The 52,502-nt window shown below is 48.5% G+C and carries 45 protein-coding genes; 26 read left to right on the forward strand and 19 right to left on the reverse strand.

Features of this window, described 5'->3' with window-relative positions; translation table 11 throughout:
- The first annotated feature begins 22 nt into the window (after nt 1-22).
- The 14 genes from ccoN to queE all read left to right on the forward strand — a co-directional run bounded on the left by ccoN (nt 23) and on the right by queE (nt 13,989).
- Nucleotides 23-1,453, forward strand: coding sequence for a cytochrome-c oxidase, cbb3-type subunit I (gene ccoN / locus Q4488_RS08855; RefSeq protein WP_303580114.1), 1,431 nt, complete (start codon nt 23-25; stop codon nt 1,451-1,453).
- 23 nt (nt 1,454-1,476) lie between these two features.
- A complete protein-coding gene (ccoO, locus tag Q4488_RS08860; RefSeq protein ID WP_303580155.1) occupies nt 1,477-2,094 on the forward strand; it encodes a cytochrome-c oxidase, cbb3-type subunit II in 618 nt (205 codons plus the stop codon).
- Nucleotides 2,095-2,138: 44 nt separating this feature from the next.
- Nucleotides 2,139-2,303, forward strand: coding sequence for a cbb3-type cytochrome c oxidase subunit 3 (locus tag Q4488_RS08865; RefSeq protein ID WP_303580156.1), 165 nt, complete (start codon nt 2,139-2,141; stop codon nt 2,301-2,303).
- Nucleotides 2,300-3,184, forward strand: a complete 885-nt coding sequence (gene ccoP / locus Q4488_RS08870) for a cytochrome-c oxidase, cbb3-type subunit III (protein WP_303580115.1) — start codon at nt 2,300-2,302, stop codon at nt 3,182-3,184. The genes Q4488_RS08865 and ccoP overlap by 4 nt, the downstream gene beginning before the upstream one ends.
- Before the next feature lie 174 nt (nt 3,185-3,358).
- The gene (gene ccoG / locus Q4488_RS08875) at nt 3,359-4,774 is read left to right on the forward strand and encodes a cytochrome c oxidase accessory protein CcoG (protein ID WP_303580116.1); all 1,416 of its coding nucleotides are present in this window, start codon (nt 3,359-3,361) and stop codon (nt 4,772-4,774) included.
- An 85-nt stretch (nt 4,775-4,859) separates the two neighbouring features.
- Nucleotides 4,860-5,366 (forward strand): FixH family protein, encoded by a 507-nt coding sequence (locus Q4488_RS08880; RefSeq protein WP_303580117.1) that lies wholly within the window; start codon nt 4,860-4,862, stop codon nt 5,364-5,366.
- Nucleotides 5,367-5,372: 6 nt separating this feature from the next.
- Nucleotides 5,373-7,841 carry a heavy metal translocating P-type ATPase gene (locus tag Q4488_RS08885; RefSeq protein ID WP_303580118.1) on the forward strand — a complete coding sequence of 823 codons (2,469 nt, stop codon included), beginning with the start codon at nt 5,373-5,375 and terminating at the stop codon, nt 7,839-7,841.
- Nucleotides 7,842-7,868: 27 nt separating this feature from the next.
- Nucleotides 7,869-8,063, forward strand: coding sequence for a cbb3-type cytochrome oxidase assembly protein CcoS (ccoS, locus tag Q4488_RS08890; RefSeq protein WP_303580119.1), 195 nt, complete (start codon nt 7,869-7,871; stop codon nt 8,061-8,063).
- The gene (locus Q4488_RS08895; RefSeq protein ID WP_303580120.1) at nt 8,060-8,734 is read left to right on the forward strand and encodes a sulfite exporter TauE/SafE family protein; all 675 of its coding nucleotides are present in this window, start codon (nt 8,060-8,062) and stop codon (nt 8,732-8,734) included. Before ccoS ends, Q4488_RS08895 begins: the two co-directional genes overlap by 4 nt.
- A 67-nt stretch (nt 8,735-8,801) precedes the next feature.
- Entirely contained in the window at nt 8,802-10,193 is a 1,392-nt protein-coding gene (gene hemN, locus Q4488_RS08900; protein WP_303580121.1) for an oxygen-independent coproporphyrinogen III oxidase, read from the forward strand.
- Nucleotides 10,194-10,277: 84 nt separating this feature from the next.
- Complete coding sequence (gene fnr, locus Q4488_RS08905; RefSeq protein ID WP_303580122.1) at nt 10,278-11,054, forward strand: fumarate/nitrate reduction transcriptional regulator Fnr; 777 nt, start codon at nt 10,278-10,280, stop codon at nt 11,052-11,054.
- A gap of 107 nt (nt 11,055-11,161) precedes the next feature.
- Complete coding sequence (locus tag Q4488_RS08910) at nt 11,162-11,704, forward strand: adenine phosphoribosyltransferase (RefSeq protein ID WP_303580123.1); 543 nt, start codon at nt 11,162-11,164, stop codon at nt 11,702-11,704.
- A gap of 522 nt (nt 11,705-12,226) precedes the next feature.
- Nucleotides 12,227-13,141, forward strand: coding sequence for a recombination-associated protein RdgC (rdgC, locus tag Q4488_RS08915; protein ID WP_303580124.1), 915 nt, complete (start codon nt 12,227-12,229; stop codon nt 13,139-13,141).
- Nucleotides 13,142-13,365: 224 nt separating this feature from the next.
- Complete coding sequence (queE, locus tag Q4488_RS08920) at nt 13,366-13,989, forward strand: 7-carboxy-7-deazaguanine synthase (protein WP_303580157.1); 624 nt, start codon at nt 13,366-13,368, stop codon at nt 13,987-13,989.
- Here queE and Q4488_RS08925 read toward each other — a convergent pair.
- A complete protein-coding gene (locus Q4488_RS08925; protein ID WP_303580125.1) occupies nt 13,972-14,862 on the reverse strand; it encodes a bile acid:sodium symporter family protein in 891 nt (296 codons plus the stop codon). The two genes, queE and Q4488_RS08925, sit on opposite strands and share 18 nt — an antisense overlap.
- A 421-nt stretch (nt 14,863-15,283) precedes the next feature.
- Here Q4488_RS08925 and Q4488_RS08930 point away from each other — a divergent pair, with 421 nt between their 5' ends.
- From Q4488_RS08930 to Q4488_RS08940, 3 genes are all read left to right on the forward strand, one after another.
- Complete coding sequence (locus Q4488_RS08930) at nt 15,284-16,450, forward strand: cation diffusion facilitator family transporter (protein WP_303580126.1); 1,167 nt, start codon at nt 15,284-15,286, stop codon at nt 16,448-16,450.
- Nucleotides 16,451-16,452: 2 nt separating this feature from the next.
- The gene (locus Q4488_RS08935) at nt 16,453-17,067 is read left to right on the forward strand and encodes a YigZ family protein (RefSeq protein ID WP_303580127.1); all 615 of its coding nucleotides are present in this window, start codon (nt 16,453-16,455) and stop codon (nt 17,065-17,067) included.
- A 471-nt stretch (nt 17,068-17,538) separates the two neighbouring features.
- Entirely contained in the window at nt 17,539-18,552 is a 1,014-nt protein-coding gene (locus Q4488_RS08940; protein WP_303580128.1) for a GGDEF domain-containing protein, read from the forward strand.
- A 129-nt stretch (nt 18,553-18,681) separates the two neighbouring features.
- Here the strand turns inward: Q4488_RS08940 and gorA are convergent, their stop codons facing one another.
- Nucleotides 18,682-20,037 (reverse strand): glutathione-disulfide reductase, encoded by a 1,356-nt coding sequence (gorA, locus tag Q4488_RS08945; RefSeq protein WP_303580129.1) that lies wholly within the window; start codon nt 20,035-20,037, stop codon nt 18,682-18,684.
- A 234-nt stretch (nt 20,038-20,271) separates the two neighbouring features.
- On the opposite strand from gorA, the gene xthA reads away from it, so the two are divergent.
- From xthA to Q4488_RS08960, 3 genes are all read left to right on the forward strand, one after another.
- Nucleotides 20,272-21,081, forward strand: coding sequence for an exodeoxyribonuclease III (gene xthA, locus Q4488_RS08950; protein ID WP_303580130.1), 810 nt, complete (start codon nt 20,272-20,274; stop codon nt 21,079-21,081).
- Nucleotides 21,082-21,134: 53 nt separating this feature from the next.
- Nucleotides 21,135-21,593, forward strand: a complete 459-nt coding sequence (locus tag Q4488_RS08955) for a hypothetical protein (protein ID WP_303580131.1) — start codon at nt 21,135-21,137, stop codon at nt 21,591-21,593.
- 139 nt (nt 21,594-21,732) lie between these two features.
- The gene (locus tag Q4488_RS08960; protein ID WP_303580132.1) at nt 21,733-22,404 is read left to right on the forward strand and encodes a tRNA (adenine(22)-N(1))-methyltransferase TrmK; all 672 of its coding nucleotides are present in this window, start codon (nt 21,733-21,735) and stop codon (nt 22,402-22,404) included.
- 673 nt (nt 22,405-23,077) lie between these two features.
- Here the strand turns inward: Q4488_RS08960 and Q4488_RS08965 are convergent.
- Both Q4488_RS08965 and Q4488_RS08970 read right to left on the reverse strand, forming a co-directional pair.
- Nucleotides 23,078-23,512: a GyrI-like domain-containing protein gene (locus Q4488_RS08965; RefSeq protein WP_303580158.1), complete on the reverse strand. Its 435-nt coding sequence runs from the start codon at nt 23,510-23,512 to the stop codon at nt 23,078-23,080.
- Nucleotides 23,513-24,171: 659 nt separating this feature from the next.
- Nucleotides 24,172-25,089, reverse strand: coding sequence for a LysR family transcriptional regulator (locus Q4488_RS08970; RefSeq protein WP_303580133.1), 918 nt, complete (start codon nt 25,087-25,089; stop codon nt 24,172-24,174).
- A gap of 267 nt (nt 25,090-25,356) precedes the next feature.
- Here Q4488_RS08970 and Q4488_RS08975 point away from each other — a divergent pair, with 267 nt between their 5' ends.
- Nucleotides 25,357-26,058, forward strand: a complete 702-nt coding sequence (locus Q4488_RS08975; RefSeq protein ID WP_303580134.1) for a CoA transferase subunit A — start codon at nt 25,357-25,359, stop codon at nt 26,056-26,058.
- 65 nt (nt 26,059-26,123) lie between these two features.
- Nucleotides 26,124-26,783, forward strand: coding sequence for a CoA transferase subunit B (locus Q4488_RS08980; protein WP_126156831.1), 660 nt, complete (start codon nt 26,124-26,126; stop codon nt 26,781-26,783).
- A gap of 132 nt (nt 26,784-26,915) precedes the next feature.
- On the opposite strand, the gene dsbD is transcribed toward Q4488_RS08980, so the two are convergent.
- A complete protein-coding gene (gene dsbD / locus Q4488_RS08985) occupies nt 26,916-28,805 on the reverse strand; it encodes a protein-disulfide reductase DsbD (RefSeq protein WP_303580135.1) in 1,890 nt (629 codons plus the stop codon).
- A gap of 273 nt (nt 28,806-29,078) precedes the next feature.
- Here dsbD and Q4488_RS08990 point away from each other — a divergent pair, with 273 nt between their 5' ends.
- A complete protein-coding gene (locus Q4488_RS08990) occupies nt 29,079-30,146 on the forward strand; it encodes a 3-deoxy-7-phosphoheptulonate synthase (protein ID WP_303580136.1) in 1,068 nt (355 codons plus the stop codon).
- A gap of 282 nt (nt 30,147-30,428) precedes the next feature.
- A complete protein-coding gene (locus Q4488_RS08995; RefSeq protein ID WP_303580137.1) occupies nt 30,429-32,657 on the forward strand; it encodes an NADP-dependent isocitrate dehydrogenase in 2,229 nt (742 codons plus the stop codon).
- 171 nt (nt 32,658-32,828) lie between these two features.
- Here the strand turns inward: Q4488_RS08995 and Q4488_RS09000 are convergent, their stop codons facing one another.
- The 7 genes from Q4488_RS09000 to Q4488_RS09030 form a co-directional block, all read right to left on the reverse strand.
- Nucleotides 32,829-34,118 (reverse strand): NAD(P)/FAD-dependent oxidoreductase, encoded by a 1,290-nt coding sequence (locus tag Q4488_RS09000; protein ID WP_303580138.1) that lies wholly within the window; start codon nt 34,116-34,118, stop codon nt 32,829-32,831.
- Between the two features lie 384 nt (nt 34,119-34,502).
- A complete protein-coding gene (locus Q4488_RS09005) occupies nt 34,503-35,249 on the reverse strand; it encodes a phosphate/phosphite/phosphonate ABC transporter substrate-binding protein (protein WP_303580139.1) in 747 nt (248 codons plus the stop codon).
- Nucleotides 35,246-35,725: a PAS domain-containing protein gene (locus Q4488_RS09010; protein WP_303580140.1), complete on the reverse strand. Its 480-nt coding sequence runs from the start codon at nt 35,723-35,725 to the stop codon at nt 35,246-35,248. Before Q4488_RS09010 ends, Q4488_RS09005 begins: the two co-directional genes overlap by 4 nt.
- A gap of 65 nt (nt 35,726-35,790) precedes the next feature.
- Nucleotides 35,791-36,153, reverse strand: coding sequence for a roadblock/LC7 domain-containing protein (locus Q4488_RS09015; protein WP_019622314.1), 363 nt, complete (start codon nt 36,151-36,153; stop codon nt 35,791-35,793).
- Between the two features lie 55 nt (nt 36,154-36,208).
- Nucleotides 36,209-36,844 carry a hypothetical protein gene (locus tag Q4488_RS09020; protein ID WP_303580141.1) on the reverse strand — a complete coding sequence of 212 codons (636 nt, stop codon included), beginning with the start codon at nt 36,842-36,844 and terminating at the stop codon, nt 36,209-36,211.
- 87 nt (nt 36,845-36,931) lie between these two features.
- A complete protein-coding gene (locus Q4488_RS09025) occupies nt 36,932-38,245 on the reverse strand; it encodes a hypothetical protein (RefSeq protein WP_303580142.1) in 1,314 nt (437 codons plus the stop codon).
- A 41-nt stretch (nt 38,246-38,286) separates the two neighbouring features.
- Nucleotides 38,287-38,739 (reverse strand): hypothetical protein, encoded by a 453-nt coding sequence (locus Q4488_RS09030; protein ID WP_303580143.1) that lies wholly within the window; start codon nt 38,737-38,739, stop codon nt 38,287-38,289.
- Nucleotides 38,740-39,166: 427 nt separating this feature from the next.
- Between Q4488_RS09030 and acnB the strand changes: the two genes are divergently transcribed.
- Nucleotides 39,167-41,761: a bifunctional aconitate hydratase 2/2-methylisocitrate dehydratase gene (gene acnB, locus Q4488_RS09035; protein WP_303580144.1), complete on the forward strand. Its 2,595-nt coding sequence runs from the start codon at nt 39,167-39,169 to the stop codon at nt 41,759-41,761.
- A gap of 147 nt (nt 41,762-41,908) precedes the next feature.
- Here acnB and Q4488_RS09040 read toward each other — a convergent pair whose 3' ends face one another.
- Both Q4488_RS09040 and Q4488_RS09045 read right to left on the reverse strand, forming a co-directional pair.
- Nucleotides 41,909-42,157 (reverse strand): hypothetical protein, encoded by a 249-nt coding sequence (locus Q4488_RS09040; protein ID WP_303580145.1) that lies wholly within the window; start codon nt 42,155-42,157, stop codon nt 41,909-41,911.
- 60 nt (nt 42,158-42,217) lie between these two features.
- Nucleotides 42,218-45,010, reverse strand: a complete 2,793-nt coding sequence (locus Q4488_RS09045; RefSeq protein WP_303580146.1) for a bifunctional aconitate hydratase 2/2-methylisocitrate dehydratase — start codon at nt 45,008-45,010, stop codon at nt 42,218-42,220.
- A 910-nt stretch (nt 45,011-45,920) separates the two neighbouring features.
- On the opposite strand from Q4488_RS09045, the gene acnA reads away from it, so the two are divergent.
- Nucleotides 45,921-48,653, forward strand: coding sequence for an aconitate hydratase AcnA (gene acnA, locus Q4488_RS09050; RefSeq protein ID WP_303580147.1), 2,733 nt, complete (start codon nt 45,921-45,923; stop codon nt 48,651-48,653).
- Between the two features lie 427 nt (nt 48,654-49,080).
- On the opposite strand, the gene Q4488_RS09055 is transcribed toward acnA, so the two are convergent.
- From Q4488_RS09055 to Q4488_RS09075, 5 genes are all read right to left on the reverse strand, one after another.
- A complete protein-coding gene (locus Q4488_RS09055; protein WP_303580148.1) occupies nt 49,081-49,212 on the reverse strand; it encodes a hypothetical protein in 132 nt (43 codons plus the stop codon).
- 143 nt (nt 49,213-49,355) lie between these two features.
- Nucleotides 49,356-49,742 carry a hypothetical protein gene (locus tag Q4488_RS09060; protein WP_303580149.1) on the reverse strand — a complete coding sequence of 129 codons (387 nt, stop codon included), beginning with the start codon at nt 49,740-49,742 and terminating at the stop codon, nt 49,356-49,358.
- A gap of 75 nt (nt 49,743-49,817) precedes the next feature.
- A complete protein-coding gene (locus Q4488_RS09065) occupies nt 49,818-50,333 on the reverse strand; it encodes an ATP-binding protein (RefSeq protein WP_303580150.1) in 516 nt (171 codons plus the stop codon).
- Between the two features lie 10 nt (nt 50,334-50,343).
- Nucleotides 50,344-51,030 (reverse strand): M23 family metallopeptidase, encoded by a 687-nt coding sequence (locus tag Q4488_RS09070; protein ID WP_303580151.1) that lies wholly within the window; start codon nt 51,028-51,030, stop codon nt 50,344-50,346.
- 676 nt (nt 51,031-51,706) lie between these two features.
- Nucleotides 51,707-52,063 carry a VOC family protein gene (locus Q4488_RS09075; protein WP_303580152.1) on the reverse strand — a complete coding sequence of 119 codons (357 nt, stop codon included), beginning with the start codon at nt 52,061-52,063 and terminating at the stop codon, nt 51,707-51,709.
- Between the last annotated feature and the right edge of the window lie 439 nt (nt 52,064-52,502).

Below are 52,502 nucleotides of genomic sequence, written 5' to 3' on the forward strand. Positions count from 1 at the left end.
AGCTTGTTGATGAGAGCCTGATATGAGCACAGCAGCTGAACACCCAACCTACAATTACAAGGTGGTGCGTCAATTCGCCATCATGACAGTGGTATGGGGAATCGTCGGAATGGCCGTGGGTGTGCTAATCGCATCCCAGTTAGTATGGCCTGCACTAAACTTTGATACCGCTTGGTTAAGCTTCGGACGCCTGCGTCCATTGCACACCAATGCCGTTATCTTTGCCTTCGGAGGCTGCGCATTGTTCGCAACCTCTTACTACGTCGTACAACGTACGAGCCAAACTCGCCTGATCTCTGACAAACTGGCCGCCTTCACTTTCTGGGGCTGGCAGTTGGTTATCGTGAGCGCAGCCATCACTTTGCCACTGGGTCTGACCTCTTCTAAAGAGTACGCAGAACTAGAGTGGCCAATTGATCTGCTAATCACGGCCGTCTGGGTCGCCTATGCCATCGTTTTCCTTGGCACAGTGAAGATGCGTAAGACATCACACATCTACGTGGGTAACTGGTTTTATATGGGCTTCATCCTGACAGTGGCAGTACTGCACATCGTTAACAGCGCAGCGATGCCTGTTACCCTGTTCAAGTCTTACTCTGTTTACCCTGGTGCTGTCGATGCGATGGTACAATGGTGGTATGGCCATAACGCGGTAGGTTTCTTCCTCACAGCCGGCTTCCTAGGCATGATGTACTACTTCGTACCGAAGCAGTCTGGACGTCCTATCTACTCTTACCGTCTATCTGTTGTTCACTTCTGGGCTCTGATCGCAACGTATATGTGGGCCGGTGGTCATCACCTGCACTATACCTCACTGCCTGACTTTGCTCAGACACTGGGCATGGTGATGTCTCTGATTCTGTTGGCACCATCTTGGGGTGGTATGATCAACGGTATGATGACCCTCTCAGGTGCATGGCATAAACTGCGTACCGATCCTATCTTGCGCTTCTTGGTGGTTTCTTTGTCGTTCTACGGCATGTCAACCTTCGAAGGCCCAATGATGGCAATCAAAACCGTCAACGCGCTGTCTCACTATACTGACTGGACCATCGGTCACGTACATGCGGGCGCATTGGGTTGGGTAGCGATGATCTCTATCGGTTCTGTTTACCACATGATTCCTAAGCTCTGGGGTAAAACTCAGATGGCCAGCGTTGCGTTGATCAACACACACTTCTGGCTAGCCACGATTGGTACTGTACTGTACATCTGTGCGATGTGGGTTAACGGTATTCTGCAGGGCTTGATGTGGCGTGCGGTTAACGAAGATGGCACCCTGACTTATAGCTTCGTCGAAGCACTTGAAGCAAGTCATCCAGGCTTCCTCGTTCGCGCGTTGGGCGGTGCATTCTTCCTGACCGGTATGATCCTGATGGCATACAACGTATGGCAAACTGTTCGCAAAGACAGCACAGCACCGGTTGCTGACGCGTCTGCGCAAACAGCTTAAGGATCAGAGGAGCACATAATATGATCAAACACGAAACGATTGAAAAGAACATCGGCCTGATGATCCTACTGATTATCTTGGTAATCAGTGGCGGTGGTCTTGCTGAAATCGTACCGCTGTTCTTCACCAATGCGACCACTAAACCGATCGAAGGTTTACGAACGTATACGCCGTTGGAGCTGGAAGGACGGGACATCTATATCCGTGAGGGCTGTACTGTATGTCACTCTCAACAGATTCGTCCTTTCCGCGCAGAGACTGAGCGTTACGGTCATTACTCAACGGCAAATGAAGGCGTATGGGAACACCCGTTCCTGTGGGGCTCTAAGCGTACTGGTCCTGATCTGGCCCGTGTAGGCGGTCGTTATAGTGATGATTGGCATCGTGCCCATCTCTATAACCCTCGCGATGTCGTACCGGAATCCAAGATGCCCGCTTACCCATGGCTGTTTGAAAACAAACTGTCTGGTGAAGATACGGCTGCCAAAATGCGAGTGCTAGCTAAGCTCGGTGTTCCATACACTGAAGAAGATGCTATGCAAGCGCGTGAACAGGTTGAAGGCAAGGCTGAAATTGATGCCGTTGTTGCTTACCTGCAGGCACTGGGTAAACTCCACTCTCAATATACCAACAAGCGGTAATTCGAGTGAGCTACGAAGTTTATGGTCCATATCTGCCTCTTTTGATGCTACTGACCTTTATCGGGTTATTTATCTGGGTGCTATTGCCAGGTAACCGAAAAAGATTCGATGAGGCATCAAAACTACCCTTCGCTGACGAGGATAACGACTCCCCCAGTGAAGACTCTGCTAGTGCAGATATAACCAATGACGGGAGAAATGAAAAATGAGTCCTTTTTGGAACGCATGGGTATGGGCAATTACCCTAGTAGTTATTCTGGGCTGTACCTGGTTACTGCTTGCCACGCGTAGAAGCGAGCCTCACAAGGAAAGCACAGAGGAAACTCTGGGTCACACCTTTGATGGTATTGAAGAGTATGACAACCCCCTGCCTAGCTGGTGGTTTCAGATGTTTATCGGAACCGTTATCTTCGCTATTGCATACCTGGCGCTTTACGGCCTAGCCAATGTGAAAGGCTTTTACGGTTGGTCATCTGTTGGTCAATATGAAGAAGAGATGGCGCATGCCGAAGAAGTCTATAAGCCTGTCTTTGCTAAATATGCAGCTATGTCGGTTGAAGATCTTCAGGCTCAGCCTGATGGTTTGAAAATTGGTCAGCGTATGTTCGCCAACAACTGCGCTGTATGTCACGGCGCAACGGCTACCGGTGCACATGGCTTCCCTAACCTGACCGATAATGATTGGCTGTACGGTGGCGCACCTGCCACTATCAAGCAGACCATCACTAATGGTCGTCAGGGTGCTATGCCTGCCTGGGGCGCTGTATTAGGCGAAGAAGGTGTGCGTGATGTGACAAGTTATGTCTTGTCTCTTAGCGGCATCGAGCATGATACGGAAATGGCTGCTCGCGGTCAGCAACAGTTTCAAGCTTTATGTACAGCTTGTCACGGCGCTGACGGTAAAGGCACTCAAGCGCTGGGCGCACCTAACCTGACCGATAATGTTTGGTTGTATGGCAACTCTTTCGCAGAGATCAGCCACACAATCCGTACCGGTCGTGCTGGTGTTATGCCTGCTCACAAAGCGCTACTAAGCGATGATAAGATCCAACTTATCACGGCTTACGTCTACAGCCTGTCTAATAAGTAAGGCCTAGATCAATAAAAAAGGCGATATGATGTCAATCATATCGCCTTTTTTTGTGCCACAGCTTAAATACGCACTTAAAGCGCGTATAATATTCGAATTCACTAATAAACCATCTGAAACATAAACAGAGGTTATTAGTGTTGGTATTTCGACTACTTGATGGTGAGGAATGGTATGAATCAAATACCAATTAAAGATGTGACGCCAAAGCGTGATAACAGCAATGCAACCAATGATCTATACGCAAAACGCGCGCACATCTATGTAAAATACTACAAAGGCTTTTTCAAAAACTTAAAAACCATATCCGGCGTTTTAATGCTGGCGATGTTCTACGGCTTCTCTTGGATTCAATGGGATGGTCATCAAGCTGTTTTATTTGATCTACCCAGCCGCCAATTTCATGTTTTCAGTTTCACTTTTTGGCCGCAGGACTTCATGCTGCTGTCTTGGCTGCTTATCATTTTGGCTTTTACGCTGTTCTTTGTCACCGTATTCGCCGGACGCCTCTGGTGCGGTTACGCCTGCCCTCAGTTCGTTTGGACCTGGTTTTTTATCTGGGCCGAACGCATCACCGAGGGTGATCGCAATCAGCGTATGCGACGCGATAAAAGCAAGTGGAGTGGCGAAAAGCTTGCCCGCAAAACGGCCAAGCACGCATTATGGTTATTTATTGCAGCCGCATCAGCCATCGCCTTTGTTGGCTACTTCACGCCTATACGCGAGCTAACCCCTGCCGTTTTCAATTGGAATCTCGGCCCCTGGGAAACCTGGTGGATCGGCTTTTTGACGGTCGCTACGTACGCTAATGCCGGCTGGTTACGCGAGCAAGTCTGTACCTATATGTGCCCCTATGCACGCTTCCAAAGCGTCATGTTTGATGCCGACACATTGATCATCTCTTATGACGAAAAACGCGGTGAGAATCGCGGGAAACGTAAGAAAGGCGCCGATTACAAAGCACAAGGTTTAGGCGATTGTATCGATTGTGATAACTGCGTGCACGTCTGCCCCGTTGGTATCGACATTCGTAATGGTTTGCAATATGAATGTGTTGCCTGTGGTGCCTGCGTTGACGTCTGTGATGACATTATGGATCGCATGGGTTACGACCGAGGATTAATTCGCTATACCACGGAACATGCTCTTGAAGGCGGTGAAACCCGCGTTCTACGTCCGCGACTGATCGGTTATTTTATCGCGCTTTGCGCCATGTTCATCGCCTTCAGCTACACCCTTTACAGCCGAGTACCGCTTGAAGTCGATATCATTCGTGACCGAGGTCAGCTTTATGTTCAAGCCTCCAACGGTATGATCGAAAACGTCTATACGCTTAAACTAGCCAACAAATCGCAGGTGGATCATCAATTTAGCATTGATATCTCCGGCGTTGAAGGCATTACCATGGCGGGAGAGAGAGTGGTGTCAATTCGCTCAGGCGAGCTACTGGATTACCCTATCAGTTTACAGGCCGATCCACGCTTCTTAGAACGTCCGAACTACGATATCATCTTCCGCGTTCAAGCGCTGGATGATAAGAGTATCTTAGTAGAAGAGGATAACCGCTTTATTGGGCCGGTTAAACGCTAAGCTAAACCTACCCTCCTCTATTTGACTGAGTTAGAATAGCTGCCGGATTCACTTCCGTGCAGCTATTTCTTTTTTAAGGAAACATATGACTGATCTCGATATTGGCCCTTGGTATAAACAACCTTGGTTATGGTTTATTTTGGCTCCCCTGATTGCCACCGTCCTTTATTCCACGGTCTACATTACCGCATCGGTTGTGACCAATGATGGTGTTGTGCTTGAAGAATACACCAAACAAGCCAAAACCTTTCATGAAGACAAGCGCCTGCAAGAGGCAGCCGAAACGCTGGGCCTGCATGGCACGCTACGCTTTGATACCCTCACCGGTGATGTCAATCTAGAACTGATCAGCAGCCAAGGTGCAGCACTTGCCCCCCAATTAACCCTGCTCATCGGTCACCCAACCAAAGCCAGCTTGGATATCAGTATCACTCTGAATAAGATACAAGCGGGTCATTATGGCGGCGAACTCTCTAACGTATTGAAAGGCAACAAGACGTTAATTATCAGCCCGACCGATAAACAATGGGCACTGACGAGTAAGGTACAGCCCCCTTACGATCAACAAAGCTTCACCTTTGGTCATCAGTAAGCCACCATGAACGCTCACGAAGGTCTCCTGAACGACCGCCTACATTGCTTTCACTGTGGGCTTGATATCCCTCCTGATAGCCAGTATTTCACGGTGATTGAAGGACAACCTCGACAGATGTGTTGTCCTGGCTGCCAAGCGGTGGCTCAAGTCATCGCCGATGGCGGGCTAGAAAACTATTACAAACACCGCACCAGCGAAGCGGCCTCGCCAGATGCACTCAGTGCGACAGAACAACTCCGGGCCGAATATGCCCTGTATGATCATCAGAGTGTGCAACAACACTTTGTCGCCGAACAAGCCGATGGCAGCAAACAAGCCACTCTGGTCATCGAAGGGATCACCTGTGCCGCCTGTGTCTGGCTACTGGAGCACCATCTCAGCTCACTCAAGGGCGTCATCCAAGCGAATGTCAATCTGACCAATCATCGCGCCCGTATTCAATGGGATGAACAACACATAAAGCTCAGTGATATTTTTATCGCCATGCATAATATTGGTTATCAGGGCCACCCTTATCACCCTGATAAAGAGGAGCAACTACTCGAACAAGAAACCAAACGAGCCATGCGCAGGCTAGGTATTGCTGGGGTCTTTACCATGCAGATTATGATGCTGGCCGTGGCCCTGTACACCGGCGCAGGGGATAGCCTTGATGCGAATTATGAACACTTTATTCGCTGGGCCAGCTTGGTTTTGGCAACCCCGGTGGTTGTCTATGCCTCCAAACCTTTTTTCCAAGCCGCCCTGCGAGATCTGCGCACCCGCCACCTCACCATGGATGTGCCGGTCTCCATTGCTATAGGCGGTGCTTATCTTGCTAGCATCTGGGCTACGCTGACGGCTAGCGGTGAAGTCTATTATGACTCGGTGAGCATGTTTACTTTTTTTCTGTTGATTGGTCGTTTTCTTGAGATGAAAGCGCGTCATCGCACCGGCAAGGCAGGTAATGCGCTGCTTAATCTCCTCCCCGCCAGTGCGTTACTCTGCACCGACGAGGGTGAAACCATTGTCGCCGCCAATGAACTACAGCAAGGCGATCAAATTCTCGTTAAGCCCGGCCATACCATACCCGCCGATGCCGTTATTATTCAGGGCAGTAGCAGTATCGATGAATCGGCCCTCACCGGTGAATACCTGCCACTGACTAAGCGCGAAGGCGATAATGTGGTCGGCGGCACCATTAATGTTGAAAACCCCATCCGCTTGGAAGTCACTCAGGTTGGCGCCAGTTCTCAGCTTTCGGCCATTGTTCGCCTGCTCGAACGCGCCCATGATGAGAAACCTAAGGTCGCTCGGTTAGCCGATAAAGTATCCGGTTATTTTGTCATCGCCGTCCTCATCATCGCCGCGTCTGTCGGCTTATTTTGGTGGCAAACCGAACCCGAAAACGCTTTCTGGATTACCCTCTCGGTATTGGTGGTCACTTGCCCCTGCGCGTTATCACTAGCCACACCAACGGCGCTGACGGCGGCGACAGGAACACTGCGACAACATGGCCTACTGATTACCCGTGGGCATGTGTTAGAAAGCCTCGCCAAAGCCACACATATCGTTTTCGATAAAACGGGTACTTTAACCGAAGGCAATCTGTCGCTACAAGAGAGCAAAACGCTGAGTCATTTATCGGCGCAACAATGTATTGAGATCGCCGCCTCACTGGAAGCGCATTCCGAACACCCTATCGCCAGAGCATTCCATAAAATAACCGCACCCAGATCAATCTTAGCGGCACAACAGTTAACCAATCATGTCGGTCTGGGCCTAGAAGGCATCATCGATGGTCAACGTTTCTTTATCGGTAAACCGCAGTTTGCGAGTCAACACTGTGGTCAGCATCTTGATTTTAGCGATGCCCCTGATAACCGCTGTCAGTGGCTGTTACTGGCCGATGAAACACAACCATTAGCGTGGTTTGGTCTAACCGATCCGGCTCGTAAACAAGCCGCACAGATGATCGGCCAATTAAATCAGATGGGGCTGGAAGTTCAGATGCTCACCGGCGATAGTTCGGCCGCGGTCGGTCATATTGCGCAACAACTACAGATCGATAGCGTGATATCCGGTGTTAGCCCAGCCGAAAAACTACAACATATTCAGCAGTTGCAAGCGAACGGCGCACAACTACTAATGGTTGGCGACGGTATCAATGATATTCCTGTCCTAGCGGGCGCTCAGACCTCAATCGCGATGGGCTCCGCCACCGACCTGGCTAAAACCAATGCCGATGCCGTCTTGATATCGGCAGAGCTGATGCGCCTGCCGCAAGCGTTAAAATTGGCTAAACGGACGCGCGCGAATATCCGTCAAAACCTCAGCTGGGCGTTGTTTTACAACTTGATTGCGCTGCCTCTCGCGGCCGCAGGCATGATTGCCCCGTGGATGGCAGCCATCGGCATGTCGGTCAGCTCTCTGGTCGTCGTTGGAAATGCCCTAAGACTGACTAAACTTGGTCGCCCAGATCGGGTAGAATAGCGCTACTAATTTGAGTGAAACACTATCATGGCTATTATCTATCTGCTTATCCCAATCGCCATTATACTGGCGAGCGTCGCTATCTGGGGGTTTTTCTGGTCGGTTAACGCCGGCCAACTGGATGATTTAGAATCACCAGCCCACAGCATTTTATATGACGATGATGAGCATCTGATTCCTGACGATGCTAAACAGCCTAAAACGACTGATAAATCAGAATGACCGAACCCCTGTCTGCCTTAACGGCATTACTACTCGGTTTATTGGGCAGCGCACACTGTTTAGGTATGTGTGGCGGTATATCCAGTGCTGTCGCTATGGGTATCGATCGTCAAAACGCGCACCCGTTACGCTTACTTATCGGCTTCAATCTTGGCCGCATTGCAAGCTATACACTGGCTGGCGCGCTGCTCGGCAGTATTGGTTGGCTAATACGCACGCCTGAAGTAACCTTGCTATTACGCTCGTTCGCCGGCTTGATCTTGGTTTTAATGGGCCTTTATGTGGCGCAAATTTGGCGCGGCTTGGCTTACCTCGAAAAACAAGGCAACCGCCTCTGGCGCCATATTCAACCTCTCAGCCGAAAACTTCTGCCCGTCAGCAATTCGCTGCAATCTCTGGCCCTCGGGGCTTTGTGGGGATGGCTACCCTGCGGACTGGTGTACAGCACTCTCATTTGGAGTGCCACCGCCAGCGACTGGAAAGTGTCCGCGACCATGATGGCGTGTTTCGGCCTAGGAACGGTTCCCGCCATGCTCGCCACCGGATTGCTGGCCAATCAGGTACAGACGCTATTAAAAAGCCGCCACACACATCGCATCGCCGGATTACTCATTATTCTATTCGGACTGTATACCATTCCCTGGCAAGGACTGAGCTTAAGCCTTTCTTGATCAGTATCAATACTGCGCCGCTTAAAATCCTTATAATCGCCTGCTTGCCGTTATCGTGAGAAATATTGTGAACCAGAACAATCTGATTAAATGGGATCTTGACCTCATCCGCCGCTATGACCTATCCGGCCCCCGCTACACCTCTTACCCTACGGCGATTCAGTTCAACCCTGAGTTATCGGCGACTGATTTGGTTAACACCGCTCGGCAAAGCGCAGATAGCCACGCACCTTTATCACTTTATGTGCACATCCCGTTTTGTGCTCATGTTTGTTATTACTGCGCCTGCAACAAAGTTATCACCCGTAATCGTAACAAAGCCCAACCTTATCTCGATACGCTGTATCAAGAAATGGCACAACTAGCCGAATGGTACTCCGATAATCGCAGTGTCGAGCAGCTCCACTTAGGGGGCGGCACCCCCACATTCATCAGCAACGAGCAGATGATAGAGCTGATGTTAAAGCTAAGACAAAACTTCAACTTACTCGATGATGATTCCGGCGACTATTCGATTGAAATTGATCCCCGCGAAGTGGATCACGAGAAACTTAAAGTGCTGCGGGAGATCGGCTTTAACCGTGTCAGCTTTGGGGTTCAGGATTTAGAGCAACGCGTACAGCAAGCGGTTAACCGTGTGCAACCGGTTGAAGAGATCGCCGATGTACTGAATGAATCACGTCGCCTTGGCTTCCGTTCAATTAATATTGATCTAATCTATGGCTTACCACATCAAACCCTTGAAAGCTTTAACGCAACACTGGATACCATTATTGAACTTAGCCCTGACCGTCTGTCAGTATTCAATTATGCGCATATGCCCGACCGCTTCCGTTCACAAAACCATATCAAAGCCGAAGATCTCCCTAACCCTAATATTAAACTGGCCATTCTCGAAACAACGATTAGCAAACTGATCGCTGCCGGTTATGTGTATATTGGTATGGATCATTTTGCCAAACCCGATGATGAACTCGCACGGGCACAGCAGAGTGGTAAACTTCACCGTAACTTTCAGGGTTACACCACTCACAGTGATTGCGATCTGGTGGCGATGGGGGTGTCTTCGATCAGTCAAATCGGTGATGTTTACTATCAAAATGAACATGACATGAGCGCCTATACTGCCGCCGTCAACGCGAATAACGATGCCATCAAGCGCGGCGTCACGCTCAGTGCCGATGATCATATTCGGCGCGCCGTCATTACTCAATTAATCTGTCATTTCGAACTAAATATGACTGAGATTGAGCAACAGTTTAAGCTCTCTTTTGCCGACTATTTTGCAACCGAATTAAACGATCTGAAAAAATTTAGTGTCGATGGTTTAATCAAGCTCAGTAACAATACGCTTCAGGTTACCCCTGCTGGCCGCTTGTTAATTCGTCGAATCTGTATGGCATTTGATGCCTACATTCCTAAACAGGAAGTCGGTAAAAGCTTTTCCCGAATCATTTGATTCGGGAAATACTTCACCCTGTGAAAAATTTAGTGGATAATCAGCTATCGCCATATCTACTATTTAACGAAAACAGGACATCCTATGGGCAACCATAAATCATCAGAAGGGAAACTTCACAGCTTACAGGTTCACTGCAACACCTGCAGCCTAAGTTCTTTATGTTTACCTGTATCACTGAATATGACCGAGATGGACCGGTTAGATAGCATCATCGATAAAAGTCGCCCCCTCAAAAAGGGTGAGCATCTTTTCCATCAAGGCGAAACCTTCTCTTCCGTCTACGCGCTTCGCGCCGGCTCGATTAAAACCTACACCCTGACCAATGAAGGCGAAGAACAGATAACTGGCTTCTACTTCCCCGGTGAAATGGTTGGCATGAGCGGCTTTGATAATGATCAGTACCCGGTATCGGCCAAGGTACTCGAAACGACAACGGCCTGCGAAATTCCGTTTGAACGACTCGATGAACTCTCCGGACAGATGCCCGAGTTACGTCGTCAGATACTGCGCACCCTGAGTAAAGAGGTGCGCGATGATCAACAAATGATGCTGCTACTGAGTAAGAAAAGTGCAGAACAACGCGTTGCAACCTTCCTGATTAAGCTATCGACTCGGTTTAAGCTACGTGGTTATTCAGAAACACAATTTCGCCTATCCATGTCAAGAAATGAGATCGGTAACTACCTTGGCCTAGCGGTTGAAACGGTAAGCCGCATTTTTACGCGCTTCCAAAAAATGGAACTGGTGCGCGTGGATGGTAAAGAGATCGATCTCTGCAATCTGAGTGAGATCTATCGTCTCTCCGGTGAAGTTCATGAGACCGAGGCACCTAAAGATAGCATCTGCCCACTCAGTTAAGCCTCAATAATGATATAATCCTGCGCCGCTTTTTAGCGGCTATAATGGATGTACTCCGCTCTTTTTGAACACTATCGTGTCTAGCCCGTTGCTTTAAGGTAATCTTGATGAGTTTTGATGAATGTTATATAAAATCAGTCATGCGTACGATAGAAAACTGGCCCGAGCCTGGCGTCATGTTTCGCGATATCACCCCGCTATTTAAAGACCCCAAAGCCCTCAGAATGATTGCCGATGCTTTTATTCAGCGCTATATCGACAGCGATGTCACACATATTGCCTGTATTGATGCTCGCGGCTTCCTGTTTGGCTCGATCATGGCTTATCAGCTTAACCTGCCCCTCGTACTGGTGCGTAAAAAGGGCAAGCTACCGGGCAAGACCATCCATCGTGAATATGCACTGGAGTATGGTACGGCAGCCGTCGAAATGCAGATTGACGCTGTGACTAAAGGCGATAAAGTACTGATTTTTGACGATTTGATCGCCACGGGCGGTACGATCCTCGCCGCCAGCACCATCATCAAAGAACTCGGTGCCGAGGTTTATGAAGCGGCCGCCTTAATCGACCTGCCCGACCTAAACGGCTCTGCCTTGATTCAACAAAGCGATATTCCTGTATTCACACTACTCGCCTACGAAGGCTTATAATCTGCTGTTTAAACACCGCGACAATGTTAGCGAAGCGCCCTTGTTCTCGCGCTTCGTTTACCCGACTAACCACTTCACCGATGCGCTTAACTTAAGCACTGATAAGCACTCTATTTAGAGACTCGGGGCCGCTAGCTAAGGAAGGTGCGAATAAGTCAATTACGCCTCTGGCTGACAGAGAAGCTGGAAATCAAGGCAACCGTTACAGGCATACTGGTTGTACGTCGAAAAATGTTAACGCTGAGATCCTGTTTCTCTGAAAGCCCCGAAGGGCGGATATTAGAATGGTCATCTACTTTGTCAGCCAGCTTGAAAAGATCCAGACATTTCGCTGCACTGGCTTTCGCGTATCTGGCCATTCTAAAGTCCGCAGAGAACATAACGGACTTATTCACACCTTCCCTAAACCATACCCCGCTCAACAAGCGAAGCCATCATTTTATCCGTATCATTACTGTTCGCTCGAGGGATATCGCTTTACAATAGCGGCTCATTTTTTATTTGTTATTAAGGGCTCATCGCATGTGGTTCAAAAATGCCATCTTTTACCGTTTCACACAGCCATTTACTTATACCTCAGACGCCCTTGAAGAGAAACTCAGCGAGAAAGCCTTTACCCCATGCGGCAGTCAGGAGCTGAGTCGTTTTGGCTGGGTAAGCCCGAGCGGTAGCTTATCTGAGATGTTAGTCCATGCGGGTAACGGCTTTATGCTGATCGCAGCCCAAAAGGAAGACAAGATCATTCCCTCTCAAGTCATCCGCCAACAACTCGACAAGCGAGTCAAACTCATCGAAGATGAACAAGCTCGCAAGGTGTATAAAAAGGAAAAAGATCAACTCAAAGATGAGATTATCTTAGACCTTCTGCCACGCGCATTTAGTAAATATCAAACCACCTGGGCACTGATCGCACCCGCACACAATTTACTCATCGTGGACGCTAGCAGCCATAAGCGTGCGGAAGAGTTACTTAGCCATCTACGCAGCCTACTCGGCTCTCTACCGGTTGTACTCCCCGATGTGAATCATTCACCTTCGGCGATCATGTCTCAATGGCTAGAGCAACCACAAGCACGTTACACGGGCTTAGAACCCTTGGATGAATGCGAACTGAGAGATAGCGCCGTTGAAACCGGCATTATTCGGTGTAAGGGACAAGATCTTGATAGTGATGAGATCCGTCATCATCTTGAAGTGGGTAAACGCGTCGTCAAACTGGCACTCGAGTGGCAAGAAAGCCTCAACTTTATCCTTCAGGATGATCTGTGCATCAAGCGTATTAAGCTATCCGATCAACTCAAAGAAAAACTCGATCAAGACAGCCCCGATGAAGCCTTTGCTCAATTCGATGCCGAGTTTGTACAGATGTCGCTCGAACTGACACGACTCATTCCGGCACTGACGGATGCCTTTGGCGGTGAAGCCCAACGTCCTTAATCGCTCAGAGTCATCATTCCCGAGGCAGCCGGTCGACATCGACCGGCTAGGCGTCGTTTTAGAGACAAGCGTTAAGCCCATAACATCGTCAAGCCAAATCAATCACCACATCAGCCTAACGGCCAACATCAAGTTATTATTTCAACTTCGTTAGCCACTGTGTAGACTACGACTATTCAGCCAATCAGGACTATTCCGTGAGTAAAACCTACAGCGTAAAAGAGATGTTTTATACCCTTCAAGGCGAAGGCGCACAGGCCGGACGGCCCGCGGTATTCTGTCGCTTTAGTGGCTGTAATCTTTGGTCTGGGCGAGAACAGGATCGACATAAAGCGGTATGTGATTTCTGTGATACGGATTTTATTGGCACCGACGGCCAAAATGGTGGCAAATTTCATTCCGCCGCCGCCCTCGCCAGCGCCATAAAAAGCTTCTGGCCGACAGACACAAACGCGCCACAAGGTCAGCCTTATGTCGTCTGTACCGGCGGTGAACCGTTGTTACAACTCGACTTAGCATTAATTGAGGCGTTACATCAGCAAGGCTTTGAGATTGCCGTTGAAACCAATGGCACACTGCCGGTGCCCAAGGAGATAGACTGGATTTGTGTCAGCCCCAAAGCCGATGCTGAACTGGTGCAGCGCAGCGGTGATGAGTTGAAACTGGTTTACCCGCAACCACTGGCTCTGCCTCAGCAGTTTAGCGGACTCACCTTTAATCATTTCTATCTGCAACCGATGGATGGCCCTATGCAGCGCATGAATACTCAAGATACGATTCAGTTTTGCCTGCAAAACCCACAATGGAAACTGAGTTTGCAAACTCACAAACTACTGGGTATCGACTGAAGCCCCCCTAAAGCCGACCGGCCAGTTTCGCCATAACACCATAACAAGTGCCGGTATCTGCATCAAAATACCGTACAACAGTACCGCCAACGACATCTCCGATTGTTGCAGCAGAGCGCCCGTCACCATCAACGCGGTGCCTGCATTCTGAATACCGGTTTCAATGCTGAGGGTCAGCGCTATTTTCGGCTCGAGGCGTAGCACATAACGCGCCAACAACCCCGCTAACACCATGGCACTACTGGCTAACAACATGATGGCTGGCGTCAATACCGGTAACAAGGACGGTATTTCCTGACGATTTGCCCAACTGATCAGCACCACGACGATCAACATGAAAAACAGTGACAGCACCTTCACTGGGCGCTGCAACTGAGCACACAAGCGCGGCCAACGCGCGTGAATCATTAGCCCGATAGCCACCGGCAGCAAGGTAACGATGACGAGCTTCATCACCGTGCTTAGCAAAGGTAGCGCCACTAACACCCCCTCGCCGAGCAAGTATTCCAGCGTTAACCAGGTTAACCAAGGGAGTGAAAACGGAATAATCAGACTGGTAACCGCCGTTAACGAGATTGATAAAGCGGTATCGGCACGACACAAATAACTAATCATATTCGAGGTTGCACCACCCGGTGCAAACGAAACAATCAATAGCCCCGCCGCCAATAACACCGGCACCTCTAACAGACTCACCACCAGCCACGCCAGTAACGGTAACAGCAGAAGTTGAAACACCAGCCCCGCGATCAGGGCAACAGGCTGATACCGTAAACGAACGAAATCATCCCGCTTGAGCGTCATTCCCATACCCAGCATAATAATAAACAGTGCCACGGGTAATAACAGTGAAAGTGCATTGCCGCCTTCCATTCAGATCGACTCCATAATTCCCATTTGAATCGCTATCATAGGGTGCAGCTAACCGCATAACAATGGCCAGATTACAGATAATTAAAGGGCTGCCTCAATCTACTCACATTTATTGTGGATAACGTTGTGGGTACACTGCTTTAGCCCCGCTCTGACACCCGAATTTAAACTGATCCAGACAAACTGGCTATTTTTTAATCAGTTGTTTTTATCTAATAATTTCAATAACTTATACTTTATATCTCGCGCTATAGAAGGGCTTAAAAAGTTTTTATCCAAGAACTATTTCAATTCAGCGTCATTCCTATGAAGCAAAAAAGTCAACCCATTTCTGAAATAAACGATAAATAGTCGCTTTAAACTAGCCAATTTAATCGGTTCCACTTAACATACTCAACTCGTCAAGAATCGGAACTTTTACATGCCTGAATCTCATAGCCATCAGTCACAAGCTCAGCGTATTACTATTATCGGCTCTATCTTCGATACCCTGCTTGGCGTACTAAAAATTATCTTTGGTATTATGGCTCACTCGAGTGCTCTGATCGCCGACGGCATTCACTCGCTCTCCGACCTAGTAACAGATATCTTAGTCGTTTGGATTATTAAATACTCGCATCAAGAGCCCGATGAGGAACACCCTTGGGGTCATGCTCGGTTTGAAACGATTGGCACCGTGATTCTCGGTTGTGTACTGGTCGCCGTGGCTGGCGCGATGGCCTATGATAGCCTACTCACCTTGATCAAAAATGAAGTTTTGCAACTCCCCGAATGGCCTGCCCTCGTGATTGCGGCCATTTCCGTGCTCACTAAGGAAGTCATTTTCCGTTATACCCTAGCGGTCGGTCAGCGGATTAAATCCGATCTAATTATTGCCAATGCGTGGCACAGTCGCACCGACGCGTTTTCATCCATTGTTGTATTTGTCGGTGTCGCCGGTGCAATGGCGGGCATCGCCTGGTTGGATTCAGTTGCCGCCATCGGTGTGGCGCTGATTATCGCCAAAGTCGGTTGGGATCTTACCTGGAAAAGTATTCTCGAGCTCGTCGATACCGCCCTACCTGAAGAGCAGATTCAGGCCTACGCTGACGTCATCATGGGTGTTGAAGGCGTCCTCAGCGTGCATAGTTTCAAAAGCCGCAGTATGGGCAGTCAGGGACTGCTAGAGATGCACCTGCAAGTTGCGCCACACCTCAGTGCTTCCGAAGGACATTATATCGGCGATAAAGCCGTGTTTCGATTGATGCAAGAGTTTGAAGATATCGGTCATGTCATTTTTCATATCGATACCTTCGATGATGATGAAGTAGGCCATGATGCCTCCCTGATACTCCCCACGCGAACAGAGATCAGCGGTATTCTGTGGGAACTGCTCGATCAAGCAGGCCACCCAGAACTCAGTATTAATCGTCTCGCCCTATTCTACCGCCTAGATTTCGTTGAAATTGAGCTAATGTTACTCGATAATTCAGACACTCAAGCTCTTGACATTAAAGCACTGGAAGAAGAATTAAATCGGCTGTTCAGACAATACCCTTGGTTTAGATGCCTCCATCTTTGGCAGGGCACACAGTCGACTCGGTTATAAATATGGCTAACGATATAGGCTATCGCCGTCCAGCCCAACCTCAGCATATCGAATTAGAAATACGTAAAAGCCGATTTATCTGCGATATACAGCCGGTTAACGATCGTCCCGCGGCGATGCAATTCATCGCCTCTATTCAGGCGATGCACCCAAAGGCCAATCATCATTGCTGGAGCTATATCGCTGGCCGCCCCGATGATGCCCATCAATGGAACTACAGTGATGATGGTGAACCGAAAGGCACCGCCGGTCAACCGATGTTTAATGTGATCCATCACAGTGATCTGGGTAATATCTGTGCGGTAGTCACCCGCTATTTTGGCGGTATTAAGTTAGGCACCGGCGGTATTGCCCGAGCTTACTCTCAAGCCGTACAGCAGGCATTACAGACATTAACCACTGAAACCGTTATTCCTACTCAGCAGATCGTTCTCGTGGGCCCCTATGATTTAACTGGTGAACTTGAACAATTGATTCATCAATTTCAACTCACTGAGTGTCAACGGCAATTTGGTACCGGTATCGAAATAACCGCTCAACTGGCGACTCATCAAATAGCTGCCTTTGAGCAAGCCTTAACGCCTTTTCAGCATAAAATAGACCTGACTATCAGTTAAGTCGTCTACCTATGTTCTGCATACGCTATCAATAGCCGTCGATGTCTTACACCGCTAGCGATCGATGCCCCCGTTAACACCCGTTGCTTTGCCTGATCAGATTCAAAAGCAGCCCTTGCAATACACTCACTGCATGTCTAAGCGCCTAAATTTAACCCACTTAACCCACTTAACTCACTTAACAGCAACCGATATCACGCATACGGCTAACGCGGCTGCCTCATATCAGCAGTAACACGATGATCCCAAACACTAAAAGAGTGTCTATTGATTTCACAATTGCTTAGAATACGCTGCATATCGGCCGAGTCAAAACCGTCCAATCGAACAAACAGTGTGAATATTGAGCTCCATGAGAAACGCAACTGCGCATAGAACTACGCATAGAATAACGCATAGAATAACTACACATAGTTTGCACCATTCGATTCCGCGACCGTTAAGCTTAGCCAACTAGAAACCCGAGGCGTCATGAAGTTTACCGATAATTCCCATCAAGCCACCGAATACCTGCGTCAGGTTATTCCGCTGATCGTCAAGCATGTCATTCCACCGACACCGCTCAATTACGCGCTTTGGTATGCTTATGTGAGTGAGTCAATACCCAATCTTAATCAGCGAATGGACGACGTCCTAGAGACTTATGGCACCTGCCCACATCGCATCAGTGAACAGCTATTCAGTGACTTCTTGATAAAGGATGAAACGGACAATAATGACGTTTTACAGCGAGCGCTATTATCCGTGATGGGCGATATTGAAAGCTCCGCAACAGACACCGTACAAGATACTGAAGCTTATCATGAGATTTTACAGGAGAGCCTAGCGTTACTTAAAACGGGCCACGACACGCACTCACTTGAAGGCATTATCCAAACATTATCAGCTAATACGCAATCAATCAGCGCAAGCACGCGTCAATTTCAAGCCAAAATTGATGCTGCTCAAGCAGAAATAAATCACCTAAAACAACAGCTTAATAACTCCCGCCAAGAGGCAATGATTGACCCTCTTACCGGCTTATTTAATCGGCGATTGTTTGATATAGAAATTAATCAGTTCACTGCCAGAGACGCAGCCGAGGTCGTGTTAATCATGGTTGATATCGACTTTTTTAAGCATTTTAACGATACCTATGGCCATCAGATGGGTGATAAAGTGCTTCAGTGTGTGGCTAAATTAATCAAACAGGAGTGCGCAGAGCCTCGAGTGCCGGTGCGTTTCGGCGGAGAGGAGTTTTCCATACTGCTACCCGATATGAGCGTGATTGATGCTTGTGCACTCGCCGAGCGAATACGTCAACGTATCGCCGCTATTCGCATCAAGCAAAAGAAAAGTGGCACCGTGATCAGTTCGATAACCGCCTCTTTTGGGGTTGCCAGCCTTATCCGTGATGAAGCAGCAGAGAGCCTGATCGCACGGGCCGATGCGGCACTCTACAAAGCAAAAACAGCAGGCCGAAATAACGTGCAAAGCGCTGATTAAATCCGTATCCCTAGTTTAACCCTCAAGCTTAATCGGTGACTCAAGGGCCGTTGAGTCATCACCCGATCATCAAGACAAAAAAAACCCCGGTCTGCCGCAGCAGCCGGGGTAATACTCGATGAAGATCACTTAACTTACAGGTTCACGCATCGTTACAAACTCTTCAGCAGCCGTCGGGTGGATACCGATAGTGGCATCAAATACCGCTTTGGTCGCTCCGGCCTTCAAGGCAACAGCAATGCCCTGAATAATTTCACCCGCATCAGGGCCAACCATATGCACCCCGAGTACTTTGTCAGTATCACGATCAACCAACATCTTCATGAAGGTTTTTTCATCACTGCCGCTGAGCGTATGCTTCATTGCTCTGAACTTAGATTTATAGACATCGACATTGTCATACAGTTCACGGCTTTTTTCTTCAGATAGCCCAACGGTACCAATATTTGGCTGACAGAACACCGCCGTAGCAATCAAATCGTAATCTACTTGCTGATCCTGACCCGCATACAGATTACGCACTAAGGCCATTCCTTCTGCTAATGCTACCGGCGTCAACTGTACTCGGTCGATGACATCACCAATCGCATAGACAGAAGGCTCGCCGGTTTGGAATTGATCGTTGACCACAATTGCGCCATTCGATTTTTGTTCCAGATTAATATTTTCCAGCCCCAGATCCATAACATTCGGTACACGGCCGGTCGCATACATAATGGTATCGGCTTCGAGGGTGGTGCCATCGGTCAGATGCGCCAAGAACGAGCCATCGGCCTGCTTGTCGATCTTTTCAATATTGTTATTGAAGCGCAGCGAGACATTTTTCTTCGCCACTTCTTCGGCGGTAAACTCACGTACTTCCTGATCAAAACCGCGCAGGAACATATCGCCACGGTAGATCAGCGATGTTTCAGCCCCTAGCCCCGCAAAGATGCCCGCAAATTCGACGGCGATATAGCCACCGCCAACCACAATGGCACGTTTTGGAAACTCATCTAGGTAGAACACTTCGTTGGAACTAATGACATGTTCACTGCCAGGGAACGCCGGCACGAATGGCCAGCCGCCGGTGGCGATCAGAATACGCTCAGCGGTATATGCTTTACCTGCAACCTCAACACTGTTGGCGCCGGTAATTTTCGCGCGACCATCCAACAGGTTGACCCCGGCATTAATCAGCATATTGCGATAAATACCGTTCAGACGCTCAATCTCTTTGGTTTTGTTATCCCGCAGGGTTGGCCAATCAAAGGTCGATTTACCTACGGTCCAACCAAATCCGGCCGCATTTTCAAAATCTTCGGTGAAATGGGAACCATAAACGAATAATTTTTTCGGCACACAGCCCACATTCACACAGGTACCACCGAGATAGCGATCTTCAGCCATACCGACCCGAACGCCCATGCCTGCTGCCATACGTCCAGCTCTCACACCGCCAGAGCCAGCACCAATTACAAACAGGTCAAAATCAAATTCTGCCACAGAAATCCCCTTAACACAGATAACAATTAACTCAACAAACAGAACGGCAACGCCAAACGTCTGCCCGATAAAATTTTATGGGCTCTAATCTACCTGCTGCGCTGCCATGATGCCAATAAAGATCGACAAAATATGTAATAGGGTTTTTCAATCGCCCGTGATTGCACTTTTTTTATCTGAAGGTTACCGTATGCGCCATATCGCACCTGTTATCGATTTTCCTTTGGATGTAGCATGAAACTGATCTCATTTAACACCAATGGCCTACGCGCCCGCCCCCATCAAATTAAAGCCCTGATCGACAAACATCAGCCCGATGTCATCGGTATTCAAGAAACCAAAGTCCATGATGATGAGTTTCCCGAAGCGATGATTAGCGCGCTGGGCTATCACGTGGAATATCACGGTCAAAAAGGTCATTACGGCGTCTGCCTGATCTCCAAGTTACCACCGGTGACTCTTGAGAAAGGCTTTCCCGGCGATGATAGCGACGCGCAGAAGCGCATGATTATCGGTGAATACGATATCGACGGCATTCGCGTCAAAGTGTTGAACGGTTATTTCCCGCAAGGCGAAAATATTGCTCATGAAACCAAATACCCGGCGAAGCGCAAATACTATAACGATCTACAAGACTATCTCGAACAGTACTGCGATCCGGCACAGCCATTAGTGGTGATGGGCGATCTGAATATTTCTCCGCAAGAGATTGATATTGGCATTGGCGAACCTAACCGTAAGCGCTGGCTGAAAACCGGTAAAACCAGCTTCCAACCGGAAGAGCGTCAATGGTTAGCGCGTTTACTCGGCTGGGGGCTGCAAGACACCTTCCGTAAAATCCATCCCGACACCGACAACCTGTTTAGCTGGTTTGATTACCGTAGCCGTGGCTTCGAAGCCGACCCTAAACGCGGCCTGCGTATCGATGCCGTGCTAGCCACCGAAGCGCTCTACTCTCGCTGTAGCGATGCCAATATCGATTACGATATCCGTGGCATGGAAAAACCTTCCGATCATGCCCCTATCTGGGCAGAATTCAGCTAACCGCAGTGTGACCTTGGCCATTCAATCGAATGGCCTAGAGCCAAGGAAATTTAATGAACGCCCTATCAAAACTCTTATTCATATCCGCCACAGTCATAGGTATCTCGGCCTGTTCGGCGCCAGGTCCAATGCAAACGATGAGCGGCCCCATTCACACGCCTGTTTTTGAACCCGTTGCACTCGATGTTGTGAAAGACGGTTCCGAAAAAGTGTATTTTAAAGAAACAGCAGCCATGTATGAGGGTAAAGAGGCTCAACTTTTGGGTATCTTTTTCATAACGGATAATGGCGCCTATATGGTCAAATGGGATAGAAGAAGCTACGAGTACACTCTTCAATATAAAATACACCGCGATAATATTTTATCGATATCAGATGACAAGGTCGTGAGAAGCTTTTGGCCAGATTCAAATTTATTAGTCATCAAAGATAAGCAAGGACATGAAGTAGGCTTTTCTCTGAATGGAAAAGCCGCTGCACGCAGCTTTTTGCATGACATTAGCGGCAAATAAATACAGAAAAAATTGTACTGAATAATGATAGAGCCCCGACTGTATTTACAGCTCGGGGCTACTTTTTGCCTAATATAGCGTTCGCTACTCAGCCGAAAAGCATTACAATGCGCATTTTTACCCTGATTCTGGCCTTTTCTTGAAACTCAGTAAACGCTTAACGCAAATTAAACAGTTGGTCGCACCGGGCTATAGTCATATCTGGGATTGCTGTTGCGATCATGGCCACCTCGGTGCGGCCCTGCTGTCACAACACAGTGCTCAAATCCATTTTGTGGATATTGTACCGACACTCATCACTGAACTAGAAAGTAGACTACAACAGCATTACCCCGATATCGCTGAACGCTGGACAACCCACTGCCTTGATGTCGCGGCATTGCCCTTAGAGCAGCACAGCGGCAGACAACTGATCATCATTGCGGGGGTGGGTGGTGATCTGATCCAGCAGTTTGTGCAGACTATTCAGCAGCAACATCCTCACCTGAATCTCGATTTTCTGCTCTGCCCAGTGCGTCATCAGTTCGCCCTACGGCAAACGCTGATTGAACTGAATTTTAGCTCGAAAAATGAAGCGCTGATTGAAGAGAATCAACGTTTTTATGAAATTATGCTCGTGTCAGCCGACAACAACGCTGGCACCAGCATCAGCCCCGTGGGAGAGGCACTATGGCAAGCCGATTCAGATGAGCAACGCGATAACATTCAGCGTTATCTTCACACAACTCTCAATCACTACCAACGGATGCAACAGGGCAGCTCAGTGGATGTGAGCCACATTATCGAGGCTTATCGTTCGGTCAGCATATAAACTACTCAATTTGCAGGCCGGCCACTCACGCACTTCTAACCTCTATACCGATAGCGATTGAGTTATTCAACCGAGGTTCAATATCGGCACGAGGTACCCAAAGGGCATGCTAGCGTGCCTCGCGACATCTGCTGTTCATTTCTCTTCAAAACCATGGATGGAGTGATGAGGGAGGTTGCACGTAGGCTGCTGATGAACTTGCGAATCGCACCAAAACGCCAGCAAAAACCTCCGCCATATAGATTCAGCGTTAACGGGCTGGGCGTTGTGGTCCTTCCTCTTTTTAGAGTTCGTGATACTTCAAGTATCGCTCAACCTTATAAAAACGCGCGGTTTCTTAGATACGTTTTGACACTGATGCTAGATATGCCTGTTACTTTGTATCGACTACACCTTCGTCATCAAAATTAAAGTGCTCCGACCCCGTAGACTAGTCATGCATGGTAAAAAGCAAGTCTCGCCCCCTTCGTTAATATGAATATCGGCACGAAGGTGTGCCTCGCCACATCCGCTTGTTAACTAAGTGCCCCGTCGGCGGGCAGTGATCTTGTGAACCCTACCATTGTCATAGGTTATGTAAGCCAAAGCCGCAATCATAATAAGATAACGGTATAAACTCTAAGCCGTGTCAACCTAATGAAAAGTCATCACAGCCTGATCTCCCCTGATAAATTTACTCGATGGCAATAAAGATTTGGATCTCGTTATCGCCGTTATACAATTCAAAATCAGTGGTGTAAGCCCGAGTATAATCCGACTGATCTGAGCTAAAATAATCCCACACTTTAGACCAGGTCTCGATGACGATTTCTGGCAGGCCGCCCTTTCCTTCGAATACCAAATATCTGCCGCCCTTAATCGCGACAGACTCAGCGGCATGTTCATCTTTAAGCATATCGGAACCCGCCAGCACATCATATTCGCCGGCCAAGTCTGATGCGTAATTGCAGTACACCCCTAACACACTCGCTTGTTGCGATAATGTTGGCGCGATATCAGCATAGAAGCGCTGCCAAAGCCCAGCTATCTTCGCTTTTTCTGGGTTCATCTCAGCACTATTTTTCGTACGAACTCTGATCCCTCTTACGGTTTTTTCATCCACCTGCATCACATACACGATTTACTCTCCTAGCGCTCATAAAAGCAACATCGCCGCTATTCCATCATTCGGATAGGCCACATATGCCCAATATTAGCTATTAGAAGCGCTATTGCAATCACTTCCCATTAAGCTTATATGACACGCTCATACGATCAATCTGATAAGGTTTCGTGCTCGATAATCGTCGCTAGCATCCCCAAAGCGGTGCCGGTAAACCACGCAAGCTCTATATTAATTAATCTCGATAACAGGCACACAGCACAAACCTATGTATATAGAAGGCTGAATTGTATTAGCAGCAACAAGTGAGTTGATCTCAGCTCTTGGGTATAACAGCAAAGCAGCATGTCTGACATAGCCAATCATCCATCGTTAGCTCAGTGCTACCGCCTAAATCAATGACGCTGACTCATGCCCCATTGATTCCATGCAATAGGCTCTGCGTATCAGGTTTATTTTTGCCGATAGCGGTTATCGGCACGAGGTACCCAAAGGGCATGCTAGCGCGCCTCGCTACATCTACTCGTTAGGGAAGGTGCGAATAAGTCAATTACGCCTCTGGCTTACAGAGAAGCTGGAGATCAAGGCAATCACCGCCTGAGGGGGAAAGGCTTATCGTTTATGCGACAACGAAGCACTCGTTGAGTGCCACATCTTCACAGCTATCAAGTCAATTTCACCTCTTCGGCCAGCATCTCTGCCGAGGCTTGAATAATATCGATCAAGCTATGCGCGGCGGTGGAGAGTGGATAGCGTTTACGAGTGACGATCCCCACGGAACGCGAGATCACCGGCGTATGCAGTTCACGACAGACGGCACCCTGTTCGCGCATCTGCCCGATACACAGTGAGGGCACCGCACTCACCCCTAAGCCGGTGGCGACCATACGGCCGATGGTCGCCAATTGATGGGTTTCAAATTCGGGTTGAACCTGCATCCCCAATTGACGCAATTTTGCTTCGATCAATAAACGGATACTGGAAGGTCGCTGTAAAGCGATAAAGTCATCTTGAAGCAGCGCTTGCCAAGCAATATCCTGATGCTTAGCTAATTCATGCTCGGGGTGCACCACGGCTACAAAGCGATCTTTAAATAATGGGCTAAAACTCAGATCTTCAGAGCGCCCCGGATCGAAGGTGAGGCCGACCTCCACCTGCCCCTGACGCACCATCTCTACCACATCTTCGGCAATCACATCGTTAACCGTGACACTAACACGGGGGTAAAGCAGCCGATATTCGCGAATCAACTGCGGCAGCAAACTACTGGCAAACGATGGCATTGCGGCCAACACCACTCGGCCTCGATTCATGGCGAAACGCTGATTCAGATCGTCGAGAGCCGCGTCACAATCCTGCAATAGCTTGCGCGCGACTGGATAAAACTCCTCCCCTTCCGGGGTGAGTGCAATCGCCCGCGTGGTGCGGCTAAACAACGCGCCACCGACCTCCTCTTCGAGGTTTTTAATGGCGATACTCAGCGCCGGCTGTGATAGATGCACCTGTGTACAGGCATCGGTAAAGCTCTGCGTGCGCGCAACCGCCACAAATGCTTTTAACTGTTTCAGCGTAATGTTAGCCATATTTCTCCGCCGGTTCGCGAGGTTGTGCCTCTGATAAAAGGCAACACCTAACCATTTATAAAAAAAAATTATAAATAGTTTAAATAATTAAATTTGCTAAATAATACCCCCTGTATGAGACTTAAGCCACTGATCGACTCGATTGTCTCTGAAGAGCCAATCAAGCCTGATCATCATCGTTGCATTAGGTGCTCGGTGTTCTGGCAACAGAACTGTCCCAGCCGAGCACCTGCCTATAACAACAACAGTTAATGCGGAGTTGCACACATGTCGGGTTTCAACAAGGTAGTAAATAGCTACGAAGAAGCGATGGCAGGCCTGGAAGATGGCATGACCGTTATCGCAGGAGGCTTCGGCCTTTGCGGTATCCCTGAAAATCTGATCAAGCAGATTAGAACGATGGGCACCAAAGATCTCACCATTGTCTCGAATAACTGCGGTATCGATGGCTTCGGTCTCGGTATTCTGCTGGTTGATCGTCAAATCAAAAAAATGATCTCCTCTTATGTGGGCGAGAATGCGCTGTTTGAACAACAGTTGCTGGCGGGCGAACTTGAGGTTGAACTGACCCCACAGGGCACACTGGCCGAGAAGATGCGTGCCGGTGGCGCGGGTATTCCTGCGTTCTATACCGCCACTGGGTACGGCACCCCCGTGGGTGATGGTAAAGAGGTACGCGAATTTAATGGCCGTCACTATATTATGGAAGAATCAATCACCGGCGACTTCGCCATTGTTAAAGGTTGGAAAGCCGACACTTACGGCAACGTTGTCTACCGCGATACGGCGCAAAACTTTAATCCGATGGCCGCGACAGCCGGCAAAATCACCGTGGTTGAAGTGGAAGAGATCGTTGAACCCGGCGAGTTGAACCCTAGCGAGATACACACCCCCGGCATCTACGTTAACCGAGTGATTAAAGGCACCTTCGAGAAGCGTATTGAACAACGTACCGTACGTCAGGGCTAAACAATAATAATGTATTCCCGATAGCTGCCGGTTTATAACGGCTATTAGGGAGAAGAGGAAAAACAATGGCACTCTCTCGTGAACAGATGGCTCAGCGTGTTGCACGCGAGCTTCAGGATGGTTTTTATGTCAACTTGGGTATCGGCATTCCCACACTGGTAGCGAACTATGTCCCTGCGGGGATTGAAGTGATGCTGCAGTCCGAAAATGGATTGCTCGGCATGGGGCCTTTCCCAACCGAAGATGAAATTGATGCCGATATGATTAATGCCGGTAAGCAAACGGTAACAGCGGCCACCGGCGCATCGATTTTTTCCTCAGCGGAATCCTTTGCCATGATTCGTGGCGGACATGTTGATCTCACCGTGTTGGGCGCATTTGAAGTCGATGTAAACGGTAATATCGCCTCGTGGATGATCCCCGGCAAGCTGATTAAAGGCATGGGCGGTGCCATGGATCTCGTCGCGGGGGCGGATAATATTATCGTCACCATGACTCACGCATCCAAGCATGGTGAATCGAAACTACTGACCGAATGCTCACTGCCGCTGACAGGCCGTGGCTGTATTAAGAAAGTCTTGACCGACCTCGCCTACCTCGAAATTGAAGATGGCGCTTTCCATCTAAAAGAGCGGGCACCGGGCGTGTCGGTCGAAGAGATTATTGAGAAAACCGAAGGCAAGCTGATTGTGCCGGACAACGTGCCGGAAATGACCTTTGCATAGGTAACTCGTTAGGCGATTAAGCCTAACTATCGCGCTCAACAAAAAAGGCTGATGTTTGCGCATCAGCCTTTTTTATTACCTCTCAGCGGCAACAAAAATCACTTGAATGCCGCATCAAAAGCCTCTCAATAATCAATTAAGTCGCGCTATATGATTGATAAACACCTCGGGCTCAATCACGCCGATCAGCGTCATATCCGCTTGTAACATCCCCGCCCGATCGAAGAAGATTAACGCCGGTGGGCCAATCACTCGGTAATCACGGCTTAGCTCTTTGGCTGCGTCATCATTCGCGGTGACATCGACTTTAATACTCAAGAACTCGCTCAGTCCCTGCTGCACGCCGGCATCCGAGAAGGTAAAGTAATCTAACTCGACACAGGCCACACACCAATCAGCGTAGAAATCAAGCATCACCGGCTGATGATTGGCTTTCGCCTGCGCTAATAACTGATTCAATTGCGTCTTGTTAGTTACCGTGACAAATTGCTGTTCCGTAGCCGCTTGAGCAGGCCCGCCGACGGCAACGTTTTTCAGGGGTTGTAACAGGCTCGTACCGCCGGTCATGCCACCGATAAACAGCAGCCCACCATAGATGAGTAACACCACCCCGATACCTTTCCAGAACACCGGCCAACCACGGGTGTTATCCGCTAGCCGATCGAGGGCTTTCATAAACACCGCCGCCACCAGTAAAATAATGGCATACAGGAGCAGTGCAATACTGTCATCGATGACGCGATCCAACATCCACACCGCAAGCAACAGCAACATCACCCCAAAACCGGCTTTAACACTGTCCATCCATGCACCGGCCTTGGGTAACAATTTACCCGCCGATGCACCGACGAGCAACAAGGGCACGCCCATCCCCATACTCAAGCTGAACAGTGCCGCCCCACCCAAGATAGGATCACCCGTCTGACCGATATAGATCAACGCGCCGGCTAACGGTGCCGCCATACAGGGGCCAACTATCAGCGCCGATAACAACCCCATAATCGCCACACCCATCACCGTACCGCCCTTTTGACCGTTACTAAGGTTATTCAGGCGGCTCTGTAATGCACTCGGCAGTTGTAGCTCATAGAAGCCAAACATCGATAGTGATAGCAGTACAAAGACAAAACTAAACAGGCCGATAATCCAAGCATTCTGAAACGCTGCCTGTAGGTTCTCACCGAACAGCCCAGCAATCACGCCCGCAACGGTATAGGTGACGGCTACCGCCAGCACATACACCAACGAGAGCAGAAAACCATGCATAGCGGTGGTACGATGCCCCTGCCCGGCAATAATGCTCGAGAGAATGGGAATCATCGGGAACACACAAGGCGTCAGAGCCAAGGCCAGCCCGGCGACAAAAAAAGCCCCCAGCGTTAACAGTAAACTGCTACTAGAGATCATGGCGGCGAAGCGATCCTGCTCACTCTGTACAACGGCTACAGGGTTACTAGTTTGCTTGACCGTATTCGTTGACTCACTCACCACCGATGCTAAACCATCGACATTAACGCTATTCACGGGAAGCTGCTTCAGATCAACAGTGGTAGTGACCGGCGGATAACAGATGCCGCCATCCCAACAGCCCTGATAAGTAATCGTGACGGTACTATCCACCGGTTGACCGGTGGTGCTGGTGAGATCCACATCCAGCAACGCTTGATTGTGATACACCCAAACCCGACCAAATAAAGGATCATCCTTTTGTTCGGCTTCTGAGTAGCGACGCTTCAATTCTGCCACATCAGAGCCATAACGCAGTTCGATTTTGTCGCGATAAAGATAGTACCCCTCTTTAATCGTCCAAATCAGCTTAAGCTGCCCATCCGTCTGTTCACTATCGAGCAGATAGGCCTGATCGACCGGTAACGGGCCATCTTGTTGCGTACTAAAGGGGTTAGCATTATCAAACAAGCCGGCCTTAGCGGGTAGGCTAAACTGAAGCAGTAGCAGCATGAGTAGGGCAATGAAGCTAACGCCCAAACGCGGCCAGACAACGGGGTGAAATACGACAGGCACAGTAACCTCTTTATCTATATGTCGGATCGATTAGCCTAGTGGACAGCGTCCTGCTCTATGAGTTCGCTTGATGATGTTAATGCACCTAAAAAAGTTATCGATGATGTCGATAATGATGCGTAATATCAAAGGCTAGCCTATTTAATGCGATTGTATCATCCGATCACCTCAGTCAGCACTTAAACCTTTTCCCTGAATGTGTTACAAAGTACCTCCTTTACGAACGCGCTAACGGGTGTACAGAGTAAAGGCTGTACACTTTAGGAAATTGAGATGTCTGATAACCGAGTCGAAAACCTCAATATTGAGAGTAATGAGGTACTGATCACACCCGATCAGTTGAAAGCAAAATTACCCCTGTCAGAAGCCGCGGCTACCTCCGTCATTGAAGGTCGCCAAATCATTAAAAACATTCTGAAAGGTGAAGATAAGCGACTGTTTATCGTGGTCGGCCCCTGCTCTATTCACGATCCCAAAGCAGCCCTTGAGTATGGTCAGAAGCTAAAGCAGCTTGCGGAACAAGTAAAAGACACTCTCTATCTGGTTATGCGCGTCTATTTTGAGAAACCTCGGACGACTGTGGGTTGGAAAGGTCTGATTAATGATCCGCGTATGGATGACTCTTTTCAAATTGAAGAGGGCCTACATATCGGTCGTGAGCTGCTGTTAGAATTATCGAAAACCGGCCTACCTCTGGCCACCGAAGCCCTCGACCCGATTTCACCACAGTATATTCAAGATCTGATTGCTTGGTCGGCTATCGGTGCGCGTACCACCGAATCGCAGACTCACCGTGAGATGTCCAGCGGTCTATCCGGTGCCGTCGGGCTTAAAAACGGCACCGATGGCGGCCTAACGGTGGCCATCAACGCCCTTGAATCGGTTGCTCATCCACATAACTTCCTCGGGATTAACGAACAAGGCCAAGTGTCTATTGTGCGTACCCGAGGCAATCAATATGGCCATGTTGTATTGCGCGGCGGCAATGGCAAACCGAATTATGACTCAGTCAATGTTGCTTTATGCGAACAGGCACTCGATAAAGCAGGCCTGAAGCAAAACATCATGATTGATTGCAGTCACGCCAACTCCAATAAAGACGCTGGCCTTCAACCGTTAGTCATGGAAAATGCCACCAACCAAATCATCGATGGTAATAAATCAATCGTTGGCCTGATGGTTGAATCCAATCTCGGTTGGGGCAATCAAAAAATGACCGACAACCCAGCGGATCTACAATACGGCGTCTCGATTACCGATGCCTGTATCGATTGGGAAACGACCGAGAAAACCTTGCTCGCTATGCACAATAAACTGAAACACGTGTTACCTAACCGGTAATTAGCACGGCAGCACATGAAAAGGATCTTCGGATCCTTTTTTTATTGCTTAACAATCTAAAGCCCTCGTTCCACCCCCTCTATCGGTAATAAAACTACAGTCATACTATCTTTTAGTCGATAGTATTCACCTGAATCGGCCTAAGCTCTTCAGTATTAGTAATTTTTTAACGTATAATGCGCCCGCGGAATAATTAATTACGGGCTTACGCAAAGATGTAACGAATAGCCATAAGCTGTTCTGTTAAGCCTCTGGCTACCAGCCAAATGACAAGGGGATACAATGACCACCACGAATCACACTATTTACTGGACCCTGACCGACGAAGCACCCTCACTGGCAACCTGTTCTTTGTTACCAATTGTAAGAACATTTACCAAAGCGGCCGGCATCGACGTTAAAATTAGCGACATCTCTCTCGCAAGCCGTATTCTCTCGGCATTCCCCGAAAAGCTGAACGAAGAACAAAAAGCGGAAGATGGATTGAAATTCCTGGGGGCATTAACTCAAGACCCACACGCTAACATCATCAAGCTACCGAATATCTCTGCTTCTATCCCTCAGCTGAAAGCCTGCATCGCAGAACTTCAAGCACAGGGCTGTGATATCCCTACCTACCCTGAAGCACCTGAAACCGAAGAAGATAAAGCCATTCAGGCGCGTTACTCTAAAATCCTCGGTTCTGCAGTTAACCCGGTTCTACGTGAAGGTAACTCTGACCGTCGTGCTCCAAGCGCTGTTAAAGCTTTTGTCCGTAAATTCCCACACTCTATGGGCAAGTGGAGCAAAGCTTCACGCACCCATGCGGATTATATGCGTGACGGTGACTTCTTCCATAGCGAACAATCCATCACCATGGAGCAAGCGGGCGATGTCCGTATTGAGTTCGTTGATCAAGCCGGCAATGTTGACGTTAAGAAAGAGTTGAGCCTTGAGCAGGGTGAGATTCTCGATAGCATGCGCATGAGCTGCAAAGCCCTGCGTGATTTCTTCGAAGAATCCATGCAAGACGCTAAAGAAAGCGGTGTGATGTGGTCACTGCACGTTAAAGCGACCATGATGAAGGTGTCTCACCCAATCGTCTTCGGTCACGCAGTAACCGTATTCTACAAAGAACTGTTTGAAAAATATGGCGAGCTGTTCGAAGAACTGGGCGTTAACCCAAACAACGGTATCAGCAGTGTTTATGACAAGATTGCTACTCTGCCAACCTCTAAGCGTGAAGAGATCGAAGAAGCGATCCATGAGTGCTTAGAGCACCGTCCAGAAATGGCGATGGTAGATTCGGTTAAAGGTATCACTAACCTGCACGTTCCTTCTGACGTAATCGTCGATGCATCTATGCCTGCCATGATCCGTAATGGCGGCAAGATGTGGGGTCCTGACGGCAAGCCAAAAGATACTAAAGCGGTTATGCCTGAAAGCACCTACGCCCGTATCTATCAGGAGATGATTAACTTCTGTAAAACCAACGGCGCGTTCGATCCAACCACTATGGGTACCGTGCCTAACGTTGGCTTGATGGCGCGTAAAGCAGAAGAGTACGGTTCGCACGATAAAACCTTCGAAATCATGGCTGACGGCGTTATGCGCGTTGTCGCTGCTGACGGCACTGTGCTGATGCAACATGAAGTCGAGAAAGGCGATATCTGGCGTGCTTGTCAAACCAAAGACGACGCGGTACGCGACTGGGTTAAACTGGCCGTAACGCGCGCCCGTCAATCCGGTATGCCTGCTGTGTTCTGGCTCGACTACAAACGTGCCCACGATGCTGAACTGATCAAAAAAGTTAACCTGTATCTGCAAGACCATGATACCGATGGCCTTGAAATTAGCATCAAAACCTACAATCAGGCGATCCGTTACAGCATGGATCGCATGATCCGTGGCAACGATACGATCTCTGTTACCGGTAACGTACTGCGTGACTACCTGACCGATCTGTTCCCTATTATGGAACTGGGCACCTCCGCTAAAATGCTATCGGTGGTACCGATGCTGAAAGGTGGCGGTATGTATGAAACGGGTGCTGGCGGTTCTGCACCTAAGCACGTACAACAGGTTGAAGAAGAGAACCACTTGCGTTGGGACTCTCTCGGTGAATTCCTGGCACTGGCCGTTTCTCTGGAAGAGATGGGTATTAAAGAAGGCAACAAGCGCGCCGAAGTGCTAGCGAAAACACTGGATGATGCTACCGGTAAATTGTTAGAAAACAACAAGTCACCTTCACGTAAGACCGGTGAATTGGATAACCGTGGTAGCCACTTCTATCTGGGTATGTACTGGGCGCAAGCCGTTGCTGCTCAAACTGAAGATGCAGAACTGGCGGCGACCTTCGCTCCATTAGCAAAAACACTGACCGACAATGAAGCGCAGATTGTTGCTGAGCTGAGCTCCGTTCAGGGTACCCCTGCTAACTTGGGTGGTTATTACCACGCTAACCGCGAAGACGTTAAGAAAGTGATGCGTCCAAGTGCAACGCTAAATGCCGCATTGGCAGCACTGTCTTAAGCGATATCTCGCCTAACGACACTTTACCGCTGCAGGGCCCGCCTCTGTAGCGCTAAAAAATGTAGCGCTAAAAAAACCGGATCAGTTCACTGTTCCGGTTTTTTTATGCCTCATGCTCACCACGTCGGCTTGCTAATTACGCCACGACTAAGCGGCAAGCGCGTGTTTCGATCAGTGCAGTTTCATTTTCGGCTTAACGCTACCGCCGATCTTTTGCGCAAAGTAAACAGCGGATGCCTTTAACCAACCATGTATAGCGACTTGATGCATGCGATACAGTGAAATATACACCAACCGCGCCAAGCGCCCCTCAACAAACATCGAGCCTTTGGTTAGGTTACCCATCAAGCTACCCACGGTACTATAGCGGCTAAGATTGACTAACGAGCCATGATCTTTATAGATATATTCCTGTAACGGCTTACCCTGCTGCGATAGCAAAATATTCTTATACACCAACGCGGCCATCTGATGCGCCGATTGAGCTCGCGGTGGCACCCAGCTACCATCCGGCTGCTCACAGGCACAGCAATCACCAATCACAAAAATCGACTCATCGACACTACTTTGTAAATTGGGGCGCACCACAATTTGACCATTACGGTTGGTCTCAAACAGACCGGTCTGCTTAATAAAGTCCGGCGCTTTCACACCTGCTGCCCAGACTTGGAGATCGGCACCAATCAATTGTTGATCTTGCGTGATAAAGCCCTCATCGGTTGCTTGAGTGACACGCACATTCTCATGAATGGTAATTCCCAGTTCGATCAACTCTTTCTTAGCCGCCTGCGCAATTCGCTGTGGCAATGCGGGTAAGATCCGCGGGCCAGCTTCGATTAGGTGAATTTTCAAGCGCTGAGCCGACATCGCTGGCATACCGTAGAACTTAAACAGATCAGCCACATGATTAAGCTCCGCAGCCAATTCAACTCCTGTCGCGCCCCCTCCGACAATGGCCAACCGCAGCTCTGTGTCTGCAGCACCCTGATTGACTCGCATAAATTGATTTAATAGCGCGCGATGAAAGCGTTCGGCCTGCTGATGCGAATCGAGAAAATAGCTATGTTCAGCGACGCCTGGCGTGCCAAAATCATTACTCACACTCCCCACCGCCATCACCAGCGTGTCATAGGCGAGTTCCCGCTCGGGTAACACCTCTTTACCTTCATCATCGCTTAACGACTGTAAACGGATCGTTTTAGCGGCCCGATCGACGCCCATCATGGTGCCCAACTGAAACTCATAGTGATGAGCGGCACTATGGGCACGATAAACCACGCCATCACTGCTCATATCGAGCGATCCGGTGGCAACCTCATGGAGTAGCGGTTTCCAAATATGACTGCGATTACGATCGACAAGGATAACCCTTGCGCGTTTCTTTTTGCTCAACTTATGACCCAGCCGGGTCGCTAACTCGAGGCCGCCGGCCCCTCCTCCTACGATTATAATAGTTTGCATCTGTCATCCTCAAAAAAGTCAGGTTAGCGCTGGTCTCACCAACACTAACCTCACCCATCTGATAAAACAGCGCCGCTATCAATACCCGACTACTGAGTCTGCTATGACGCATATTATCCATCGACCACAGGGTGGATCAAGCGATGCATCAGTATAAGTCCTGAGTCGTACTATCAGCCCAATGGGCGATTAATTCAATACCAACGGCGACATAGAAGCCCAGACGACGACTAGGATACTCCGATAACCTGACATAAACACAGCAATTTATACAGCCGCAAATAAAGAAATAGAGAACATAGCCCAGAGGAAGCAGCAGACATAAAGCCTTATACCGGGGAAGAGTTGTTAAGCTAACGCCTCATTGCGAGGCGTTGATTTGGCTTAATCGATCAACGTATCGATTAGATCGATCATAAACTCAGTTTGCTCTGAATTCATCGGCTCCCACGATGAGACCCCCATACTGTCGAGCACACGGCGACCTTTTTCATTATCTTGCATGGTCAGCAATGCCGTCTGAATCGCTGGAATACAGGCTGCCATACGCGGTCCGACTAACAAGCTATGATGCACAACACCGATTTCACTACGCACTAAGACTCGCATACGACTACGAATCAATGCCGATAGCTGATCGTAAGCTGCTTTCAAAAAGAAGCCGACATCCGCATCGTCATTCAACAGGCTTTTAGCTCCCACCACGTAACTGCTGTGCTGCTTAATCGCCGTATTACCGCTATCAAGATCAGCAGACTCCAACATGATCATACCTATGGTATGTACATCGGGATCATCGGTGGTGGCAATACGACAACCGGGTTTAAGATCCTCAACGGTTTGATAGGCTGATGCCGCGTTAACAGCGATAACCGTTTCATCCGCCTGACTCGCCGGTCGCGCCACCGCTTGAAAGCCTAATTCGCGAACCAACATCGACGCATCGTAAGGATTCGCATAGATCAGATCAAACGTACCTGCACGCATCGCTTCACGTTGAGCCTCAAAGCTATCGTATAGTTCTAGGTGAATAGCCATATCCAAGCTGCGCTGTAGCCAGGTATTAAAAAAGTACCAGCCGGAAATGTGATCCGGCGCAAAATCGGGGCTAACGGTAAGATTGTATGTCATGCCTTACACTCCGCTGCCAACAATGTTTGATACAACGCCTCACTCTCTTCGATCTTACGTCGAGAAGGTTTACGGCGTACCGAGGTATACCCCACCAACCGACTATTGCGAATATTCGGAATAACCGTCGCTTTAACCCAGTAATACGCACCATCTTTACGCAGATTTTTGACATAACCATGCCATTTATTGCCCTGCCCGATGGTATCCCAGAGGTCTTGAAAAGCCGCAGCCGGCATATCAGGGTGACGCAAAATACAATGTTTAGCGCCAATCAACTCCGCTTCACTATAACCCGACATATCTATAAATGCCTGATTCGCATGAGTAATAATACCCTGCGGATCAGTACGCGATACGATCAATTTACCATCAGGATAAGGTACTTCACGATCAACCAGCGCAGCTGTTCGCTGCGTACCATCAAAATAGGAGATTGCCACATGAGCCATCTCTTCAATGTCTTGCTCAGACATACTTCAGCCTTATTTACGCCGTAGCGGCTAGCGAATGATGCTCAACCGCTATCGAGGGTTAACAATTAAAGGATTTTGCCGATCGCTTCAGCCGCGCGTTTCACATCGAGAAAAATTAAACCGAGACGTGCATTCGGCTTAGCCACAACGGTTAACACCGAATCCTGATTGGCGTGTGTCATCAGAATATAACCCTCATCGCCTTTCACTAACACCTGCTCTAACTCACCACGGGCCAGCTCTTTTGCCGTTCGCTCACCCAACGACAACATCGCGGCACTCATCGCGCCAACTCTGTCTTCATCCATACTCGATGGCAGTAATGCCGCAATCATCAATCCATCGGTAGAGATCACCGCGGACGCTTCGATATCTGCAGACGTGCCGTTGAGATCACTCAAAATAGAGGTAAGCATCTCAGAACGCATAAACCACTCCTTTTCTTAAAGACTCCCATTGTGGAAGCTTATTCAAATCCAACTATTAATAATCGAGATAGCGCCGCGCTAAGCTTGCCAAAATATCAGCAAAAGCCTGTTGATTGAGCTTGGGCATATCCGAGATGACTAATGTAAAACGTTGATGACCGATATAAACAGCCCAACAACCTATCTCACTTTGCCCTGCGGCATTCAGAATACCCCAAGACGCGCCGCGTAATCCTAATTGAGTCGTCAGCAGTTGTTGATGCCGCTGCTGTAACGAGACTAAATCGGCCGCCATTGCCGCGAGTGCTTCAGACTGTTCAGTTGAGTAGCCCGCCGACGAAAGACAAAATCCTTGATCATCAGCCAACAGCGCCTTACCACTCGCGGAAAGCGCCTGTAGTCGGCTCGGCAAAACCTCTTCTAAAGGTCCTCGATTAATCTCAGGTGGCGTTGTTGCTAACGCGACAAACCCTCGATCCAACAACTGTTGAAACAGCCCCATGGCCTGCTCTTCATCGAGATCGGCAAGTTCTGCCACCAGCTCTAATGAATACAGCAACTCAAAATCGGTTGATAATAATTGCAACAACATCGCGCGCGCATCATCTGCCGCCGAATTTAAAGTTGCAAAGTAGGCGCCACTTGGAGTGATAGTGATATAACGAATAGCGTCTTGACTGAAATCTCCCACCAACATTTCTCCGACTACAAACTAAAAAAATTACGCCTCGGCAATTGCCTCGCTACGATGTTCGTCGCGAGGCTTAAACGATGCCCCTCACTCAAATGCCTGCAAACAAAAAGCGGCGGTCATAAATGCAAACACATAACGCTGATGAATTTTCAGGACATCGAGCACTTCAATCGCCGATAAACGATGACGTGTCCATAGATTAGCCATCGTGCTGATATGCGGTATTGACAACAACCGATCAAAATCAAGTGTCTTCGTTAATTGATACGGCTGTTGTGGATCAATCATGCGATCTAGACGCCCTTTAGATGTCCATAATGCCAACTGCCAAATAAGCTCATCACTATTCATCGTCGTCAGGTTAGCATTACCCTCTGTTGAGCCGACAGCCAAATCAGGGCGCACATTCAACCCAAGCTCTTGATAGCCAAAGCGCGTCAGTGCCAGCGGTATCAATAGCTCTTCACTGAAATCAAAGCAAAACTGTTGCTCGGCGGGTAAATAAGCGAGCAAGCCTGGCAATCCCGTCAGCTCTAGCGGTAACTGCCTCGCTCGCCCCTCGGTGATGCTATCCAGTAATATCGCTAATAATGTCGCTTCTTTTTTAAAGAAAATTCGCCGCCGCTGATCCGCTTCATAAAGATTGATGTCAGGCGCGTTACCACAGCACTCATAGACCATCTGATACGTTAATTTGGGCTGGATATCTGCGGGTTTCTTTTCACTTTTTTGAGGCCCTCGCGGTGCAAGCTTCGATGCGGCTAAAGCGATCGTCGCCGCCTCGACATTGGCCTCTAATCGCGTCTCTTTGACGGACCCATCGAGCACTGACGCCGGCATGGGCGCAACCGTCAGCCTGTCCTCTTTTAACGCTGCAGGGTTAACAGAACGATCGGTCGTCGGCGTTGATGGTAAATGCTGACACCGTGATCGTCCGTTCGCCTGATAGTCAGCCAGCGCTTGCCGTTCCGACGCTAAACGCTGTTGATATGCTTGAAACGCACTTGCCGCTTCACGACTCACACGCTGTATGGACGGCTGCAAATCAATACGGCGATCAAATTGATCCATCACTTGCTTAATCGCTTGCATCACCTGCTTTCCCTGCAACGGCTTGCGTAACGTCACCCCGCCCTGAAACTCTGCTGCTGTTGCTGTCACAGCAATCAGAGGTCTTTCCCCCTGATACTCATCGATGAACGCTTGAATAGCGGGCGATTCCATATTAAACATCAATACATCCGCTTGCTCCGCAGCAACCAACGCATAGGCGGCTTGATGCTGTTTAAAAAACAGTTCTATAGCGGTTTTAGATTGCAGTTCAAAGCCTACAACGCCGAGATGAATAACCTTGTTGACGGTCCGTTTAGTAAGCTTGATGTTATGCGATACGCCCACGATGACTCCTGCCTGCTAAAATCAGTGATAGCGAAACTCAATTAATGCAGTGAATAGTTACCATTACACAGCACCGATGCCTGTTTACTCAGTTGCAACAGCCTCGTGTTATCGCCACTGCTCAATACCTCATCGAAAATAGATAGATCATCTTCACTTAATAGCGCGGCCCCCTGCTGCAACAACCGGCGACGCAAAGCGTTACCCCGTTGTTCAAGTGTGAGATAGAGATCTAACAATGCCCCGGTCAGTTCAGTCGCGTCATGACACAAAATGGACAGGTAGACACGCTGCACCTGATGACGAAGGTTGTTCGGGTTGGCAGCGACTAAACGACTATAGTGATGCAGGAGTAAGGAGTGATGAGGGCCATCATAGATTAGCGCTTTACCATCCAGCGCGGTAAAGGTTGTTTCTATATTCAACGCATTAAGCCCTTCGAGCTCTGCATTTAATTCCCAGCCGGAAATTGCAGCCCAAATTGATGAATTCACAAATCTTCCCTCTGACTATTTAAGATAATCTGACCCGGAAAAAGCGGATAACCACCGGACTAACCCCATAGCAAACGATTGTTCAACTAGCAAAATCCGTCATCACACGCTAATGACCGATGCTGCATAATACCTAAATCAATCTCGCTTGCCTTAGGAGAGCGATGTAAGTTTGATCTAAATCATGGGATCAAAAAAATTGAAAAACGTCATGTCGTCATCGACGCCGACCTATTGACGATCAGCATCAAGTGAGAGTATTAATGGAAAAACACCTGTCAATCTTAACGACATGAGCCTTTTAGACTATATTTTATAAGTTCTATTTTATGGGCTCATTCGAGATCGATGGCTAGGATAGCCGACCGACTGTCAGACCGCTGCATATCCGTATTGTCTGACACAGATAACAGATAAGGGGGATATCGTGCTTAAAGCTTACCGTAAACATGTAGCAGAACGCGCTCAAGAAGGCGTACCAGCCAAACCGCTAGATGCCGATCAAACCGCTGCGCTGGTTGAGCTATTAAAGAACCCACCTGCTGATGAAGCGACATTTATCCTCGACTTGTTGACTAATCGAGTCCCTGCGGGTGTTGATCAAGCGGCTTATGTCAAAGCGGGTTTCTTAGCGGCCATCGCTAAAGGTGAAGCCGAATCCCCTCTTATCGATAAAGTGAAAGCAGTAGAGTTACTCGGCACAATGCTGGGTGGCTACAATATTCAACCACTGATCGCAGCCCTAGATGAAGAGGCACTCGCCCCCACTGCCGTTACCGCACTGTCGCACACCCTGCTGATGTTTGATGCTTTCCATGATGTCAAAGATAAAGCCGATGCCGGTAATGCTTATGCTAAGCAAATTCTGGAATCATGGGCGGCCGGTGAATGGTTCACCTCTAAGCCAGCACTGCCTGAGAAAATCACCGTGACGGTGTTTAAAGTCAGCGGTGAAACCAATACCGATGATCTGTCTCCTGCGCCAGATGCCTTCACCCGTCCTGATATCCCTCTGCACGCTAACGCCATGCTAAAAATGGCCCGTGATGGCATCGAGCCAGTTCAGCCCGGCAGCATAGGCCCGCTATCTCAGATCGAAGCAGTGAAAGCCAAAGGCCATCCGGTTGCTTATGTCGGTGATGTGGTAGGCACCGGCTCTTCACGAAAATCCGCAACCAACTCGGTATTATGGTTCTTCGGTGATGATATCCCTCACGTACCGAATAAACGTGCGGGCGGTTACTGCTTTGGTGGCAAGATTGCGCCGATCTTCTTCAACACCATGGAAGATGCCGGCGCCCTGCCGATCGAGATGGACGTTGAAAAAATGAATATGGGCGACGTGATCGACGTGTACCCCTATGAAGGTATCGCGAAAAACGCCGAAACCGGTGAACGACTGTGTGAATTCAGCCTTAAAACACCGGTCATTTTAGACGAAGTCCGTGCCGGTGGCCGTATTCCTCTGATCATCGGTCGTGGGCTGACTGAACGTGCGCGTGAAGCATTGGGCCTAGGTCCTATTAATCTGTTCCGTAAACCAGAACAACCTACCGATACCGGTAAAGGTTTCTCCTTAGCACAAAAAGTGGTCGGAAAAGCCTGCGGTGTTGATGGCGTTCGTCCTGGTACCTACTGCGAGCCTAAGATGACCACGGTTGGCTCTCAGGACACCACTGGCCCGATGACCCGAGATGAACTAAAAGACCTAGCTTGCTTAGGCTTCTCGGCTGATCTAACCATGCAGTCTTTCTGTCACACGGCGGCTTATCCGAAGCCGATTGATGTGCAGACTCATCACACGCTGCCCGATTTCATCATGAACCGTGGTGGTGTTTCACTCCGTCCTGGTGACGGTGTTATTCACTCTTGGCTCAATCGGATGCTACTGCCGGATACGGTCGGTACGGGTGGTGACTCGCACACCCGCTTCCCCATCGGCATCTCTTTCCCGGCAGGTTCGGGTCTGGTTGCCTTTGCTGCCGCGACCGGCGTAATGCCGCTGGATATGCCTGAGTCTGTCTTGGTTCGCTTTAAAGGCACTCAACTACAGCCGGGCATTACCTTACGTGACTTGGTTAACGCTATCCCTTACTACGCTATCAAACAGGGACTACTGACCGTCGCTAAAGCCGGTAAGAAAAACATCTTCTCGGGTCGGATTCTTGAAATTGAAGGCCTGCCCGATCTAAAAGTTGAGCAGGCATTCGAACTGTCTGACGCTGCCGCCGAACGTTCAGCGGCCGCTTGTTCTATCAAGCTGGACGAAGCCCCTATTAAAGAGTACCTAAACTCCAACATCACCATGCTCAAATGGATGATTTCTGAAGGTTACGGTGATCCCCGTACCATCGAGCGTCGGATTAAAGGTATGCAAGAATGGCTGGCAAAACCTGAACTAATGGAAGGTGATGCCGATGCCGATTACGCCGCGGTGATTGAAATCGATATTAATGAGGTTAAAGAGCCTATCCTGGCCTGCCCTAACGATCCTGATGACGTGAAGTTGCTGTCCGATGTTGCTGGCACACATATCGATGAAGTCTTCCTCGGTTCATGTATGACTAACATCGGCCACTTCCGTGCCGCCGGTAAACTACTTGAAGCATCTGGCGCAACCATCCCAACCCGTATGTGGATTGCGCCACCCACTAAAATGGATGCCGCTCAGCTGACGGAAGAAGGCTACTACAACATCTTCGGTAAAGCCGGTGCGCGTATCGAGATGCCGGGTTGTTCCCTCTGTATGGGCAACCAAGCACGGGTCGGCGATAACACCACCGTAGTATCCACCTCTACCCGTAATTTCCCGAACCGTTTGGGTAATGGCGCGAACGTCTACCTCTCGTCTGCCGAACTGGCAGCGGTAGCCGCTCTGCTGGGTAAAATCCCATCGGTTGACGAATATATGGCGTACGCGACGAAGATCGACAGCATGGCCGCCGATGTTTACCGCTATCTAAACTTCGATCAAATCGAATCCTATATCGATAAAGCGTCCAACGTTATCGTCACGGCTTAACCGTTAAATTACCGGCTACAACCCTTCGGTTGTCACAATACTGTTCACTTAAGGAAGGTGCGATAAAAGACCTAATGAAAAATCCGACGTTGATTTCAATGTCGGATTTTTTTTGCCACTGATCGCCGCCAGAGACGGCACCGATAGCTATGAGATAAAAATCGAGCTTAACTGATAGTAGCAAGCAGTAACGAGCAGTAACGAGCAGTAGCGAGCAACAGCGAGATACCGCGCTAAAACCGCTCGCCAGTCGATGGCGATGCCGGTCATCGTAATGGCTGAAGCACAATCCGTATCAGACACTGAGCGACGCTCGGACCACGAGTCAGCGGCTTTACGTTTGGCAATCAGCACGGCCGACGATACTTTAGTCAGCGGCTCAGAACGAAAAGCCAATCCGCAGACATAAAAAAGCCCTGAAGAATCAGGGCTTTCTGTTAGTCACGCTAGGCGTAATTAGATACGTGCCGCTGGAATAGCGTTATGTACACTCAAGTCATCAGTCGGTGGCGCGAAAGTCGTCAGATCGATACCCTCAACCGCTTCTTTGTACTCCTCCAACGTTGGGAAGCGACCTAGAACACAAGACAGTACAACCATTGGCGTAGAGCCCAGCAAAGATTCACCTTTCTTCTCTGCGGTATCTTCAACAACACGGCCCTGGAACAGACGAGTAGACGTCGCCAACACGGTGTCACCCGGTTCTGCTTTTTCTTGGTTACCCATACACAAGTTACATCCAGGACGTTCCAGGTACATAATATTTTCGTACTTGGTACGTGCTGCTTCTTTTGGATGTGCATCAGAGAATTCGAAGCCGGCGAATTTCTCCAGCAACTCCCAATCACCTTCGGCTTTCAATTCATCAACGATGTTGTAAGTCGGTGGCGCAACCACTAATGGCGCTTTAAAGGTAACAGGCCCTTTCTTCTCTAGGTTACGCAGCATACCAGCAATGATCTGCATATCGCCTTTGTGAACCATGCAAGAACCAACGAAGCCTAAGTCAACCTTACGGCCATCGTAGTATGAAGCAGGACGAATCACATCGTGGGTGTAACGCTTAGAAACATCTTCGTTGTTCACGTCTGGGTCAGCAATCATTGGTTCATTGATGACATCTAGATCAACGACAAGCTCAGCGTAGTACTTCGCATTGTCATCTGGAGCCAGCGCAGGCGCTTCGCCAGATTTCACTTCAGCGATACGTTTATCTGCCAGATCGATCAGACCTTGCAACATAGCCGCTGCGTTATCCATACCTTTGTCGATCATGATCTGGATACGAGACTTAGCCAGCTCCAAAGACTGAATCAGCGTGTCATCGGTGGAGATACAGATAGACGCTTTCGCTTTCATTTCTGCAGTCCAGTCGGTGAAAGTGAAGGCCTGGTCAGCCAACAGCGTACCGATTTGTACTTCGATCACACGACCTTGGAATACGTTTTCGCCACCGAACGTCTTCAGCATTTGTGCTTGCGTCGCGTGGACGATGTCACGGAAATCCATGTGAGGCTGCATTTTACCTTTAAAGGTTACCTTCACAGACTCTGGAATTGGCATGGCCGATTCACCCGTCGCCAGTGCGATCGCAACCGTACCGGAGTCAGCACCGAAGGCAACACCTTTAGACATACGGGTGTGAGAGTCACCACCGATGATGATGGCACGGTCGTCAACGGTAATGTCATTCAGGACTTTGTGAATAACGTCAGTCATTGAAGGGTAAACGTGTTTTGGATCACGCGCAGTGATAACGCCGAACGCGTTCATGAACGCCATCAGCTTAGGCGTATTTGCCTTCGCTTTGTTATCCCACACAGAAGCGGTGTGACAACCGGATTGGAAAGCACCATCGACGCTGGTAGAGATCGTAGAAGCGGCCATCGCTTCCAGTTCCTGACAGGTCATAGGACCGGTTGTATCCTGAGAACCGACGATGTTCACTTTAACGCGAACATCAGAGCCTGTGTGCAAAGGCGTCTTAGACGTAACACCCACTGCGTTACGGTTGAAGATCTTCTCAACCGCTGTCAAACCCTGACCTTCGATAGAGATCTCTTTAGATTGTGCGTACACAGCAGGCGCTTCAACACCCAATGTTTCAGCCGCGAACGTTTGCAGCTTCTTACCGAAAGTGACCGCGTAAGAACCGCCGGCTTTCATGAATTCCACTTTTTGTGGCGTGAAAGCATCAGAGATATCAACCAGCTCTTGATCGCCGTTGTACAACTTCTTAGCTTTAGTATCGATGGTCAGAACGGTACCGGTCGCCACTGAATAGGCTTGTTCTAGGACTGGATCGCCGTTTGCGTCACGCACAACGTCGCCATTAGCGTCGGTTTTCTTAACCCAGTTTTTCAGATCCAGACCGATACCACCGGTGACACCCACCGTCGTCAGGAAGATAGGCGCGATACCGTTAGTGCCTGCAACAACCGGACGGTTGTTGATGAATGGGATGTATGGAGAGGTTTTTTCACCCGCCCACAGTGCCACGTTGTTAACACCCGACATACGGGAAGAGCCGACACCCATGGTGCCTTTTTCAGCGATCAACATCACTTTAGCATCAGGGTTTTGCTTGCCCATCTCAGCAATTTCCTGCTGAGCTTCTGGCGAGATCATGCACAGGCCGTGTAGTTCACGGTCAGCACGTGAGTGAGACTGATTACCCGGCGATAATAAATCAGTAGAGATATCACCCTCAGCAGCAATGTAGGTAATCACTTTAATCTGCTCTGGGATGTCATCCAGCTTGGTGAAGAATTCAGCTTTTGAGTAACTTTCCAAGAGATCTTTAGCGATGGCGTTGCCCGCTTTGAAAGCGTCAGCCAGACGAGCGTAGTCTGCGTCGTACAGGAATACCTGAGACTTCAGAACGTCACCGGCAGCAGCAGCCTGAGCGTCGTCAGACAATGCGATATCCAGCAGCACTTCAACAGAAGGGCCGCCTTTCATGTGAGAGAGTTGCTCAAGCGCAAACTCAGGAGAGATCTCTGCAACGGTTTCTTTACCCAGAGCGATATCTTTCAGGAAAGCCGCTTTAACAACAGCCGCTGGCGTCGTACCCGGTAGCGTGTTGTAGATGAAGAAGTTCAAAGATGCTTCGCGATGCTCATTACCAACGTCTTTAATCTGGGCAATGATTTCAGAAAGTAGCTCAGCGCTATCAATCGGTTTGGGATGCAGGCCAAGGTCCTTTTTACGAACCTCTATTTCTTCTAGGTAGTCAGAATAGTAACTCATAGCGTAAAGCGTCTCTTCTCAATTAATGCTAATTTTGAATCGGTAACAGATTATAAAGAAAAAGCTACAAACAGCTCAATGAAAACAATTTAAATTAGGCTTATAGTCAATATAAGTAAAATAAATAGTAGCAAAATCAACGTGTTTCAGATGGTATACATTGGTAGTAGTATACCTAATTCAGGTCCGATATGGCAGCACCGCTGCATCGCTGAAAAATAATAAGCCTTTAGGAGGGATGCTTAATATTTTAGGGAAGGTCAAGCGTTTTTATGTCACCGTGAATGAACAGGCGCGCCTATTCATGGTAATTAAAACGAACCTCTGAATCGTACTTGCAGCCGCTCGACTCAACCCCATTAAAGCTTCGCGCCGCTTCGAGGTAGCTATTATTGCACACTCAAAGCAGCAAAGTTAGCGGCGCTGATCGAGCGCTGAGGTGAAGCCAAATGCTCAATCGTCATGCAAGCAACCGCTATCTCTGATTGGCTCACATTTAGCGGCTCCATATCACTTCGCTATACTGATTCAACCCTATGCTGATTCATCCTTGAGCTTTTTATTCATTCAATTAAGCCATTTCCTGGTCATATAGGGCCGCATATCGCCTACATAAACAGCCTCAGATACGTCTGCAAAAATTTTAATAGCCCGTATACACACTAGCCAATAGTCTTAAATTGTATGTAATTAATGTAAAAAAGATCTAATAACCTTGATTTAAGGCGTCCATCCGATAGTATTGTCGACAATCTTAACAAGATAATCATTTATGTTGCAGTTAATAGCGCTTCGTTTGACGGCTGAATACATAACTAAAAAGGCGATTGAGCAGCGCCAACAATGACCGGAGGCTCGCCCCAAAAAGGTCATAGGTTCAGCAACGCCCCATCTGCGTGAGGTATAAAATATGACAAGTCCTATCGATTTTGATCCATCCCGTTCCATCAAAACACTTCCCGGCACAGCGCACCGCTACCATAGCCTTCCCGATACCGCTGAACACTTTGGTATAAAACTGGATGAACTGCCTTTTTCTCTGCGCCCTATTCTGGAAGGTATCGCCCGAAATGTCGGCCAAAACGGCATCACCGCTGAGCAGATTCAGGCGCTTGGCAGCTGGACAGAAGGTCAAGGCAAACAACCGATCGAGATTTCTTTCACTGCGGGTCGCGTCCTGATGCACGATCTGAGTGGCACCCCTGCCATTGTGGATTTTGCAGCGATGCGTTCAGCTGTTCAGCGCATGGGCATGGATCCTGCCATCATTGAACCTTTAGTCCGCGCCGATCTGGTGATCGATCACACGGTTACAATGGACAATACCGGTAGCCCCGCGTCTCTTAGAATCAATGGCGAACTAGAAGCGGCCAGAAATAAAGAGCGTTATGCCTTTTTGAAATGGGGGGCGCAGGCATTTGAAACCATCAGAATCATCCCCCCGCAAACCGGCATTGTTCATCAGGTTAACCTAGAGTACTTGGCTCAAGGCTACCTCAACATTAATCAACTGATGGTTCCCGATACCCTCATTGGGATGGATAGCCATACGCCCATGGCTAATGCATTAGGTATTGTCGGCTGGGGCGTGGGCGGCATTGAAGCCGGCGCTTCCATGCTGGGCCAACCGATGCAGATGCTGGCCCCCGAAGTGGTGGGCGTAGAGCTTACCGGCGCATTAAGAGAGGGCGTCACGGCAACAGATTTGGTGCTGACGATCACTGAAATGTTGAGAAAATATCCAGCGGGGGTTGTTGGCAAGTTCGTTGAATATATCGGTGAAGGCTGTGCCAATCTTTCCCTGCCAGACCGTGCCACCATCGCCAATATGTCGCCTGAATATGGCGCCACCATGGGATTCTTCCCCTTTGATGAAATCGCTGCCGAGTATCTAAGGGCAACCGGTAGGGATGGCGACCTGCCACTGGCTTTTTATAAAGCACAAAATATGACTTGGACGCCAGGTCAGTCCCTGCCTCGCTATACCGATCTTCTTCAGTTGGATCTATCCACGGTTGAACCTTCTGTGGCGGGCCCTAAAAGACCTCAAGACAGACTACCACTAGCTGAACTTGGCAATGTTTTCAGAAAAGCCGCGGCTGAAGGCCAAGAGAAAGGTAAAGAGCGTACGCCTGAAGTGGTGAACGTAACGCCAATGAAAGCAGACGAAGCCGGTATTTTCGTACCCTTACCAGAAAGGGAATTAAAAGACGGCGATATCCTCATTGCGGCGATTACGTCCTGCACCAACACATCGAATCCAGGTTTATTGATTGCAGCCGGTTTGCTGGCTAAGAAAGCCAATGAGCTTGGCATGAAAGTCCCCGATGGCGTTAAAACATCGTTAGCACCGGGGTCACCGGTGGCAACCGACTTTTTAACCAAGGCGGGACTACAACAACACTTGGATGCACTGGGTTTTAATACCGCCGGTTATGGCTGTACAACCTGCGTGGGCAATTCTGGTCCTCTGGCACCGAGCATTGAAAAAGCATTACAAAACCACGATATTATCGCCGCGTCTGTGTTATCCGGTAACCGGAACTTCGAAGGCCGCGTACATCCGGATGTTGATACTAACTTCCTGATGTCACCACCGTTGGTCGTTGCCATGGCTATTGCGGGCAACGTGAATATTGATGTGAGCCGTCAGCCAATCGGTCAAGATGCACACGGCAAAGATGTTTTCCTTAAAGATATCTGGCCGAGCAACGCAGAAATCACTCAAACGATGCATGAATGCATGGACCCGAAAGCCTTCAGAGCAACCTATGAGAATTCGCTCGATGGTCCTGATACGTGGCAGAACTTGGCATCCCCTACCGGGCCTGTTTATGACTGGGATCCTGATTCAACCTACATCCAAGAAATCTCTTTCTTCGAGGGTTTCTCACTGGAAACACCTGAGGATGCGTTAAACAATATCTCCGCGGCACGCATGCTGGTGATGTGTGATGACAATACCACCACAGACCATATCTCACCGGTTAGCCGTATACGTCCCGACTCCCCTCCTGGCGAATACCTGATCTCACAAGGCGTTGCAGAGGCCGACCTGACATCACTCGGCGCACGCCGAGGCAACCACCACGTGATGCTGCGCAGTATTTTTGGCAATGGTAAAGCCAGAAACCTAATGTTGCCGGGCACCACTGGCGCGGTTACGAGTTATCACCCGTCTGAAGGTGAACCTGCGCAAATGTCTATTTACGATGCCGCTGCGCGGTACCGTGAAGAAGGCACGCCTACCGTTGTGTTTGGCGGTAAACTGTATGGCACGGGATCGTCACGGGATTGGGCCGCTAAAGGGCCTGCTTTACTAGGTGTAAAGGCGATTATTGCTGAAAGTTTTGAGCGTATTCACAAATCCAATCTGGTGGGCATGGGTGTTTTACCGCTGCAATTACCAACAGGAGTCACTCGCGCGTCGCTGAATTTGGATGGTTCAGAAACCTTTGATTTGAAGGGTATTGATACTCTTGAACCGAGGGGATCTGTAGCACTGACTATACACAGGGCGGATGGCTCATCGCAGCAAATAAAACTGCTTTCGCGTGTTGATACCTCATCAGAACTGGATCAAATACGTCATAAAGGCATCTTACCGATGGTGTTACGCGATATTATTGCCGCGAATACCTAACCGGTTAACCGAGCTCAACGGCCAACCAATACAGACAGACGATGATCAGCGTTGAAAGGCTGACATCGTCACTCTGTTTAGCGTTAGACGTTAGGAAAACGCTACATCACAGTTATCGGTTATACATTTGTCCAAACCTTGGGATCCGATTTGAAGCCTTCTTTCTCTAGTTTCTCCAAAAAACTAAATGTACTAGGGGTAGATTCCTTAACTTCAGACCAGACTTCAGAAAACAAAACTCTATTAATATTTTCTTCAATTCCACTCGCCCAGTTCTTCCAGAGGCGTTCGCTTATACGATTACAGTGCCTATGAGCAATTTGTTCGTTACATAAGTCGAGATAGTTAAATACAATTTCGCGCGCCTTTAACTTTTCAGGCCCAGCCAAGTCTTTACCGAGAAGCACATCAACTGGGATTGCATAAATCAAATCTCTATATTGTTGGTTAAACAGTCTTCAAACGTAGCTTGAGCGAGCTTTCGACTCTCCCAGATCTGCCAAGTTGCAACACCAACGCCAATTGCTGTTGCTATCAAAGCAATATTCTCTAAATCCATAACTTCCTCGAAAATGTATAACGTCGCAAATCACCGGCAAATTGGAGCAACGATAGGCTTGTGGCTTGTGGCATCCGCCACAAACGAGCGTAGCGGAAATTTGTCCGCGTGAAATTGCCTTGTTATGCGTACCAACCCTAAACTTAACTCCGAGCAACAACAACCGCACAAATGACCAAAATGATGGTGACTGGAGACCACAACATTCTTTCCTTTTTGCTCGGTGTAATAGTGTTTAAAATTGCACTCACTACACACAATGCAACCACAAACCAAATTACCGATTTAGAAAGCTCAAAGAGTTCACTAAAAACCAAACCCGCGCGTATTAACACGATCAGTGCCATCAGTGCTAAAAGCAACAATTGCACTAACGCGCTAATACGCAACTTCGGGGAAAAACGACCAGGGAATTTACCACCCATTGCCATTTCACCCCAAGGTGCACCCAAGGCGAGGGCTAGCTGAAAAAGCATTACAACTGTAGCCAAGAAACTAAATATAGATGCTGCTGTGGTTGAATCAATCATTCTTGTTCTTTGTACTCATATCCGCATAACGCTGAACAAAGAGGCGTGTCTCACGCGTCCACCTTCCGTGACTTGTTATGCATTTATGACACGGCCATTTGCCAACTCTTGTTCGTCAGGGATCTCATATCTTGGCTCCATAAAGTTAAACATGAAATCAGTAACCTCAAAGGAGTAAACACTAGGGTCTTTCTCTACATTTCTTTTTTCTACGCGCTTTTTACGAACATCTTTTGGCGCGCTCAAATAATGTACTTCTGGCTCAATATCGAGCTTCTTTGCTAGAGAAGCAAAATGACCGCGCTGCTCTCTAGTAGTGAAGCCTAAATCTAAAACCACATTGCCGTTCAATTTTAAAATTTGTTCACCAACCTGCCAGATTTGAACATAACACCGATTTACCCTCTCAATCATCCAAGCATAATCAAGGGACGTCATGTCTTTTGAAAATAGATTCTGCATCCACGGATCTATAGAGAAGCGAACTGCCCCAATGTCCTTAGATAAAGATGAGGAGTATGTGGTCTTCCCAGCACCTGTTGGACCGGTAACAATAATTAGTCTCGCCATTGTTTGTAATTCTCTTTTCATGCATAACGTCTCATTCAGAGGCAATAAACCTGACTATGTATTTGCTACTAGGTATATGGTCTGAAACAGAGTCCCATGTATCATTATTAAATATATCCATACTATCAAAACAACAAGGAATGCCTTTAGCATTTCTAATATCCGCGCGATCCATCAATTGAAAGTGCAGATGTGGAGCAGTTGAATTCCCTGAGTGCCCAACCTCGGCAATCTTATCCCCAACATTAACTGTATCCCCCACTTTGTGAATTATTGAGCCTGTCTTAGCATGCGCTATAAATGCAGAGTAGTTATCTCCTTCAATAATTAAGTAGTTTCCACCTAATGTTTTAACTTTTCCATGCTTGTAAGAAAAAAACAAACTATTGAGTAAAGCGAAGCCAAAATCAGAAAGTATATGTAAACGAGAACGTTCTTTAACTTCATTTTCAAGTTCTCTTACGACACCGCCAATGGGAGCATAAATAGGCTCACCCCACCCATATGTGTCAGCCAACTTAACTTGAGCTAGATTGTATTCTTTCTTTGACTTCTTGTGCCAACTTGAAGTGCCGTCGTTAGTAATTTTTATACGAACAAAATCATAAGCGTATGTCATTCCCCAATTATGAGCACCGTGACTGGGAATCTTATCCCCTGGAGTCGTGACGGCAAACCATTCTCCGCGCAAAGGTGGTGCAACACTGATAGGTTTCATTCAATCCCTCGAAGCTATGATTAATACCGTCGTGGTAGGACGGCCAGTTACCCGTACCGCCTCCACACAGATCCGGACGTGCGGAACTACCGCATCCGACTTCTCAGTTATATATTCGCCCGTGTAAATCAGGCCCGTTCTGCATGCGCTTTCTTACTCGCTTGCTATCACATTAAAACACTGAAGCAAGTGGTTAAACTCTGGCCAGTTATAGCTACACCGTTGACTGCGGTGCTGATCTGCTGATTGCGGGCACGGGTCATGTGTGTGATCCTCCATAATTTCACCAGTGCTTCAAGCGTAGATCAGACGACTTATTTTGGTAGGTTTAAATTATGGGTGTCCCGGTTTTTCAGGTGCGCTTTATCGGCGAGTAAAATTCCCGCTGACTTGGCTTGTTAGGTGTTTCTTTATATTGATAAAGCTGCCTTATTTTTTCTTTTTTGAAGATGAGACCGCTATGAATATAATGATAAATACAACTACTACTCCACCTACTTCTGCCCAAGTCATAACGATTCCTTTGAATTTAAAAATAAGATTTATAAAAAATTAAACTACCACTTAGACATATAAATATCACTATGCTCAATGATGCACTTAACGCTTCAAGCAGCGGCGCGCGTTTGCGCGACCAGCCACGAAGTGGCGTTGCTGCCTTGATTTGTTAAGCTTTTTATACAGAAAAAACAATTTTATTACTGTCCAAGTCTCTCACATATGCTGAATATTTGGGGCCTCGTTGACCAGGCTCCCCTTCACAAGTTCCACCCAACTCTATAGCTTTATTATGAAGTCTTTTCACTTCTTCCTCAGAGCCAACATTTAAGCCGACCATTGTTCCATTTCCATTAGTAGCAGGTTTACCATCAAATGGCTTTGCTATAGCAAACGCGAAATCTTCACACTGCCAAAAAGTCATTCTGTCAGTTGAAAATACTTGATTAAGTTCTGTTCCTTCGAACAAAGAATCGTAGAACTTGATCGCTTCCTCTATGTTGTTTGTTCCAAGAACGCAATAATCCAATTTCATATATCTAGTATCTCATGTGATGGTTGGTTGAGGAGCTGTCGTGGTAGGACGGCCAGTTACCCGTACCGCCCCCACACAGATCCGGACGTGCGGAACTACCGCATCCGGCGCCTCAGTTATATATTCGCCCGTGCAAATCAGGCCCCTTCTGCATGCGCTTACTTACTCGCATTGCTATCACATTAAAACACTGAAGCAAGTGGTTAAACTCTGGCCAGTAATAGCTACGCCGTTGACTGCGGTACTGATCTGCTCATTGCGGGCACGGGTTATGATGTGATCCTCCATAATTTCACCAGTGCTTAAAGCGTAGATCAGATGTCTTATTTTGGTAGGTTTAAATTATGGGTGTCCCGGTTTTTGGCTTCAAAAACACGATCTTGTATATCGTACTCTAGCTTTTCTACGACATTTTGCTCCAATGTATCAAGCTCCTCTA

The organism is Amphritea sp. 1_MG-2023 (assembly GCF_030547545.1).
GTDB lineage: Bacteria > Pseudomonadota > Gammaproteobacteria > Pseudomonadales > Balneatricaceae > Amphritea.

Bases quoted from the DNA above. Each gene is read 5' to 3' on its own strand.
- ccoN (WP_303580114.1), top strand. From the start codon at position 23: ATGAGCACAGCAGCTGAACACCCAACCTACAATTACAAGGTGGTGCGT.
- Q4488_RS08865 (WP_303580156.1), top strand. From the start codon at position 2,139: ATGCTACTGACCTTTATCGGGTTATTTATCTGGGTGCTATTGCCAGGT.
- ccoP (WP_303580115.1), top strand. From the start codon at position 2,300: ATGAGTCCTTTTTGGAACGCATGGGTATGGGCAATTACCCTAGTAGTT.
- ccoG (WP_303580116.1), top strand. From the start codon at position 3,359: ATGAATCAAATACCAATTAAAGATGTGACGCCAAAGCGTGATAACAGC.
- Q4488_RS08880 (WP_303580117.1), top strand. From the start codon at position 4,860: ATGACTGATCTCGATATTGGCCCTTGGTATAAACAACCTTGGTTATGG.
- Q4488_RS08885 (WP_303580118.1), top strand. From the start codon at position 5,373: ATGAACGCTCACGAAGGTCTCCTGAACGACCGCCTACATTGCTTTCAC.
- ccoS (WP_303580119.1), top strand. From the start codon at position 7,869: ATGGCTATTATCTATCTGCTTATCCCAATCGCCATTATACTGGCGAGC.
- Q4488_RS08895 (WP_303580120.1), top strand. From the start codon at position 8,060: ATGACCGAACCCCTGTCTGCCTTAACGGCATTACTACTCGGTTTATTG.
- fnr (WP_303580122.1), top strand. From the start codon at position 10,278: ATGGGCAACCATAAATCATCAGAAGGGAAACTTCACAGCTTACAGGTT.
- Q4488_RS08910 (WP_303580123.1), top strand. From the start codon at position 11,162: ATGAGTTTTGATGAATGTTATATAAAATCAGTCATGCGTACGATAGAA.
- rdgC (WP_303580124.1), top strand. From the start codon at position 12,227: ATGTGGTTCAAAAATGCCATCTTTTACCGTTTCACACAGCCATTTACT.
- queE (WP_303580157.1), top strand. From the start codon at position 13,366: ATGTTTTATACCCTTCAAGGCGAAGGCGCACAGGCCGGACGGCCCGCG.
- Q4488_RS08925 (WP_303580125.1), bottom strand. From the start codon at position 14,862: ATGGAAGGCGGCAATGCACTTTCACTGTTATTACCCGTGGCACTGTTT.
- Q4488_RS08930 (WP_303580126.1), top strand. From the start codon at position 15,284: ATGCCTGAATCTCATAGCCATCAGTCACAAGCTCAGCGTATTACTATT.
- Q4488_RS08935 (WP_303580127.1), top strand. From the start codon at position 16,453: ATGGCTAACGATATAGGCTATCGCCGTCCAGCCCAACCTCAGCATATC.
- Q4488_RS08940 (WP_303580128.1), top strand. From the start codon at position 17,539: ATGAAGTTTACCGATAATTCCCATCAAGCCACCGAATACCTGCGTCAG.
- xthA (WP_303580130.1), top strand. From the start codon at position 20,272: ATGAAACTGATCTCATTTAACACCAATGGCCTACGCGCCCGCCCCCAT.
- Q4488_RS08955 (WP_303580131.1), top strand. From the start codon at position 21,135: ATGAACGCCCTATCAAAACTCTTATTCATATCCGCCACAGTCATAGGT.
- Q4488_RS08965 (WP_303580158.1), bottom strand. From the start codon at position 23,512: ATGCAGGTGGATGAAAAAACCGTAAGAGGGATCAGAGTTCGTACGAAA.
- Q4488_RS08970 (WP_303580133.1), bottom strand. From the start codon at position 25,089: ATGGCTAACATTACGCTGAAACAGTTAAAAGCATTTGTGGCGGTTGCG.
- Q4488_RS08975 (WP_303580134.1), top strand. From the start codon at position 25,357: ATGTCGGGTTTCAACAAGGTAGTAAATAGCTACGAAGAAGCGATGGCA.
- Q4488_RS08980 (WP_126156831.1), top strand. From the start codon at position 26,124: ATGGCACTCTCTCGTGAACAGATGGCTCAGCGTGTTGCACGCGAGCTT.
- Q4488_RS08990 (WP_303580136.1), top strand. From the start codon at position 29,079: ATGTCTGATAACCGAGTCGAAAACCTCAATATTGAGAGTAATGAGGTA.
- Q4488_RS08995 (WP_303580137.1), top strand. From the start codon at position 30,429: ATGACCACCACGAATCACACTATTTACTGGACCCTGACCGACGAAGCA.
- Q4488_RS09000 (WP_303580138.1), bottom strand. From the start codon at position 34,118: ATGCAAACTATTATAATCGTAGGAGGAGGGGCCGGCGGCCTCGAGTTA.
- Q4488_RS09005 (WP_303580139.1), bottom strand. From the start codon at position 35,249: ATGACATACAATCTTACCGTTAGCCCCGATTTTGCGCCGGATCACATT.
- Q4488_RS09010 (WP_303580140.1), bottom strand. From the start codon at position 35,725: ATGTCTGAGCAAGACATTGAAGAGATGGCTCATGTGGCAATCTCCTAT.
- Q4488_RS09015 (WP_019622314.1), bottom strand. From the start codon at position 36,153: ATGCGTTCTGAGATGCTTACCTCTATTTTGAGTGATCTCAACGGCACG.
- Q4488_RS09045 (WP_303580146.1), bottom strand. From the start codon at position 45,010: ATGAGTTACTATTCTGACTACCTAGAAGAAATAGAGGTTCGTAAAAAG.
- acnA (WP_303580147.1), top strand. From the start codon at position 45,921: ATGACAAGTCCTATCGATTTTGATCCATCCCGTTCCATCAAAACACTT.
- Q4488_RS09055 (WP_303580148.1), bottom strand. From the start codon at position 49,212: ATGGATTTAGAGAATATTGCTTTGATAGCAACAGCAATTGGCGTTGGT.
- Q4488_RS09060 (WP_303580149.1), bottom strand. From the start codon at position 49,742: ATGATTGATTCAACCACAGCAGCATCTATATTTAGTTTCTTGGCTACA.
- Q4488_RS09065 (WP_303580150.1), bottom strand. From the start codon at position 50,333: ATGAAAAGAGAATTACAAACAATGGCGAGACTAATTATTGTTACCGGT.
- Q4488_RS09070 (WP_303580151.1), bottom strand. From the start codon at position 51,030: ATGAAACCTATCAGTGTTGCACCACCTTTGCGCGGAGAATGGTTTGCC.
- Q4488_RS09075 (WP_303580152.1), bottom strand. From the start codon at position 52,063: ATGAAATTGGATTATTGCGTTCTTGGAACAAACAACATAGAGGAAGCG.